The 56577-nt window shown below is 72.5% G+C and carries 58 protein-coding genes (1 of these 58 cut by a window edge); 45 read left to right on the forward strand and 13 right to left on the reverse strand.

The features are described 5' to 3' along the window. From OIE69_RS44355 to OIE69_RS44395, 9 genes are all read left to right on the forward strand, one after another. Window positions 1–422 carry the 3' portion of a hypothetical protein gene (locus tag OIE69_RS44355; protein ID WP_326581857.1) on the forward strand. Its footprint begins 82 nt before the window's first position, so the window shows 422 of its 504 coding nt (coding positions 83–504); its start codon lies off the left edge, out of view; the stop codon is at window positions 420–422. A gap of 101 nt (window positions 423–523) precedes the next feature. Beyond that, window positions 524–1258 (forward strand): hypothetical protein, encoded by a 735-nt coding sequence (locus OIE69_RS44360; RefSeq protein ID WP_326581859.1) that lies wholly within the window; start codon window positions 524–526, stop codon window positions 1256–1258. 336 nt (window positions 1259–1594) lie between these two features. Beyond that, window positions 1595–2224 carry a hypothetical protein gene (locus OIE69_RS44365; RefSeq protein WP_326581861.1) on the forward strand — a complete coding sequence of 210 codons (630 nt, stop codon included), beginning with the start codon at window positions 1595–1597 and terminating at the stop codon, window positions 2222–2224. 439 nt (window positions 2225–2663) lie between these two features. Beyond that, window positions 2664–3020 carry a hypothetical protein gene (locus OIE69_RS44370; RefSeq protein ID WP_326581863.1) on the forward strand — a complete coding sequence of 119 codons (357 nt, stop codon included), beginning with the start codon at window positions 2664–2666 and terminating at the stop codon, window positions 3018–3020. A gap of 106 nt (window positions 3021–3126) precedes the next feature. After that, window positions 3127–3318, forward strand: coding sequence for a hypothetical protein (locus OIE69_RS44375; RefSeq protein WP_326581865.1), 192 nt, complete (start codon window positions 3127–3129; stop codon window positions 3316–3318). A gap of 275 nt (window positions 3319–3593) precedes the next feature. Further along, window positions 3594–4289, forward strand: coding sequence for a hypothetical protein (locus OIE69_RS44380; protein ID WP_326581867.1), 696 nt, complete (start codon window positions 3594–3596; stop codon window positions 4287–4289). A gap of 293 nt (window positions 4290–4582) precedes the next feature. Beyond that, window positions 4583–4942: a hypothetical protein gene (locus OIE69_RS44385; protein ID WP_326581869.1), complete on the forward strand. Its 360-nt coding sequence runs from the start codon at window positions 4583–4585 to the stop codon at window positions 4940–4942. Window positions 4943–5189: 247 nt separating this feature from the next. Continuing rightward, entirely contained in the window at window positions 5190–5588 is a 399-nt protein-coding gene (locus OIE69_RS44390; RefSeq protein ID WP_326581636.1) for a GNAT family N-acetyltransferase, read from the forward strand. Between the two features lie 281 nt (window positions 5589–5869). Further along, window positions 5870–6073, forward strand: coding sequence for a hypothetical protein (locus tag OIE69_RS44395; protein WP_326581635.1), 204 nt, complete (start codon window positions 5870–5872; stop codon window positions 6071–6073). 385 nt (window positions 6074–6458) lie between these two features. Here the strand turns inward: OIE69_RS44395 and OIE69_RS44400 are convergent, their stop codons facing one another. Next, window positions 6459–6608, reverse strand: coding sequence for a hypothetical protein (locus tag OIE69_RS44400; RefSeq protein ID WP_326581634.1), 150 nt, complete (start codon window positions 6606–6608; stop codon window positions 6459–6461). A 119-nt stretch (window positions 6609–6727) separates the two neighbouring features. On the opposite strand from OIE69_RS44400, the gene OIE69_RS44405 reads away from it, so the two are divergent. The 14 genes from OIE69_RS44405 (at window position 6728) to OIE69_RS44470 (ending at window position 17269) form a co-directional block, all read left to right on the forward strand. Beyond that, window positions 6728–6958, forward strand: a complete 231-nt coding sequence (locus OIE69_RS44405) for a hypothetical protein (RefSeq protein ID WP_326581633.1) — start codon at window positions 6728–6730, stop codon at window positions 6956–6958. A gap of 597 nt (window positions 6959–7555) precedes the next feature. Continuing rightward, a complete protein-coding gene (locus tag OIE69_RS44410) occupies window positions 7556–8296 on the forward strand; it encodes a GNAT family N-acetyltransferase (protein WP_326581632.1) in 741 nt (246 codons plus the stop codon). A 278-nt stretch (window positions 8297–8574) separates the two neighbouring features. Next, window positions 8575–8889: a hypothetical protein gene (locus OIE69_RS44415; RefSeq protein WP_326581631.1), complete on the forward strand. Its 315-nt coding sequence runs from the start codon at window positions 8575–8577 to the stop codon at window positions 8887–8889. A gap of 243 nt (window positions 8890–9132) precedes the next feature. Continuing rightward, window positions 9133–9513: a hypothetical protein gene (locus OIE69_RS44420; protein WP_326581630.1), complete on the forward strand. Its 381-nt coding sequence runs from the start codon at window positions 9133–9135 to the stop codon at window positions 9511–9513. Between the two features lie 637 nt (window positions 9514–10150). Then, on the forward strand, window positions 10151–10684 hold the full coding sequence (locus OIE69_RS44425; protein WP_326581629.1) for a hypothetical protein: 534 nt from the start codon (window positions 10151–10153) through the stop codon (window positions 10682–10684). A 267-nt stretch (window positions 10685–10951) separates the two neighbouring features. After that, on the forward strand, window positions 10952–11416 hold the full coding sequence (locus OIE69_RS44430) for a hypothetical protein (protein WP_326581628.1): 465 nt from the start codon (window positions 10952–10954) through the stop codon (window positions 11414–11416). Between the two features lie 312 nt (window positions 11417–11728). Next, window positions 11729–12004 (forward strand): hypothetical protein, encoded by a 276-nt coding sequence (locus tag OIE69_RS44435; RefSeq protein WP_326581627.1) that lies wholly within the window; start codon window positions 11729–11731, stop codon window positions 12002–12004. Between the two features lie 535 nt (window positions 12005–12539). Then, entirely contained in the window at window positions 12540–13058 is a 519-nt protein-coding gene (locus tag OIE69_RS44440; RefSeq protein WP_326581626.1) for a hypothetical protein, read from the forward strand. Between the two features lie 199 nt (window positions 13059–13257). After that, window positions 13258–13674 carry a DUF6283 family protein gene (locus OIE69_RS44445; RefSeq protein WP_326581625.1) on the forward strand — a complete coding sequence of 139 codons (417 nt, stop codon included), beginning with the start codon at window positions 13258–13260 and terminating at the stop codon, window positions 13672–13674. Window positions 13675–13891: 217 nt separating this feature from the next. Further along, window positions 13892–14617, forward strand: coding sequence for a hypothetical protein (locus OIE69_RS44450; RefSeq protein WP_326581624.1), 726 nt, complete (start codon window positions 13892–13894; stop codon window positions 14615–14617). 164 nt (window positions 14618–14781) lie between these two features. After that, window positions 14782–15639 carry a hypothetical protein gene (locus tag OIE69_RS44455; protein WP_326581623.1) on the forward strand — a complete coding sequence of 286 codons (858 nt, stop codon included), beginning with the start codon at window positions 14782–14784 and terminating at the stop codon, window positions 15637–15639. A gap of 177 nt (window positions 15640–15816) precedes the next feature. Beyond that, window positions 15817–16305 carry a hypothetical protein gene (locus tag OIE69_RS44460; protein ID WP_326581622.1) on the forward strand — a complete coding sequence of 163 codons (489 nt, stop codon included), beginning with the start codon at window positions 15817–15819 and terminating at the stop codon, window positions 16303–16305. A 201-nt stretch (window positions 16306–16506) separates the two neighbouring features. Next, window positions 16507–16926 carry a hypothetical protein gene (locus tag OIE69_RS44465; protein ID WP_326581621.1) on the forward strand — a complete coding sequence of 140 codons (420 nt, stop codon included), beginning with the start codon at window positions 16507–16509 and terminating at the stop codon, window positions 16924–16926. A gap of 130 nt (window positions 16927–17056) precedes the next feature. Beyond that, window positions 17057–17269, forward strand: coding sequence for a hypothetical protein (locus OIE69_RS44470; protein ID WP_326581620.1), 213 nt, complete (start codon window positions 17057–17059; stop codon window positions 17267–17269). Window positions 17270–17350: 81 nt separating this feature from the next. Here the strand turns inward: OIE69_RS44470 and OIE69_RS44475 are convergent, their stop codons facing one another. Continuing rightward, window positions 17351–17884: a hypothetical protein gene (locus OIE69_RS44475; RefSeq protein WP_326581619.1), complete on the reverse strand. Its 534-nt coding sequence runs from the start codon at window positions 17882–17884 to the stop codon at window positions 17351–17353. Between the two features lie 428 nt (window positions 17885–18312). Here OIE69_RS44475 and mobF point away from each other — a divergent pair, with 428 nt between their 5' ends. After that, window positions 18313–23046 carry a MobF family relaxase gene (gene mobF / locus OIE69_RS44480; RefSeq protein ID WP_326581871.1) on the forward strand — a complete coding sequence of 1578 codons (4734 nt, stop codon included), beginning with the start codon at window positions 18313–18315 and terminating at the stop codon, window positions 23044–23046. A gap of 340 nt (window positions 23047–23386) precedes the next feature. Continuing rightward, window positions 23387–23662 (forward strand): hypothetical protein, encoded by a 276-nt coding sequence (locus tag OIE69_RS44485; protein WP_326581618.1) that lies wholly within the window; start codon window positions 23387–23389, stop codon window positions 23660–23662. A 183-nt stretch (window positions 23663–23845) separates the two neighbouring features. Here OIE69_RS44485 and OIE69_RS44490 read toward each other — a convergent pair whose 3' ends face one another. Next, window positions 23846–25165: a hypothetical protein gene (locus OIE69_RS44490; protein WP_326581617.1), complete on the reverse strand. Its 1320-nt coding sequence runs from the start codon at window positions 25163–25165 to the stop codon at window positions 23846–23848. A gap of 506 nt (window positions 25166–25671) precedes the next feature. Here OIE69_RS44490 and OIE69_RS44495 point away from each other — a divergent pair. Both OIE69_RS44495 and OIE69_RS44500 read left to right on the forward strand, forming a co-directional pair. Then, window positions 25672–26781 (forward strand): HesA/MoeB/ThiF family protein, encoded by a 1110-nt coding sequence (locus tag OIE69_RS44495; protein WP_326581616.1) that lies wholly within the window; start codon window positions 25672–25674, stop codon window positions 26779–26781. Continuing rightward, a complete protein-coding gene (locus tag OIE69_RS44500; RefSeq protein WP_326581615.1) occupies window positions 26778–28070 on the forward strand; it encodes a hypothetical protein in 1293 nt (430 codons plus the stop codon). The genes OIE69_RS44495 and OIE69_RS44500 overlap by 4 nt, the downstream gene beginning before the upstream one ends. Before the next feature lie 123 nt (window positions 28071–28193). Here OIE69_RS44500 and OIE69_RS44505 read toward each other — a convergent pair whose 3' ends face one another. Then, complete coding sequence (locus tag OIE69_RS44505) at window positions 28194–28517, reverse strand: hypothetical protein (protein ID WP_326581614.1); 324 nt, start codon at window positions 28515–28517, stop codon at window positions 28194–28196. Window positions 28518–29057: 540 nt separating this feature from the next. On the opposite strand from OIE69_RS44505, the gene OIE69_RS44510 reads away from it, so the two are divergent. The 3 genes from OIE69_RS44510 to OIE69_RS44520 all read left to right on the forward strand — a co-directional run bounded on the left by OIE69_RS44510 (window position 29058) and on the right by OIE69_RS44520 (window position 32107). Then, entirely contained in the window at window positions 29058–29672 is a 615-nt protein-coding gene (locus tag OIE69_RS44510; RefSeq protein ID WP_326581613.1) for a hypothetical protein, read from the forward strand. A gap of 5 nt (window positions 29673–29677) precedes the next feature. Further along, a complete protein-coding gene (locus OIE69_RS44515; protein WP_326581612.1) occupies window positions 29678–30364 on the forward strand; it encodes a hypothetical protein in 687 nt (228 codons plus the stop codon). Between the two features lie 198 nt (window positions 30365–30562). After that, window positions 30563–32107 carry a hypothetical protein gene (locus OIE69_RS44520; RefSeq protein ID WP_326581611.1) on the forward strand — a complete coding sequence of 515 codons (1545 nt, stop codon included), beginning with the start codon at window positions 30563–30565 and terminating at the stop codon, window positions 32105–32107. On the opposite strand, the gene OIE69_RS44525 is transcribed toward OIE69_RS44520, so the two are convergent. The 3 genes from OIE69_RS44525 to OIE69_RS44535 all read right to left on the reverse strand — a co-directional run bounded on the left by OIE69_RS44525 (window position 32034) and on the right by OIE69_RS44535 (window position 34989). Then, window positions 32034–33332, reverse strand: a complete 1299-nt coding sequence (locus tag OIE69_RS44525) for an aminotransferase class I/II-fold pyridoxal phosphate-dependent enzyme (RefSeq protein WP_326581610.1) — start codon at window positions 33330–33332, stop codon at window positions 32034–32036. The two genes, OIE69_RS44520 and OIE69_RS44525, sit on opposite strands and share 74 nt — an antisense overlap. A 244-nt stretch (window positions 33333–33576) precedes the next feature. Then, window positions 33577–33996, reverse strand: coding sequence for a hypothetical protein (locus OIE69_RS44530; protein ID WP_326581609.1), 420 nt, complete (start codon window positions 33994–33996; stop codon window positions 33577–33579). A 705-nt stretch (window positions 33997–34701) separates the two neighbouring features. Continuing rightward, a complete protein-coding gene (locus OIE69_RS44535; protein ID WP_326581608.1) occupies window positions 34702–34989 on the reverse strand; it encodes a hypothetical protein in 288 nt (95 codons plus the stop codon). Between the two features lie 432 nt (window positions 34990–35421). Here OIE69_RS44535 and OIE69_RS44540 point away from each other — a divergent pair, with 432 nt between their 5' ends. The 10 genes from OIE69_RS44540 to OIE69_RS44585 all read left to right on the forward strand — a co-directional run bounded on the left by OIE69_RS44540 (window position 35422) and on the right by OIE69_RS44585 (window position 45929). Next, window positions 35422–36654, forward strand: coding sequence for an MFS transporter (locus tag OIE69_RS44540; RefSeq protein ID WP_326581607.1), 1233 nt, complete (start codon window positions 35422–35424; stop codon window positions 36652–36654). Next, on the forward strand, window positions 36651–37754 hold the full coding sequence (locus OIE69_RS44545) for a GNAT family N-acetyltransferase (RefSeq protein WP_326581606.1): 1104 nt from the start codon (window positions 36651–36653) through the stop codon (window positions 37752–37754). The genes OIE69_RS44540 and OIE69_RS44545 overlap by 4 nt, the downstream gene beginning before the upstream one ends. A 26-nt stretch (window positions 37755–37780) precedes the next feature. Next, window positions 37781–38992 carry an ATP-grasp domain-containing protein gene (locus tag OIE69_RS44550; protein WP_326581605.1) on the forward strand — a complete coding sequence of 404 codons (1212 nt, stop codon included), beginning with the start codon at window positions 37781–37783 and terminating at the stop codon, window positions 38990–38992. 423 nt (window positions 38993–39415) lie between these two features. Continuing rightward, window positions 39416–40105 carry an LOG family protein gene (locus tag OIE69_RS44555; RefSeq protein WP_326581604.1) on the forward strand — a complete coding sequence of 230 codons (690 nt, stop codon included), beginning with the start codon at window positions 39416–39418 and terminating at the stop codon, window positions 40103–40105. Between the two features lie 202 nt (window positions 40106–40307). After that, complete coding sequence (locus OIE69_RS44560) at window positions 40308–40640, forward strand: helix-turn-helix domain-containing protein (protein ID WP_326581603.1); 333 nt, start codon at window positions 40308–40310, stop codon at window positions 40638–40640. 236 nt (window positions 40641–40876) lie between these two features. Beyond that, window positions 40877–41962: a bifunctional DNA primase/polymerase gene (locus tag OIE69_RS44565; protein ID WP_326581602.1), complete on the forward strand. Its 1086-nt coding sequence runs from the start codon at window positions 40877–40879 to the stop codon at window positions 41960–41962. Further along, window positions 41959–43557 (forward strand): hypothetical protein, encoded by a 1599-nt coding sequence (locus OIE69_RS44570; RefSeq protein WP_326581601.1) that lies wholly within the window; start codon window positions 41959–41961, stop codon window positions 43555–43557. The genes OIE69_RS44565 and OIE69_RS44570 overlap by 4 nt, the downstream gene beginning before the upstream one ends. A 458-nt stretch (window positions 43558–44015) precedes the next feature. Further along, window positions 44016–44351, forward strand: a complete 336-nt coding sequence (locus OIE69_RS44575; protein ID WP_326581600.1) for a hypothetical protein — start codon at window positions 44016–44018, stop codon at window positions 44349–44351. A gap of 111 nt (window positions 44352–44462) precedes the next feature. Beyond that, window positions 44463–45611, forward strand: coding sequence for a hypothetical protein (locus OIE69_RS44580; protein ID WP_326581599.1), 1149 nt, complete (start codon window positions 44463–44465; stop codon window positions 45609–45611). 51 nt (window positions 45612–45662) lie between these two features. After that, window positions 45663–45929, forward strand: coding sequence for a hypothetical protein (locus tag OIE69_RS44585; RefSeq protein ID WP_326581598.1), 267 nt, complete (start codon window positions 45663–45665; stop codon window positions 45927–45929). Between the two features lie 44 nt (window positions 45930–45973). Here the strand turns inward: OIE69_RS44585 and OIE69_RS44590 are convergent, their stop codons facing one another. After that, a complete protein-coding gene (locus OIE69_RS44590) occupies window positions 45974–46174 on the reverse strand; it encodes a hypothetical protein (protein WP_326581886.1) in 201 nt (66 codons plus the stop codon). Between OIE69_RS44590 and OIE69_RS44595 the strand changes: the two genes are divergently transcribed. Beyond that, window positions 46096–46572, forward strand: coding sequence for an LOG family protein (locus tag OIE69_RS44595; RefSeq protein ID WP_326581597.1), 477 nt, complete (start codon window positions 46096–46098; stop codon window positions 46570–46572). The two genes, OIE69_RS44590 and OIE69_RS44595, sit on opposite strands and share 79 nt — an antisense overlap. A gap of 56 nt (window positions 46573–46628) precedes the next feature. Here the strand turns inward: OIE69_RS44595 and OIE69_RS44600 are convergent, their stop codons facing one another. After that, window positions 46629–47870 (reverse strand): hypothetical protein, encoded by a 1242-nt coding sequence (locus OIE69_RS44600; protein ID WP_326581596.1) that lies wholly within the window; start codon window positions 47868–47870, stop codon window positions 46629–46631. Between the two features lie 542 nt (window positions 47871–48412). Between OIE69_RS44600 and OIE69_RS44605 the strand changes: the two genes are divergently transcribed. Then, window positions 48413–48841: a hypothetical protein gene (locus tag OIE69_RS44605; RefSeq protein WP_326581595.1), complete on the forward strand. Its 429-nt coding sequence runs from the start codon at window positions 48413–48415 to the stop codon at window positions 48839–48841. Between the two features lie 103 nt (window positions 48842–48944). On the opposite strand, the gene OIE69_RS44610 is transcribed toward OIE69_RS44605, so the two are convergent. After that, a complete protein-coding gene (locus OIE69_RS44610) occupies window positions 48945–49523 on the reverse strand; it encodes a DUF6300 family protein (protein WP_326581594.1) in 579 nt (192 codons plus the stop codon). 258 nt (window positions 49524–49781) lie between these two features. On the opposite strand from OIE69_RS44610, the gene OIE69_RS44615 reads away from it, so the two are divergent. Further along, on the forward strand, window positions 49782–50057 hold the full coding sequence (locus tag OIE69_RS44615; protein WP_326581593.1) for a DUF6225 family protein: 276 nt from the start codon (window positions 49782–49784) through the stop codon (window positions 50055–50057). Window positions 50058–50206: 149 nt separating this feature from the next. On the opposite strand, the gene OIE69_RS44620 is transcribed toward OIE69_RS44615, so the two are convergent. Then, window positions 50207–51427: a hypothetical protein gene (locus OIE69_RS44620; protein ID WP_326581592.1), complete on the reverse strand. Its 1221-nt coding sequence runs from the start codon at window positions 51425–51427 to the stop codon at window positions 50207–50209. Window positions 51428–51565: 138 nt separating this feature from the next. Further along, the gene (locus OIE69_RS44625; protein WP_326581591.1) at window positions 51566–52045 is read right to left on the reverse strand and encodes a hypothetical protein; all 480 of its coding nucleotides are present in this window, start codon (window positions 52043–52045) and stop codon (window positions 51566–51568) included. Window positions 52046–52364: 319 nt separating this feature from the next. On the opposite strand from OIE69_RS44625, the gene OIE69_RS44630 reads away from it, so the two are divergent. Continuing rightward, window positions 52365–53759: an AbiJ-related protein gene (locus OIE69_RS44630; protein WP_326581590.1), complete on the forward strand. Its 1395-nt coding sequence runs from the start codon at window positions 52365–52367 to the stop codon at window positions 53757–53759. Window positions 53760–54035: 276 nt separating this feature from the next. Continuing rightward, entirely contained in the window at window positions 54036–54266 is a 231-nt protein-coding gene (locus tag OIE69_RS44635) for a hypothetical protein (protein ID WP_326581589.1), read from the forward strand. Between the two features lie 32 nt (window positions 54267–54298). Here OIE69_RS44635 and OIE69_RS44640 read toward each other — a convergent pair whose 3' ends face one another. Then, window positions 54299–56038: an uS11 family ribosomal protein gene (locus OIE69_RS44640; RefSeq protein WP_326581588.1), complete on the reverse strand. Its 1740-nt coding sequence runs from the start codon at window positions 56036–56038 to the stop codon at window positions 54299–54301. Window positions 56039–56577 lie beyond the last annotated feature (539 nt).

The raw sequence follows: 56577 nt of genomic DNA on the forward strand, positions 1-56577 counted from the left end.
TGCCGCGCGGGACGCTGCCCCGGATCACCGCCGACGCCTGCACGCCCACCCAGTGGGCCACCGCCGAGCAGAAAGCCCGCAAGGCCAACCTGTTCCTGGTGTTCATCGAAGAGGGCCTGTGCTCCGATCGGTTCACCACCGCCCTGTACCGGACCGTGTCTGGCCACTTGTTCGGGCACATCGCGCACTTCGACCGGGCCGGGTTCGCCGACACGTGGTTCACGACCCCTGCCACCAAGGCTGCGTTCATCGACCACGCGCTGCGGCGCCGCGTTTACGGCGACCCCGCCTACACCTGGTCGGACGTAGAAGAGCACATCCAGCACGCCCTGCAGGCCCACCCCGGACTGCGGGACTTGCGGAACTGGCCCGGCTATCAGCCGCCCGCCCACGGCTGCCCCAGCTGCACCTGCACGCGTTAGCGATCCGCCCCTGGGCCGCTTTCGCTGTGCCCGCTGACCATCCACCCCATGGTGCGCCCGGCCCTCTGGCCGGGCGCACCCGCACGAACCGGAGGCTATCCATGTCCGAGCCCGCGACCAGCCCCGACTCCGTCCCGCTGCTCATCGGCGCGCAGGTCCAGGCATTCGCCCTCGAGGTCCGTCGGCAGACCTGCACCGACCTGGCCACGCTGCTCTGCAGCGTCGGCCACCCGATCGCGGCCGGCCTCGTCGACGTCGACCGCGACTTCACCGAGTTGTCCCGCTCGCTGGCCGCCATGCCCACAACGCCGGCCGCGGAGCACAAGGCCCACTGCCGGGCCTTCGACTGTCGCTGCGGCTGCGCCCGCGCCCAGGACTGCCAGGACTGTGGTCGGTGCGTATGCTGGCGCGCCGAGTGCTGCGCGCAAGTCCCCGTCGACCGGGCGCGCCAGGCGAACCGGACGGCGGCGCTGCGCCGACTCTTGGACAGCGTCGACCTGCAGACGCTCAGCGAACTGCGGGGCACCGCCGCCGAGGCCGAGGAAGCCTCGCTGCGGCGCACGATAGCCCGCCGGATCCGACTCCTGGTCCCGGCTGATGGCCGCCGGTACACGCACGCCGACATCGAAGCAAGCGACTCGAAGCTGTGCATGGGGCACGCCGACTACAGCACCCACGGCGTGGAGCTGTACGACGAGGAACACGCCACCGCCCACACCGTCGACCTGAACGACGCGGTGGTGTCGGCGGCGCTTGGCACGCTGGCTGAGCTGCTGCGCCCGGATGACGGGGCGCTGCTCACCATCGACCTGACCACCGAGGAACTCCCCGGCTGACCGGCGGGGGTTGTGCTGCCCGTCCCCTGACCCGGGGGCGGGCAGTTCCCGTTTCCCGGATCCATGCCTGGCGGGGGAGGGTGGTTGCCTGGGTTGGGGTGTGCGAGGGCACTGTCGGGGTCCGGCGGTCCTCGAGGCCCCGTGACCGGCGTTCCAGCCTGCCGCCTGGCACGGCCCCAGGCTGCGATGTTCGGCTGCCCGCTGCCGTCGACTTGGCCGACGGGCTGCACGGCGCTCGCGCTGTTCCCGCGGCTCCTGCTGCCGCTGTTGGCCGGGCGTGTCCCGGCCCGCCCGCTCACCCCTAGACGTCTGCCTCCTGGAAGGGACGTGTTCGGAATGCCCGCAACCACCCCGCCCACCGCCACCCCGCCCACCAGCGTCACCACTGCCGCGCCCGCCAGCGACGCCCGCACCCGTGCCGTGGTGCGTGCGTTTGGGATCTCCGCCCGGCATCACCGTCCCGAACGGCACTACGGCCTGTCCCGGGGCGTGACGAAGTGGACGTGGACCCGCATCCTCGGCCGCCGGATCACAGCGTTCGAGATCACCCACGACGCCGCCACCAACACCGCGGTCCTGCGCGTCTACCCCAACGACGGTGCCGTGTGCTCCCGCGAGCTGACAGTCAATGGGGTGAAGGCACGGCAGATCGGCCGCCTGGTCTACCGCGATCCCGCCGCGCACGCCCAAGCCGCCGCCTGGTTACGCCGGAAGGCCTGCGAACAGATCACCAGGCAGTTGGCCCCGCTCGCGTTGAACGGTGTCCTGCCGTTCTTCGCGGTCGTCGAAGTCGACGACGGCTCCGGCTGGACCGGCGAGGGCAAGGGCTCCACAGTCAGGTGGCTGTCCGACGTCGCCGCCGATGCCGCGCTGGCCGGGCCCGTCCGCGTTATCTCCCACCCCTACCGGGAGATCCTTGCCACCCATCCGGCCACCAGCGTCGACGCCCGCCCGGCAGCCGCGTAACCCTGCCCGCTGCAGGGCCCGCCGCAGCGGGTCGTTTGGCCCGCCCCCCCGTCCTGGGGGCGGGCCGTCGTCGTGCCCGGTGGCCGGCGCGAGCATTCAAGCCGCCGTCGGCCGAGGCCGTGCGGACGGTTGCCGACACGTGTGTCGCCGTAGCCGCCGCGTCGCGCTACCTGCCGCGTGGCCAGGTGCCCCGCACCTGGGGGCGGGCCAATGTCGTTCGGCCTGTCCCGGGGCAGGACTTGCGGTCGTTGACGGCCCAACGGTCATCGTCGGGAGGCATCCACTCGCCGCGCGTAGCCCGCCCGCGGCCCGTTCACCGCCCGCCAACCCCCGGCTGCCGTTGACGGGCCCTGGCAGGACGCAGGCACCGGCCATCCCAGCGATCTGGACCCCCGGCGCACAGCAACCGCCGGACACGAACGAAAGGACAACGCACTCCATGAGCAGGACCGCTGCTGCAATCCGCAGCGACTTTGGCCAGGCCACCCACCGAGTTGCCACAGCCGTCCGCAGTGCCGCGATGTGGCTCTCCGCCGTCATCGCCCGGCTTTCCCTTCTCCCCAACCCCCATGCCGCTATCACCGACGTGCTTGAGCTGATCGGGCACCCCGACATCACCGACGGTGACCTGCTCGACGCGATTCAGGACGTCGTGGACTCCCACGGCTTTCGCTGGCCCGGTGAGGAGGACTTCATCAAGTGCCCCCGCTGCGCCTGGCACTGGCTTCCCGCGCGCATGCACCCCACCAGCGGCATCTGCCCCGAGTGCACCCGCCGCGCCACCACCACCGGCTGACCGCAGCCCCTGCCACCCCGCGCGACCTGAGGAAGGAATCCCGACCCTGTGACCGCCGTTGTTCGTGCCCCGTGCCCCGTGCACGGTGACCGCGACCCTGCCGCCCATGCCCAACAACACCAAGCAAGCGCTCGTCGATCTGGCGGTGTCGGGCGGGTGCCGGAACCGATATTGCCGCCGCGGCGCTCCCGAGCCCGGCACCTCGTACTGCATCCCGTGCGCTGACGACGCCGACGACCACGACCAGGGCAAACACGACCGAGACAGCCAGGAACACAGCCCGTCCTGCCAGCCCTGACCGGCGCCGGGACGAAACGGCCCGCCCCTGTTTTGCGGGGGTCGGGCCGTTGCCGTACTCGTTGCTCGGTGATGGGGCGAGAGTTCAGCCGCCGCCGGCCGGGGCCGTGCGGCCGTGGCCTGTCCGGCCCGCCGCCCGCCCCGGGGGCGTGCTGGTGCTGGCGGGCGAGGCTTGCGGTCGTTGACAGCCAGGCGGTCACCGTCGGTGGACACTCTCCCGCCGCACGCAGCCCGCCTCCCAGGGCGGGTTCGCGTTGTTCCTGAAAGGCCGCGTGTATGTCCTTCCTTCCGTTCACGACCGTCCGTGACCTGGACAGCGAACCGGTCGGCCACGTCACGATCGAGTTCGTTCCTTCCACCTGGTACCCGCACACCTGGATGGTCGCCTGCACTCCCCGTGGCGACGACCCCCACCTGCACATGTACGGCCCGTTCGCCTCCCCCGAAGACGCCACCGACTGGGCCGACCACTACGTCGCCCCGTACAGCGCCTACACCGTCACAGCCCTGGCGGCCCCCTACACCCTGAACGGCCTCCAGCAGGTCACTGGCAAACCCGTCACCCGCGCCTGTACCGCACCACGAGCCGCAAGCGTCCGCAAGGTCGCCAAGGTCTTGAAGGCCGCAGGCTTCCACCGGTTCCGCGCCGACTTCACCGGCCGCACCGGACGCCGTGGCTTCACCGCTGCTGCGCTCGATGATGCCGTTGAGGTCCGCGCGCTTGGCCCGCGCGCCCAGCTGGACCTCGTGGGGATGACCGCCTGCCTGCAACGGTCCGGCCAGCAGTATGCGTTCGAGACCACTGGCCCGGACAGTGACCGGGTGCTCGTACGACGGCAGACTCCCGCCCAGGCGCAAGACCGCGCCGAGGCGGCAGCGAGCCGGGTCGCTCCGTTCATCGACGCGCTTCTTGCGGGCGGCGTCTCGGGGGACCCGGACCGTGCGGCGGACGACGATGGTGGGAGCCGGTAAGCACCCCTCCCGCGTGACCGTACGGCCCGTCCCTGCTCCTGGGGGCGGGCCGTCGTCATGCCTCGGGCCACGGCTGGCCGGCGTCCTGAGTTGCGGGTGTTGGCGGTGGTGCGGTCACAGTCCTGGTCAGCGGGCCGGACCCCGCAGCCCCTGCCCCCTGGGATCGCGCCCCCTCTTGCCGCCTGCGGTCCCGGGGATGACGCGGGCAGCGGCACGGTCCGGCCCGCGCTGCTTGCCCGTGTCCTCGGCCACCAGCGCGCTGCGGACCTCACAGAATGGAGTTACTCCCCTCGATGGACACCGCTGAACTGACCGCCGTTGCGGCAGCAAGTCTCGCCAGCCGCATTCCCAACGCTCAGCAAGTCGCGACCATCACCACCTCGGCAGTACGCACTGCCGGATGGATGCACTACAACGACCGCGAGACAACCGTCCGGTACACCGACGGCACCACCGGCACGGTGGACCTGTCCGACACCCCGTACCACGAAGCGCTTGAGCGGCATGCGGACGACGAAGCGAACTACGGGGATCTCCCGGATGTCACGCTTCGCCTGAACCCCGACCCCGTCAGCCCAGCCGACGCGCTTCTTGCGGGCGGCGTCTCGGGGGACCCGGACCGTGCGGCGGACGACGATGGTGGGAGCCGGTAAGCACCCTCCCGCGTGACCGTACGGCCCGTCCCTGCTCCTGGGGGCGGGCCGTCGTCATGCCTCGGGCCCCGGCTGGCCGGCGGCCGAGGGTTGCGGGTGTTGACCACAGCCCGGGCACTGTCCGGGACAGCGGGGACGGCGTCGCCCGCGACTTCCTCGCGTGGACCCAAGCCACCTCGCGCGACCGACCCGCGAGCCGGCCGCCGCAGCGGCCCCTCCCTTTGTCTGCCAAAGAACCGGAGCATCCGTGAGCACCGAAACCCCGCCGCCGCACATCGACCTGGTCGAGGACCCCGACGAGCGCGAGGAGTGGCACGTCATCCGCCACGACGGCGAGGACGTCGCGATCGCCGACGTGCAGGAGACCGGCGACGCCATGTGGATCCACGACATCGTCGTCCACCCCGACTACCGGGGACGCGGATACGGCAGCGCCCTCCTGCGCTCCGTCATCGCCCGCCACGGTCAAGGCGCCATCGCCTTGAGCTGCGAAGCGGTCGTCACCAGCTTCCCCGGAGTCCGCAACACCGCTGGACTCACCGACGACGAGTTGACCGGCTGGTACGGCCGCCACGGATTCCAGCCCGACCCGTACGCCCCCGATTACGAGCACCGGTTGCTCCGCCTTCCCCCGACCACCCTGTGACCTGCTGGCGGGTGGGGTTGTGGGTGTTGCCTGCGTCCTGGTCATGGTTGTGGTCAGCGGGCCGGAGCCTGTAGCCGCCTTTCTTCGGGGATCGCCCCCGGACTCTTGCTGTCTGCCGCGGCCGCGGGGGACCTGCGTCCGGCAGACGTAGCCGGCCCCGCGCACTGACCGACCGGCCCGCCCTGCTCTCTCCCGGGGCGGGGCCGTCGCATGGCGCAAGGCCCGGCTTCCGGGCCTACTTCCCGGCGCGTAGCAGCGCCGGACTCGCGAAAGGACACCTGATGAGCGCCCCCTTCCAGTACCCGGCCGCAGTGACCGACGACTACGCCGCTTACGCCTCGCGTGCTTTCGCTGCCGGGCACGGACTCCAGACGACCCACGACCCGGACACCGGCGCGTTCACTGGCATCGTCGCCATCCCCGCCGGCTCCGCTCTCGCCCGGCAGATCGCAGAAACCGCCGAACGCCGCGCCGGTATTGCCTGACCCGGGCGCTGCCGCCCGTGGTGGCAGCGGGCGGGGGTGGGTGCGGACAGGCGGCGCTCCGCGACGGCGTACCGCCCCGCCCCCGACCTGGGGGCGGGGCGTTGTCGTACCCGTTGCCCGCTGACTGGAGCGAGAACGCCACCGCTGGGCGGGGCGTTGTCGTGTTCCGGCCTGTCCGGGGGAGTGGCGGGTCACGGCGTCGGCGGGGTGGCGGGTGTTGGGGCAGACGCGGTCATGGTCGGTGCCACACCCCACTGCCGTCTGCCGTCTGTCAGGAGCCCGCGTCATGCCCGCCGTGTCTGCCGTGCCTGTTGTGTTCTTTCCCGTGATCGTCACCGCCGCCCCTCCCTCCGACGACGACGTCTACCCCTACGACCCGGCGCGGCTACGTCTCGCCCGGGCCGGGGAGATCCTCGACGAGGACCTGGTCGTGGGCGACGTCAGCGACCAGGCGGGCCGTCTTGCCGTCACCGACTACGTCGCGAACCCGTACCCGGCCGCGCCCGCCGGAGTCGACCCGGCGCACTGCAGCCACTGCCGTGAGGCCGCTACGCCGGCGGTGCGGCTGACCCACGACGCCGCGCCAGGCAACCCGTGGGACGGGGCATGCGATGTGAAGCCCCGCACGGATGTGGTGCTATCGGTCCGGGGGCCATGCACGGTCTGGTCTTCAAGCCGACGGAGAACCCCGCGGTGGACACCGAGGAGGCGGAGGCGCCGCTGTCCGGCTCGCCTGGCTATCTGCTGCGTTATGTCTACGTCGTGGACGGCAAGCGGCAGCAACTGCTCCTGGTCCGCCCGTGCGGGCACTGCGGGCAGACGCGCGAGAACGAGGTGCGAAGCCTGGCTCACCTGGGCCGCCTGCTCGACGGCTTGGACGAGTAGCCGACTCCCCGCACCTCATGCCGTGGAACGCCCCGCCCCGGACTCGATCCCGGGGCGGGGCGTCTTGCCGTGACGGCGCGCCGTCAGCCTCTCCCGATCGAGTTGCATCACCCCGAGTACCGGCGTTAGGCCGTCCGGACCTGAGCGCCGCTGGCAGCGCGACTCCGCATGACCCACCGGCCCGCCCCCGTACCTCGGGGGTGGGCCGTCGTCGTTTCCGAGCCCGAGCCCGAGCCCGGGCACGGACAGCCGGACCGGCGGGAGCGGCGGGACCGGCGGGCACGGTCGACCGGCGGGTGTTCGGGGTTGCGGGTGTTGACCCCGGTCCGGGCAGTGTTCGGGGCGGCGGGCCGGACCCCGCAGCCCCAGGAGCGTGAGGTCGTCCCCCCTTCCGACCCCCGTCTGGCGCGGCAGTGGTGTGGTCCGGCCCGCCTGAGGCCGGTCGTGTCCCGCTCGTCACCCCCCTGCGAGCGGGCCACGGCCCCTCTCCCGGGGTGTGTGCGGCACCGGCCGCCGCCCCGTCCCGCCCTGCCGCCGCTCGCTGGCCGGGCCGCGCACCACCAATCCCGCAAGCACACACTGCGTTGGAGGACGCTCATGCCTAAGACCGCCCGCGCCCGTAAGAAGACCGCTGCACCGGCCCGCCGTACCGGCGCCCGCCACCCGCAGCCGACCACCGTACGGATCGAGCCCGCCCGGCCAGGCGATGCCCGCGACTACTTCCGGCTGCTACTCACCGCTCTGCCCGACGAGCCGCTGCCCACCCCCGAGGCTCTGCTGTCCCTGCCGCCCGAGCAGTTCACCCACGGCCCCGCCCTGTGCCTGGTCGCCCGCGACACCCGCACCGGGAAGGTCGTCGGCGCGCTCATCGGCGGCGTCCCGGTCTGGATCGATGAGAACCCGCTCACCAACCAGTTCACCCTGCCCGGGGTACTGCTGGGCGCGCTCATGGCAGACCGCATCGCCGGAATCCACGCGATTGGCGTCGACCCCGACCACCGCAAGCAAGGCATCGGCCGCGCCCTGATCACCACCGCCGAGCAGCATTTCCGTGACGCCGGATTCAAGCTGTCGACGTTGAACCACACCCCGGACCTGACCCGCTTCTACTCCCGTCTGGGCTACCACTCCTCACCGCAGCTGATCATCCTCGTTCCCGGAGACCACCTCTTCGGCGAGCAGGCCCCCGGCTACCTCATGGCCGCCAAGCCGATCGCCCCCCGCGTGGAAGTCGTGATGCTGCCTCAGGCGCCCGGCCCGATCGCGTCCGGCCTGTTCCGCGACTGCACCCTGCCCCCCGGAGCGCGCTTCGAAGACGGCCGACTGGTCGCCCCCTGACAGCTCCACCGGCCCCGGCCCCGCGCCCCGCCCTGGCGGTGTGCGGGGCAGGCCGGTGGCGGGTTGTGGGTGTTGGTCGTGGCCGGGCAAGTGTGGTCCTGCACCCCCGACGCCCGTCTGTTCGAAGGGATCCCCCGCTCATGCGTACTGTCACTGTGCCGAGTCACCCTGGCGACACGTTTCGGCTGGCCGACCGGCCGACCGGGCCGGGCTGGGAGCCGTTGCCGCAAGGTATGGGCGTAGCCCACGCAATGGTCGTGCCCGGGCACCAGGTTCGGGTGGGAGACGTGATTGTGGCGTTCTTCACCGACGGCCCGGGCGAGCGGCACGCGGAGTACGAGGAGGAGCCGTTCACTGCTGATCCGCACGCACTGGGTGACTGTCCATGCCAAGGGTGTGAGGTCTGCGACGAACGTAACGAGCTCGCCCTGGACGGATCCCTGGACGCCGCCGGTCTGGCCGGTCTGACCCAGAACGACGCCCGCTACGTCTGTCTGGCCCCGTCCCAGCCGGACGCGGACTGCACGGTTGTCTTCCGGAACACCCCCGTGGCGGTCATTCCCGCTGCTCAACTCGCCGGCGATCGCGGCTGACCCTGCAACACCGGCTACCGGCCCGTCCCCGTACCTCGGGGGCGGGCCATCGTCGTGTCACCAGCCCGCATGGGAGTTCGGTCCGCCGGCCGGCTGGGGTTGCGGGTGTTGCCCCCGGTCCGGACATGGTCACGCCACACCCTCCGGGGTCACCGGCACCGCACTGGAGCCCGGCCCCCGGCAGGTCAGCGGAGGCACTCCACGCCCCGCCCCAGTTCACTCACAGCCCTTGGAGGCTTCATCGTGTCTCGTACCCGTGCATCCCGCCCCTGGCGCGTCGCGCTCTGCACCAGCACCGCCGTGCCTCTCGTGACGGTCTACTCCGTGCAGCACCTCGGTCCGGCCCGCCTCCCGCTGCTCATCACCGGTGGTGTCGTCCTGGCGGCCGCGTTGCTCGCCGGGGCGCTGTTGCCCGCCGCAGACGGTCGTCCGCGCCGTCTGCGGGGGCTGCTCCTGGCGGCGCTGCCCGCGGTCGCGTTCGTGCTGCCCCTGGTCCGGGGGACGAACTACACCAGCGTGCTCATGGTCAGTGCCTCGGTGGTGATCTACAGCCTGTGCATGACGGCGAAGCTCGAGGTCCGCAACGGCCGGGCTTCCCGCACGGCCGGTGACAGCCGCGGCTGACCCTGCAGCACCGGCTACCGGCCCGTCCCCGTACCTCGGGGGCGGGCCGTCGTCGTGTCACCGGCCCGGCCCTGGAGCAACCCGACCCGCGCCGCTCCGGGACCGGGGCGGGTGGTCCTGGGGTCGATGTCGTGTGCGTGGCGCCCTCGAGCAGCCCGCGGTGGAGCCGGGGGAGCGGCCACCCCGCGCCCCCGGGCCCCCGGGCCCCCGCGCCCCCGGGGGATCCGGAGTTGACGGTCTTGGTGGCGGTCCGGGCAGTGTTCGGGTCAGCGGGCCGGACCCCGCAGCCCCCGGCGTGGATCGCTCCCCCTCCGATCCCCGGGCGTGGCAGCGGCGCGGTCCGGCCCGCCCCCGAAGACCGGTCGTGTCCCGCTCGTCACCCCCCTGCGAGCGGGGCACGGCCCACAGCTCCACCACCAGCACGGGCCGCAGCGGTGCCGTCAGCACCACGCCCCGCCACAGCTGCCCCGCCCCACCTGCCCCGGCCGCTCTGCCCGGCCGCTCTGCCCTGGCCGCGAACACGGCTCTGCACGCCCGCCCGAGCCGCGGGCCGTGCCTGGCGGCCGCGGCCGCAGACGGCAGGCACGCGCACGCCCGCTCCCGCCCCGAACCCCTTCAGCCCAGGAGGCACCCGCTCATGACCACCGCCCTTGCCGCCCCGCCCCGCGCCGCGCTCGCACTCGCTCCGACGGCCGGCGTCGTCCCGCCGCAGCCCCCGGCCACCGCCACCAGCGCGCAGCCCGACCGCGGCTACGCCGTGACCGTCTACCTCAACACCGCCGAGCACCACTACAGCAACGGCTACCGGCCCGGCGACCCGGTCGCGCACGTCACCCGCCCGGACGGGACCCCGCTCACGCTGACGTTCACCGTGCTGTCCGTCGACGACGCCGCCGACGCCGCCTGGGTCGTCGGGAACCGGCAAGGCCGCGACGACACCGGCCAGGACTGGCCCAGCGACGTCCGTTCCGTGTCCGTCGGCGACGTCCTGGCCGTCACCGCCCCCCGGGGCGACGCCGTCACGTACCTGGCCGTCGCCTCCGCCGACTTCACCCCGGTTGGCCCGCCCGCCACCATCGTGCCGATCGAGGGAACCGACGCCACCTCCCGCCCCGCCAAGAACGCGGAGCTGACCGCGGTGCTGTTCATCAACCCCGGCGACCGGGCATGACCCGCCCGCCCCGCACCTGCGACGGCCCGCCCCTGGCACCCCTGCCGGCGGCGGGCCGCCGCCATACGCCCACGCCCGGGCAGCGGCGGGGGAGTGCCAGCCCGCCAAGCCGCAGGCAGCGGTGGCCGGTCCGGGCGCCGCGCTGCAGCACGACGACCCGCACAACTCCCCACCAGCGGCACAGGCTTCGCCGGCGAAGCACCGGTGTGCGAGGCTTCCCGCCCGGGGGCGCCCTTACAGACGGGCGCACAGTCCCATGGGGAGACCATGAGCGAGCAGGCACACAGCGCCGACACAGCGATCCGCGACTACATCCGCGCGCTGCTCCGGCAGGACCTCGCCGACGAGACGACCCGGCTCGAGCTGGTCACCAAGTACGAGGCGGCCGGACACCGCATCGTTGAGGGCGGCCAGGAAGACCAAGACTCGTGGTCGATCTGCGACTGGCGTACCCGTGAGGTCCTCGCGTCCGGCACCGACGGCCTGGACGGCTACACCGCCGCGGTCAAGCGCCTGGACCCCGACAACCGGTGGATAGACATCGACCACATCACCAGCGAGGCATACGGAGAAGACGACGAGGACCACGAAGGCCCCGATTCTGCGCTCCCGGCCAGCCTCGAGGGCGCCCTGGAGGACTGGATCGGCAGCGCGCGCACCTCGAACGAGGATGTAGCCATGGTCGTGGGATGGAGCGTCGACGAGGTGGCCCGGCACCGGACCTACGCCTGACCCGCCCCGCACTCGCGACGGCCCGCCCCCGGCACCCCGCCCGGGGCGGGCCGTCGCCATACCCGCCGCGCCCGGCGGAGGCGTACGCGCACGGACTGCGCGGAGTTCCCCGACTTGTACGACTGCATCCCGGCGAGGCCTGCGCGCCCGGTACGGACATCTGCCCGACCGTGAAGTGCTGGTACTTTGCGCGCACGTTGCGAGGAGGGGATGTCGGTGGAAGACGAGAGAGATCGCATGAACCGGTGCATTGCGTTGATAAATGCCCTGGAATTTCGCGGGGGAATGTTCGTCGCCGCTGTGGGGCCGCACATGATCAGACACCAGACCATCCAGTCCGTGGAAGACGCCCGCATGATGCGGCAGTACGGCGGCAGCGCCCCCGGTCCGCGGACCATGTGGCTGTACAAGGAGAGTTCGCGTGGCGCGCCGAAGTGCTACGCCGAGCGGTGCGGCTACGAAGCCGACTTCCGGCTGACTCGGGTGCGGGGTCTGTTCCGTCGGCCCTTCGAGCGGTTCGCCTGTGTTGACCACGTCAAGGCGGCGCGGTTGGAGCTGGGGCGGACGCCGGGCACCAGGAGCCGCTAGCCGCCCTGGCCTGATCCGGTGGGGTAGCGGCGCGTGTGGCTCTCCCGAAGGGCCGCGACCCAATTCGGTCGGTGCATCTTTGAGGGTGCTCGGTGATGGGGCTGCCCGAGCCGGCCCGACTGCAAAGCCGTGCCCGCCAAGGAGAGCCGCCGTGACCGGACCGAACCCGGCTCGTCCGTATCCCGCGCCCCGACTTCGCCGACGTCCGCCGCCGAGGTGGCCGCCGAGCTCCTCGGCTCCGCCCTTGCCGACGTCGCTTTCGCTTGCGACCGATGGCTCCCTGATCGTGGCCGTCGCCCGGCCGTGGGGCATCGACACCCATCGGGTCGCCGAGGAAGGCCAGGCCACCGCGCCCGGGCAGCCGCCCAGCCCGGCGCGGGGGTTGTTGCGGGCGTTAAGCCGCGGCAGGCCAGTGTCTCCGGTGCCGGGCCCGGGACGGCGGTGACCACACCCCGCCCTCCCGGGCCCGGGACCACACACCCCTTCCCGGCGGCCGCCGGCCGGACCGCCCCTTCCCCTCCCGGAGCGCCCTGCCATGCGTTTCCAGCAGCCCACCATCGACACGGCCAGCCCCGAAGGCTGCCGCATCACCGACCTGTTCGACCGGTTCAAGGACCAGGAGCACGGTGACGACAACTGGAGCGGCGCCGACGTCACCCAGATCCTGACCACCTGGTTCGGCGAGATGGGCTTCGACACCGAAGGCCCCGCCTACGTCGCCTTCACCACCACGCCGCTCGACATCGACCCCGTCATCGCCCGCACCGCCACCCTCATTGGATGGCGGCTCGTCCGGTACGACGACGCCCGCGGGTTCTTCGAAGCCCCCGGCGACCTGGTCATCGACTTCGCCGTCACCTACGACATCGACGGCACGACCGTCTTCGCCCTGGACCCCGCCCTGGGTGGCTCCAAGAGCGTCGAAGGCCCACAGAAGCTGCGCCTGTCCCCGCTCATGACCACCGTCGGCGCGAGCTCGTTCCTGACCGCCAAGCTCTACGAGTTGCGGCTGCAGACCAAGGAGTGGGCGCTCACCGCAGCCCGAGGCCGCTGACCACCCCCGGCCCCTCCCGCGAACCTGGCCCGCCCCCGGCCCCGCCCGGGGACGGGCCGCCGGCATCCCCACGCTCCCGGCTCCCAGCCTGGCGCCTCAGCTTCGGCCGTCCCGTTCGGGGCCGGGGTGGCGTGCCTAGGTACCGCCCCCGGCACGGTGCCGCCCCACCAATCCGGCCCGCTGAGGAGGCCCCGCACCCGTGACCCGCCACGCCATGCCGTACCGCCCGTTCCCCTGTAACGAATGCCCCTGGCTCCTCGACGCACCCCCCGGCCGGTTCCCCGCGCAACGCTTCAAGGAGCTCCGCGCCACCAGCGTCCAGCCCGACCCGACAGACGACGACGCCTACCAGGCCGCAGCCCTCGGCCAGCAACCCAAGTTCGGCTGCCACAAAGGCGCCCCCGGCAGCGGCGAAGACCTCGCCTGCGCCGGATGGCTCGCCGTCGCCGGACACCAGAACCTGTCCGTCCGCCTCGCCGTGATCACCGGCTCCCTGCCCGCCAGCGCCCTCACCCCGGGCCCGAACTGGCCCCCGCTGCACGACTCCTACGACGCTATGGCCGCAGCTCACAACCCGCCCCAGAACCCGGCCGACGACGGGCCGCCCGCGCCCTGACCCAGGACCTCGCCGCCTGCGACCACTACACCCTCGTCCCCACCCGCCGCTGAACCGCCGCAGCCCCGGCTCGCGCCCTCCCGCGCGAGCCGGGGCCCGGCACGCACCAGCGACCCGAGGACCGGGCCGTTGCGTGTTCATCCGCGCATGACCACCTCAGCGTCCCTCCTCGCTCTGGGGTTGCGGGCGTAACGCGCACCGACGACACCATCCCCGCATGACCACCATCGACCACGACAAAGCCACCGAAGCCCCGGAACTGAACGCCGAGCACGCCACCAACCCCGGGCCGGCCGCCGCACCCACCGTCGCCCGCAACGCGTTCGAGCAGGCAGCCAGCGGCGCCCTGGAGGCTCTGCGGCCCGGCCGCTACACCCTCCGCGTCTGCGAAGACCCCCGCGATCTCTGCGACCGGGGACGCTGCGGCACGCAGTCCACCCGCGCAAGCGGCACCCTCGCCGAGATCCAGGCGCTCACCACGGCGTTCCGGCACGCGTGGGTCGCCGACGAGAACGGCACCCCCGTGGCCGGGTACCGCCCCGGGCAGCGCGTCACGTCCACCACGCACGGCGACTCCGGCACGGTCATCACCTACGTTTCCGGCGACGACCACCACAACAGCCTGACTCGCATCGTGTGGGACAACACCGGCGACCGGGAGGTCTACAGCAACACCCTGCGCCCCGCCGACAACCCGACAGCCGCCCCCACCGACACCGTCGCGCTCATCCGCGCCAACGACATCCCGACGCTCCTGCCCAGTTACCTGCTGCGGCTGCACGTCGAACTGACCGCCCACGCCGCCACTGTCCACGACACGTCGCGCTACTGGCACCTGCTCAGTGCCATCACCCACGTGGAGGACGTCCAGGCACAAGAGGTTCCCGTGCCCGCCGACCTGGACGCCGTACTCACCCGCGTGAACGCCGCTCTCGCCGTCTGACGCCCCCGGCCCGCCGCGCCGCGACCCGCCCCACGCGCCCCGGCCCCCGGCACGCACCAGCGACCGGGGAACCGGGGCCGCTCCGCTTTCAGCCGCGCATCACGACCCCGGCCCTTCTCCTCTGAAGTTGCGGGCCTAACGCGTGCCACCACCACCGTCCCCGCATGACCACCGACTACCACGCCGCCGCGACCACCACGGGCGACGCCCTCTCGCTCCTCGAAGAGAACGGCGACTTCGGCCACGCCCGCGACACCGACCCCACCTGGCCCGCCCAAGCCGAACGCGCCGCCGTCCTCGCGCTGCGCCGCTTCCACGACGCCCTGATCACCCCCGGCAGCGCCCAGCCGCCCACCGGCGAAGGCGAGTACCAGGTCACCTGGATCATCCAGATCGACGCCGACAGCCCCGCACACGCCGCCCGCAAGGCCCTGGCACGCCAGCTCCGCCCCGACAGCGAGGCCCGCTTCTTCGACGTCACCTGCTTCGACCGCCCGACCGGCACCGTCGAGATTGACCTCACCCCGCAGACCACCGGCACCGACCCCTACACCGTCCTCACCCAAGACGACCGCGCCCGCCTCCTGGCCGCGCTCCTCACCAGCGGCCCCAAGGCCCGCGTCACCGCCCTGCGCCGTCTGGACTCCTACGAGCTGCACCACCTGATCGGCGAGTGCCAGGAAGCCGCCCGACCCAAGGACGAAGCCGCCCTCCTCGACTCCGTCCGTGAGAGCCTTGCCGCCCTCACCCCCGACAACGGCCTGGCCAGCGCCACGCCCGTCACCCACGTCCGGTTCACCACCAGCGCCCGAGAAGACGGCTACGCCTACAGCACCTGCCGCGTCCGGCTGTTCCACACCGACGGCGCCGTCTCCACCGTCGACCTGCACGACACCGCAGAAGCCCTCACCGACCTGTCCCAGCTGGACGACGTCGGCTCCTGCTCGACCTACACCCTCGACCTGGCCGCCGGCACCGCCGACGAGGACGACGCCGAGGACCCCGACCTGCTCCACCCCTGACCCCCGCCGCCACCGACGGCCCCGCCCCGCCTCGCCAGGAGGGCGGGGCCGTCCGCGTCTGTCACCCCGCCCGAGGGGTTGCTCGCCTTGCGCCCCGCGCCACCACCGTCACCGCCACGCCCCGGCCCTTGGCTCTACGCCGCCGGGAAACCCCGACCCGCTGGAAAGCAGGCCACCGTGACCGAACCCGAACCCGAGCCCCTGACCGTCGACGAGCGCGCGCAGCTCCTGGCCCAGCTCCTCACCGAACACACCGTCGTCGCCGGCGCGCTGGCGCTGCTCCCGTCCTTCGAACTGCACCACCTCGTCGGAGCCTGCGAACAGGTCATCGCCCACGTCGAAGGCGCCGCCCTCCTCGAAGCCATCAACGAAGACCTCGCCGCCCTCACCCCCGACAACCGCCTGGCCAGCGCCACGCCCGTCACGCACGTCCGGTTCGTCGTCACCGAACACGACAGCGGACTCCTGGAGTACAACCCGGACGACGCCCGCCTGTTCCACGCCGACGGCGCCGTCTCCACCGTCGACCTGCCCGCCACCGAGGAAGCCCTGACCGAGTTCTCCGAGCTGTTCAACCTCGGCACCCTGTCGGTCCTCACCCTCGACCTGGCCACCGGCGCCATCACCAGCGACGCCACCACCACCCCCGACACCCTCGCCATCTGACCCAACCCGCGACGCGGCCCCGCCCCCAGCCCGGACACCCCCGGCCCGGCGGCGGAGCCCGCCGTTTCCCGCCACCAGCACCGCACCCCCGCACCCGCGTCCCACCCCCCGGCACCCCGACCGCCACAACGCCCCGCCGACCCGCCCGGCCGCCTACCGTTCCCCGCGGACCCGCAACCTGGAGAGGGGGAACGCCGCACCGTGCACACCATCCCGATCAGCGAACTCGGCGACCTGCCCGGCCTGTTCACCACCGTCGACCACATCACCGTCACCGAGACGAACCCGGCCACCGGCACCACCGACGCCGTCACGCTCCCCCCGCCCCTGATCCGCCGCACCACCCGACGCGACGGCACCACCGCGTGGATCCTCACCCCGCCCGGCATCGCCGAACGCATCCACATCGAGGGCGACCAGACCCCCGTCACCGTCCACTACAAGCCCGTCCCCGCACCCGCAGTCGCCAGCCCCACACCGGCGCCCGCACCGGCACCAGCCGGCGCGCCCCACCAGCAGCAGACCGCGTGGACCCACCCCGCACCCCAGACCCCCTACACACCCGCACCCGCGCCCGCCCGGCCCGCCGCGCCCTGGACCACCCCGCCGCCCCGCACCTGACCCCCGGCACCCCCGGCCCCGGCCACCCGCAAATCTGCGGGCGACCGGGGCCGCCCCACGCCTTGCCGCCATAACCACGCCACCGGCCACGCTCGGCACACCCCAACCACACCCCGGCCAGGAGACCCGCATGCGCATCGACCTCTACGCCAACTGGTCCGACGTGATCCAGCACTCCGCCACAGACCTGCCCGAGGACCAGCCCCGCGACGCCATCGTGCAGACCGCCCGCGCCCTGCTCGCCGACCACCCGCACACCGGCACGGCCGCCGTCCGCGCCGACAACTCCGCGCCCCGACTCTTCGTCTACAGCGACGGCCGCGTCCGCGACGCGATCCTCTGACCCCCGCCCCGCACACACCCGGCCCCGGCCACCCGCAAGACGGGTGACCGGGGCCGACGTATGCCGTCTCCCGGCCAGCGCTCACCCCACCGGCACTCCGGCACCGGCCACCAGCCCACGACCCACGACCGGCTCCACCCCGCCCTGACCCCGCGACGTCCCCGACCGCGCCACGCCACCACCCTGATCCGCCGCCACGCCCGCTACGCCCGGCCCGCCGTCTCCGCCGGCTTCCCGCGCCAGCCGCCGCAGCTCCTTCACCCGCTCCGCCGACACCCCCAACCTGCGCCCGCACGCCACCACCGTCTCGCCCGCCTCGCCCATCGCCACCACCACCTGCGCCGCCTGCAAGCGGGCCTGACGCATCCGCTCCTCACCCCGCGCCCGCACCCGCCGCACCTCAGCCTCCACCTCCTCCGCGATCCGACCCGCGTCCTCCTGCGCCAGCTCGAAATCCGCCGCCAGCTCATCCAAGGACGCCTCCCGCAGACGCCGCGCCTGCTCAGCCTCCTCAGCCGCCCGCCGCTCCTCGGCCAACCGCGCCTGGACCCGCTCCAACGCCGCCCGACGCCGCGCCAGATCCTTCGCCCCCCGGCTCTTCCCGCTACTGGACATGCCGATCGCCTCCCGGCGCTCACCGGCCCGCCCAGCGCAGGCCGCCGCCCGGCAGTCTCACCCCGCCAGGCCCGCCGCTCACCGGCCCAGACGCGCCCGTCCCAGGCCCCTGGACTTGCTTCGGGGTGAGTGGTCCCGCAGGCGGGATGTCCCGGTCGTGACGGGTGATTGGTGGAGTGTTACCTGGTCCGCTCGGCCCCGGCGGTGTCGGTCTGCTGTGGGTGGCTGTCGTGAGTGGGGCTGATAGTTCCCCGGCTGGTGAGGGCCGGTGCGCCGCACACCTCTAGCACTTTTGGCCGGGCGGGCCTGCGGTTCCGCCGGGCGGGATGCGCCGCAAGGTCGTTTCCACCGGTACGGGAGGACTGGGCGGATCAGGTGTTCGGGCCCGCCGCGCACGGCGGTGGTGGTGGTGCACTGGTCGGGTGGGGATGACAGTGAAAGGGATCACGGCCGCCAGCTATCCGTACTACCGGCACAACATCGCGGCGGCGGACGGTGCCCGTGGCAGTGAAGCCGCGGTGTCCTCGAGCACGCCCGGTGTTCCGGTCGGGGAGTGGCACGGCGCGGCGGCGGTGCGGCTGGGTCTTGCCGGGGAGGTGACCGAGCCGCAGATGCGGGCGCTGTTCGGGCTGGGCATGCACCCGGACGCCGAGGCGATCGTGGCGATCCAGACGCGCGCCGGCGCAGGTGCCGCCCGGGCGATGCGGGCTGCCAAGCTCGGCCCGGCGCTGCCGAATCTGGCGGAGTCCTCGCCGCTGGACCGGCAGATCGAGCAGGCTCTGGACATCGCCAGTGAGCGGGTGTGCCGGCCGCTGACCAAGGCCGAAGCCAAGCAGGTGAGGATGGCGGTCGCCGCGCAGGCCTTCCGCGCCGAGTATCACCGGACGCCGGACAGCGGGGCGGAGCTCGGCCGGTTCCTGGCCGCCCGCACCGGCCAGCAGCGGCAGGCCCGCACCGGTTTCGACCTGACGTTCTCCTCCGAGGAGCTGTCGCTGCTGTTCGCTCTTGGCGACGAAGCAGTGCGCCGCACGGCCCTTGAGGTGCAGCAGGCCGCCCGGGCGGAGACCGTGGCCTGGATCGAGAACCACGCGCTGGCGGTGCGAAGCGGCGCCGGGGGCGTCGTCCAGGAGCAGGCAGTGCCGGGGGTGCTGGCCACGGTGTACCTGCACTACGAGTCGCGGGCCGGGGACCCGATGCTGCACGAGCACGTCGTGATCAGCCCCCGCGTCCAAGGGCCCGACGGACGCTGGAGGAACTTGGACAACCGGCTGCTGTACCGGGAGATCGTCGCCGCTTCCGAGCTGTTCAACCAGCGGGTCCTGGAGCTGCTGTGCGAGCGGCTGGGCCTGCGGACCGAACCGGTCGAAGTCACCCCCGGGCAGCGGCCGGTGATGCGCATTGCGGGCATCGACGCCAGGCTGCGGGAGCTGTTCTCCCAGCGCGGCACAGCCATCCGCATCACCGCCGAGACCCTCTTCGACGACTATGCACGCCGTCACGGGCGGCAGCCTGGACCGGCAGCACGGACCCGGCTGAAGGGCCAGGCGACGCTGCTGACCCGGCCGGCCAAGCGTGCCGCCCGCTCGTTGGACGAGCTCCTGGACCACTGGCGGCGCCGTGCGGTCGCCGCCACCGACCAGGCCACCGTCGACGGGCTTCTGGATGCGGCACAGGCAGCTGCCCACGTTGCGGCCCCGGTAGCCGTCCGTCGCGCCACCACCCCGGTCGACGTTGATGTCGCCGCGGCCGCCGCCGCGGTGCTCGCCGAAGTCGCCGCGCACCGCACCACCTTCCGCCGCCGGCACGTTCTGGCCGAAGCCCGCCGCTACCTGATGCGCACCCTGGCCGGGGCGACCGCACCATCCGGCGCCGCCGACCGGATTGCCGACCAGGCGCTCGCTGATGCGGACTGCCTCGAGGTCACACCGCCGGACATCAACCCGAGCCACCCGGAGCTGACCCGACCGGACGGCACCTCGGTCTACCAGCCGATCGGAGCCCGCACCTACACCACCGCGACGCTGCTGGCCGCGGAGAACCGGCTGCTGGCCGCCGCCCGCACCGACGTGATCCCGCCGGTCGGGCGGGAAGCGTTCGCCCGCGCGGCCGCCGTGCACGACGGGCCGCTGGGCGCCGCGCAACGCGAGCTTGCCGCGTCCTTCGCCCTGTCCGACAAGCTGTTGCTGGCCGGGCTGGGACCGGCCGGATCCGGCAAGACCACCTCCATGCGGCTGCTGGCCGCCGCCGCCCACGCCGCCGGCAGCCGGGTCATCCCGCTCGCGCCTTCCGCCCGCGCCGCCAAGGTCCTCGGAAGCGACCTGCGCCTGCCCGCGCACACCCTGCACTCCTGGCTGCACCAACGCGAACTGGCCGCCCAAGGCCACGACACCGACGACGCCTTCGCCCTGCGGCCGGGCGACGTGGTCCTGGTCGACGAGGCCGGCATGGCCGGCACCCGCCTGCTCGACAAGATCCTCGCCGAAGCCACCGCCGCCGGGGCCGTGGTGCGGCTGCTCGGCGACCCGCACCAGCTCGCCGCGATCGAATCAGGCGGCGCGCTGCGCCTGATCGCCGGTGCCGGGGGAGCGGTCGAACTGGACCGGCTGCACCGTTTCCGCACCCCCGGCGAAGCCGACGCGTCCCTGGCCCTACGCGACAGCAAGCACCCCGCCGAGGCCTTCACCTGGTACCGCGACCGCGGCCGCGTCACCGCCGGCCCCGGCCAGCTGATGCACCAGGCCGTCTTCGAAGCGTGGGCCGCCGACACGCTCGCCGGGCGGACCACGCTGATGACCGCTGCCGACACCGCGACCGTCACCGCGCTCAACGCCCGCGCCCAGGCCTGGCACATCGCAGCCGGCCGGCTCGACACCCGCAGCTCGATCGCCCTGCGCGCCGGGGCCCGCGCGCACGTCGGCGACATCATCGTCACCCGCCTCAACGCCCGCCGCATGAGCGTGCGCGGCGGCCGCGACTTCGTGAAGAACGGCGACACCTGGACCGTCCAGGCCGTCGACCCCAACGGGGAGCTTGTCGTCCGGCACACCGGCCACCACGGCCGCATCCGGCTGCCCGCCGACTACGTGGCCGGGCACTGCGAACTCGGCTACGCCTCCACCATCCACCGCGCCCAGGGCATGACCGTCGACACCTCCCACGCCCTGGCAACCCCCGCCTCCGGCCGCGAAGGCGTCTACGTCCAGCTCACCCGCGGCCGCCACACCAACCGCCTGTACGTCGCCCTCGACCACGACGGCCAAGACCTCAACGACGTCCTCACCGGCATTGCCGCCCGCCGCCGCGCACAGCTGTCCGCGACCGAGACGATCGCCGACCTCCAGCGCCACGCCACCGCCCCCGGCACCCTCGCCGCCCAGTACGCCGACGTCGCCCGGCGCGCCACCACCGCCCGACTGACCGGCGTCCTCGAGCACACCCTCGGCCTGGACCGCGCCGCAGCGTTCCTCGCCGCCGACGCCTTCCCCGCCCTCATCCGCGCCCTCGCCGACGCCGAACGCACCGGATTCGACCTGCCCCGCCTGCTCACCCGCACCCTCACCGGCCGCGCCCTGGCCGACGCCGACGACATCGCCGCGCTACTCACCTGGCGGCTGCGCCGCCACCTCACAGACGCCGCACACGCGGCCACCACCACCCCGCAAAGCCGCCCGCTGGCGCACCTGACCCTCGACCAGCTGCACAACCTCGCCCACCTCGCGGCCGCCCACCGCACGGCCGCGCACACCGAACTCCAAGCCGCCGACGCCGCCATGAGCGTCCTCCCCGCACCAGTGACGACACGCGACGGGATCACCCATCCGGCCTGGCCCGACCGCCCCCATGGGCCGCTGACCCGCACCCAGCTTGCCGCTGAAATCGCCACCGCCCGCGCCGCCTACCGCGACGCCGCCCGCACCGGCACACCACTGTCACCCGCCGCTCGGGCCACCATCGCCGCCCTGACGGCCGAGACCGCCCTGCGCCGCACCCTGCCGTGGAAGCAGGCCGCCCGCGAGGACTGGCAGCGCGACCGCGGCCGTCACCACACCGGCAGCGGCAGCCTGGCCGCCACCCGACGCCACCACCACGACCGCGCCGACGCCAGCAAGGAGCGGCAGTTCCACGCCCGGACCGCGCTCGCCCGCGCCGACGCCATCACCGGCCGGATCGACGCCGAACTGCGGCTGCGTGACCGCCTGCCCGACCACCTTCCGCACCAGCCGAACCAGCACGCCGACATTCCCGACTGGGCCGCCGACCGCACCTGCCTCACGCACCCCGACACCCCGGGCCACTGGCGCCAGCACCTTGCCGAACGCCACCGCATCCTCGCCCGCGCGGTGACAGCCCGCGGCCACACCCTCGCCGACCACCCGCCGGCCTGGGCCCGCCCGCTCGGCCCGCCACCGCCTGCGACCTCGCCCAACCGGCGCGCCGCCTGGGCCACCACCTGCGCCCTGGTCGAACTGTGGCGGACCCGCCACGCCATTACCACGGTGCCCGGCCTCGGCCCCCGCCCGGCCGACCCCGGCGACGCCGCCGCCTGGGACGCCATGACCGCCCGCATCCGCGCCTTCAACGGAAGCCGCCACCCGATGCACACACCACCGCCCGGCGCACCCGCCTCCGATGTCCTGGCTGCCGTCCTGGCCCACCTCGACAGCCCGCCGCCCGGCGGCGCCTACGCGCTGCCCGCGCATCCGGCCGTACGCGACCCGCACGGCATCGCACCCCTGAACAACGCCGCCGCCGACGCCCGCCTGGCCCGCAGCGCGCTGGCCGCAGCGCTCGCTGGCGAGGCGGCACCCGAGGCCTGGATCGGCGCCATCACCGCGCCGGATGAGGACAACGAGGACGAGCAGCACGCCTACACCCGGCTCGTCACCGCGCTCGCCGACTACCGCCGCCGTCACCACCGCGCCGGCTCCGACATCCTCGGCCCACGCCCGTCCGGCATCGACGGCCAGGAATGGGACCACCTCACGGACGCCATCGACCTGTACACCCGCGCCCGCATCGAGGCCCGCCTGGAGCAGTTGCGCCAGCGCACCGAGGCTGCCCGCGCCGACCTTCCCGCGGCTCCGCGGGTACCGCCTCCGGCCCCGCGAAGGGGTAACCGGAACGGCCACCGCACCGGCCGCCCTCGCCCGCGCCGCCGCTGACCACCACGGGTTCGTGTGAACGCCGAGAGGGTCCGTGACCCGCAGCGGCGGAATTTCCTTGGTGAAACGCCGGGCGCGTGTCATCATCGGCTTCGGCACTCCGCAGACCCTCCCGGACGTCAATCCGATGACGCGCTTGAGAATTGACGTTACGGCGGCTCGCGGGTAAGATGGAGGCGTAACAACGAGGAAGTGATCAGGTACACCGTAGGCCCCCGCAGTGGGGCCGTTCGTGTACCCGGTGACCTCCTCTTTTGCGTTTTATGCACGTTCGAGGACTAATCCTCAAGCTTCACCAAGGGGTGAAATATGACACTCATTTACATGACGGAGGTTACTCATGCTGCCCACCAACGACCACCACAACATGCAGGTCAGGACGCCTTCTACTGCGGAGGACCGTGTTCGGCGCCTGCGGAGGGCGACCACGGTCATCGCGTTGGCGCTCCTTGCTGCCGTGGTCGCCGCGACGTCCGGCCATAACGATGCGTCCGTGTTCCTCGCGTTCGCCCAGTCGTACGGAGACATTAGTGAAAGCCTGGATGTCCTAATGGAAGAGTTTGGTTACCTGAAGAAGAAGGTGAAGGCGAAGGTTAACAAGTGGCTTAATCGCTGACGCATCGTTAGCACGCGACAATATGTGACTCTTGAGCGAATAATTTAACAGCCTGCCAGGTGAACGAAAATTGTTCCCTGGCGTTTTTTCTGCCAAAAATCCCCCCATTATCCTCGGTTTAATAGTGGGGGGATTATTCATGCGGTCCTGCGTACTTCCCGCCGGACGGGGCGTTGGTGCAGGTCAGGGGCCAATGGCGGCCGCCCGCAGGGCGGTGGTGGTCTGCAGGCCGACCACAGCTTCGAGCGGGTAGGGGGCGGGCGTGGTCGCCTGCAGGTCGTTGATCCAGCCGCCGAAAGCCTCGGCGACCGCGGCGTGTTCGGCCTCCAGCGGGGCCGGGCGGGCAGCAACGGGCTCGGCGGTGAGGGCGCGCAGCAGCATCCCGGCGGCGCGCAGCGGGAAGGAGATGGCGCCGTCGTCGGAGGCCGCGTACTGGCCCCGGGTGACCGGCCCGCCGGCCATGGAGTCCCACAGCGTCGCGCAGCCGGTGGCCGCGCGCAGGGTGTCGGTGACGGCGTCGGTGAACACCGCGGTGTCCCTCGGCAGGTGGGGCAGCACCCGGTCCAGACACGCCTTCAACAGCTCGGCGCGCTCAGAGAGGGTCGCGGCGGCGCGGCGCATTAGGTCGGCGTAGCCGCTGCCGTCCGGGCCGCCGGTGTACGGGGTGGGCAGGGTACGGGCGGGCCACAGCGGCACCTCGGGCATGACGGCGATCGCGCCGTCGGGGAGGTGGTGCAGGCTGCTCGCGCCGTGGGAGGGTCTGTCCTTGCCGGGCGGGGTGATGACCATTTCGTGGGCGGGCGGCATGAGGTGCACGGCTGGGCCGTCCTTGGCCCAGCCGGCGGTGTCGATGCCTTCGTGGCTGAGCGGGATCCGGTGCCGAGCGGCGGTGTCGCGCAGCGCCGTCGACAGGGCCGGGTGCGGGCGGTTCATCACGAAGAAGGCTCCGCCGAAGTCGGCATTGTGGAGGTCGATGTAGACCTCGGGCCGCAGCGTGGTGAGCAGCTGGTGCAGGATTGTGGTCTCCGGCAGCGGCCGGTCCCAGCCGGGCGCGGGGAACGTCCACTCCGGCTGCCTGGCCATCGGCGGCCGGTAGAAGTGGCGGTGGTAGGCGTCCAGGTCCAGCGGCCGGCTGGTCCAGTGCTCGTTGAGGGCGGCCCCGTCCGGGTCGATGCAGCCCACCAGGTGCCAGGTGCAGCCGATCGAACCGGTCCAGCGACTGGTGCGGGTGAGCAGCCGGGCCAGCGCGACGATGGTCAGGTTTCCGGCAGGCTCGTTCGGGTGCGGGCCCGCGACGACCAGGACGTGCCGCGGGCCTCCGGGGACGGTCAGCATCGTGACCGGGCGGCCGCCGCGCGACGGCCCGAGCCGCTCCCGGCGGCACGCGGGGTGGGCTTCGGCGATGCGGGCGAGCTCGCGGTCGACGTCGCCAGGTGAGGGGAACGTGTGCCGGGAGCTCCACGGCGCGAGGTCGATCTCGTCCGGTCCTAGCAGCGCTTCCATGCAGCCCTCGTCCCCTCGTCCGGCCACCCACCGGGGGTGTGGTTTCCCGCCACCATCCCGTACCGCGGGAGATCGTGGATCAAGTCTGGCCAATCAGACGGGCGTTGGTTGCCCCCACGTCGTGGCGGTGCTGCGATGAGGCCCTTCCCATCGGCCTCGCCCACGAGGAGTCATCATGTCCAAGCTGACCAAGACCACCGCGAAGACCCCGGCCGCGGCCCCGGCGCGCATCGGCTTCCGCCGCCTGGAGCGCGTGGAGACCACGAACAGTCCCTGCGCCAACGCCAGTTGACCCCGCCGGCCCCGGCACGCACACGGTGAGGGCGTTGTCATGCCCCGTCGACGCCCTCACCACCTCGGGCAGGACACCACCTCGTTCTGCCCGTCAGGCCGCGCCCGCGCCGCTCTGACACCGGGCACCTGCCCGGGGCCGCGGGCGCGGCCTCCGCCCTCTTACGGGGGCCGGCTTCCTGCTCTTCGACCCGCGTTCTTCATCTGGGATGGTCATGCAGCTGCCCCGCGTGCGACCCGAGCACGGCGCCTACCGCACCACCGACGGCCGGATCCGACTCGGCAGCGGCGTGTACGGCCTCGCCACCGAGATCACCGACGGCCCACCGTGGCTGTGGGACCTGCTGACCGCCGCCGACGGCACCCGCACCCCGCAGCAAATCGCGGACACCGTACGCGCCCTGCACCCCGAAGCCGCGGCCGAGGACGTCTTCACCGCGCTGGACGACCTGATCCAGGCAGGCCACATGGACGACGCGGCCGCGTGGCCGCCGCCGGACTTCACCGAACGAGAACAGGACCGCTACGGCAGAAGCGTGGCGTACTGGCGGTGGACCGACCCGCAGCCCCGCGCCAGCGCCTGGGACGTGCAGCGCATCCTGCGCTCCGCCAAGGTGGTGGTCGTCGGTGTCGGCGGCACCGGGGGAGCGGCCGCCACGGCGCTGGCCGCCTCCGGCATCGGGCGACTGCACCTGGTCGACCACGACCGGGTGGAACTGTCCAACCTCAACCGCCAGACCTTGTTCCGCGAGCGCGACATCACCCGGCTGAAGGTCGACGCCGCCCGCGACCGGCTCCACCAGACCAACAGCGACATCACGGTCACCGGCCAGCGGTCCCGCATCACCAGCCCCGACGACCTCGCCGAGATCCTGCCCGGCTTCGACCTGCTGATGATGTGCGCCGACCAGCCCGACGACATCCGCACCTGGGCGAACGAGGCCTGCCTGAAGGCGAACCTGCCCTGGATCGACGGCGGCTACCACGGGCCGCTGGTCACTGTCGGCGCCTACGCCCCGCACATCAGCGGCGGCTGCCGGATGTGCCTGCGCCGCACCGAGGACGAGCGGTGGCAGCCCGACATCGCCGACGACACCGACCTGATCAAGACGCTGCCCAGAGCGCCCGGGCATCCGGCCACGGCGATCACCGCGGGCCTGTCCGGGCAGCTTGCCGCACACCTAGCCATTGCCCTTCTCACCGGGACGGCCGCCGTCACCCCCGGCACCATCTACGGGATCAACCTCGCAGCCCTGGGCACCGACCCGGTCCACCTCACGTCCCAGCGCCGCCCGGACTGCCCGGCCTGCGCGCCCACCCCGTGACCGCCCCCGCGCCCGCGCCGCTGCCGCCCAACGTGCCAGACGGCCCCGGCGGCGTCCCGGTGGTGCGCGAGGACAGCATCCTTGAACTGCACCCCCTCGCCGTCCGCGACGAAGACGAAGAGATCGTCGTCGGCCGCACCGACACCGGCGACTTCATCGCTCTGCCGCCCGTAGGCGCCCGCGCACTGGGTCTGCTCGCCGAAGGCCACACCCCCGCCCAGACCCGCCGCCTGCTGCGCGCGCAGACCGGGCAAAACCTCGACATCACCGGCCTGGCCACCGACCTCGTGCCGCTCGGATTCGTCGCCACCTGCGACGGCCAGCCGGTGCCCGGACCGGCCCCGCTCCGCCCGACCTGGCCGAGGCTGAGCCCGGCCGCCGTCGCATGGACCCTGCATCCGGCACTGCCGGTCCTCCTGACCACCCTGGTGGCCGTCGCGGTCTTCGTCACGGTGGGCCGGCCGCAGCTGTGGCCTGGTTACCGACAGTTGATCTGGTCCGAGCACACCGGTCTTGTCCTGCTCGTGCAGGCCGCCATCGCCTGGTCCCTGCTGGGCATCCACGAACTCGCTCACCTGATCACCGCGCGCGCCGCCGGGGTGCCCGGCCGCATCACTTTCGGCACCCGCCTGCAGTTCCTCGTCGCCCAGACCGAGGTCCCCGGCATCTGGGCCGCTCCCCGCCGCCACCGACTCACGATCTACGCCGCAGGGATGGCCACCGACGTCGCGCTCGCCTCCACCGCGGTGCTCACCGCGGCCAACACCGACGCGGGCACCGTCGTGCACCGCGTCGCGCTCATCGTCACCACCACCGTCACCATCACCCTGACGATCCAGCTGATGGCGTTCATGCGCACCGACATCTACTTCCTCATCCAGGACCTGACCGGCTGCCGCACCCTGTACGCCCACGCGGCCGCCCACGCCCGCCACCAGGCCCGCCGCGTCGCAGCGAAGCTGCGCCGCAAGCCTGCGCCCGGGACCGGCCCGCTGGCCACCCTGCCCATACGCGAGGCCCGGATCGTCCGCGTCTACACGCTGGTCTTGATCGCCGGGACCGCGATGTGCCTGACCGCCGCCGCGGCGGTCACGATCCCCTTCGACTTGCACCTGCTCACCGCCGCCGCTGGCCACCTGCTGGATCCGTCCGCCCCGGTGGCGGTGCGCGCGCTGGACGGCGGCGTGGTCCTGCTCGTGCTGCTGGCCCCCCAGGCGCTGTGGGCCCGCGCATGGTGGCGCCGCCACGGCCACCACCTGATCAACCGCCGCCGCGCCCGGGCTGCATGACCGGCCGGAAGGGCAGCCGCACGGCCAGGCCCGCAGGCTTCGGCCCGGGATCGTGCTCACCTGGATGAGGGCACGGCAGGACCGGCGACGTCCCGGGGCGGTGCAGCCGGTGTCCGTGCCAGGTCAGGCGGAGGGCGTCCCGGCGGGCGACGGGCTCGGCGTCGCGGCCGGCGCCGTAGGGGGCGGCACCGTGACGGTGACCGTCGGCGTCGGGTGCGGCTCGCGCCCCGTGTCGGTCTTCCCGTCGCCGAGCCCGAAGAGGAAGGACAGCGCGAGGATCACGGCGGCCGCGGCGGTGACGGCGCCCAGGAGGTCGCCGGCAGGCTGCTGGCCCGCGAGCGTGGGGCCTGCCTGTGCACCGCCGTGGTTGCGGCGGTAGACAAGCCAGCCCACCAGGACGGCGATGCCGAAGATCACGCCGTTGACGGGGTCGATCTGGAGGTTCAAAGGGGTTCCCTTGGGGGGTCCGGCTGGACGGGGGAAGCCCTGTGGTGGCGGACGTCAATGCGGCGCAGTCGCGGAGACTTTACCTACATCCAACAAAGAGTGACGGATACCGATGCTATGAGTCACCACCGTGGGCTTTTTTTTAACCCCAAGTCCGGATCCGGCTTCACGGATCGGCGGGAGCCCTTACGGGACAGCGCGGACACAGCAGCTCGCGCTTCATCTCATATTAGGGCAAGGGGTATTGGCCAGCGCGATCACAAAGAGTGATGGGCGGGGTGTGGGAGGCCCCGCCCCGAGGCTGCCGCCGACGGCGCCCCTTCTGCTGTCGTCGTCCGCCCAACGCCCAGGATCGAAACCGGCGCAGACGGGGTAAGACGACAGCCAGCACGCCGCGCCCCGGCCCTGGCCGCCTGGTGGGACACATGTACACCCAACCGCCTCACGGCCTGGATCGTCCGGATATCCGCTGCCGCCGTGCTCGCCCGGTAACCCATAGTGGTCCGGACGCTGTTGATAACCGACGAATGGAAGCCCTGCGTGACATCTGCGACCACCCCGGCAGCCATCGAGCGCATCCCCGGACGGGTCTGGACGATCCGCCTCGAGGGCCATGCCGACCGCACGGCCACCGTCACCTGCAGCAGCACCGCCTGCAAGATGCCGCCCCGATCCCGGGACCTCAAGGCGATGCGCACGTTCGCCGCGCAACACGCTGTTGCCCACGCCCGCGTGGCCACCATCCGGCCCGACGCGGCCTGCCACTGCCGCGCCCGGCAGTGCACCGTCCACGGCGACACCAAGGTGCTCTGCTCCGGCGGTGTCGTGCTGATCCTGCGTCACGACCCCGCGGTCGGCCGCGTGTGGACCGTGGAAGAGGTCTGCCAGGTCTGCGCCCCGCTCATCCCGCACGCCAAGCCCATGGGGACCGCCACCCGCGCCCGCACAGCCGACGTGGCCAAGCCCGCCGCGGCGACCGCAGCGGTTCCGGCGCAGGCGCGCACCAGCGTGCCGGGCGGGTTCTCCGCCCCGGCGTTCTCCTCCGCGCCCAGCGCCGGAGAGGTCGCTCCGGGCCGCGGGACCCGACCGGCCCGGCGCCGACCGCAGGGACAGCGCAGCGGCACGAGCCGCCGACGCGGCGGACAAGGCCGCTGACGCGCATGCCTGATGAGCGAGGACCCGCCGTACCGACGACGGGACCTCGCGGCCAGGAGCCGCTGACCGTCTTCACGGCGCTGGACGTGTCCGAGCCTGTGTACCGCCGCTTCACCGCCGTCCATGAGAGCGGCCACGCGGTTGCCGCACTCGCCACCGGGCAGGCCCGCGTGCTCGAGTGCGCCGTCGACGGCGAGGGCGAACGGGCCTACACCGACGTGCGGTGGGACTCGCAACAGGCGCTGCTGGTTCTCCTGCACGGCGGCCACCTCGCCCAGCAGCGGTGGCTACGGGAGCAGCACATGTGGACTGCGTTGCGGTCGTCCGCCGTACGCGCTGCCGCCAGCCACGACTTCGACGCCCTCGCCGCGACCGGCGCGACACCGGGGGAGGTGCGGCAGGCCTCCGATCAGGCCGAGGAGTTCCTCGACCGGCATTGGACAGCGGTGATGACGGTGGCCGAGCACCTTCACCAGCACGGCCGACTGACCGGAGCCGAGGTGCAGACACTCTTCACCGGCACGCCCACCAACGCGGCCGTCGCTGCCCGACTACTGACACTGGATGAAGGACACCTGACGCGGCTGGAAGCCCTGGCCACAGCACGCGAGAACCGGGCGCGGCCACGAGGGACAGCGCATCAGCCACCGTTGACGCCTCCCGCCGCGCCCCGGCCGTTCCTCGCCCCATGACAGGAGGCCGCGGGCACCGCCCGCGGACCTCGAGCCGGCTGCCGCGCAAGTTCCGTCCTGCGGACCGCCGGGCACTGTCATTTCCCGTCACGCGGGACAAACGCAGGCCGCACGCCCCGCCCGCCACGGCGACGGATCATGCTGGGCCAGCCGCCGACTCCCGGGCCGTGCGGGCCCGGCTGACCAGAAGGGCCTGCGATGAGCGAGCCGCCACCCCCGCCTGCCGTCCCCGTGTTCGTCCCAGCCTGGCTAAAGGGCCTGCAGCCAGGGGTGTTCGCCGTGGCCGTGGCCGGCCCGGATACCGGGCCGCAGACCGCGTCCGACCAGCATCCGCCGGGCCGTGCAGGCGCCGACCGGCCCGGCTTCGACCTCGACCGTCTGACTCTCGCCGGTATGGCCCCCGGCCCGCTGGAGGCGCTGCGCCGCTGGATGGAACTCGACGACGGGCGGCAGCACCTGGTCCTGCTGGCCCGCAGCCCGGAAGGGAACGTCCGCGAGTACACCCCCGGTGAGCTCGCGACGTATCTGGGCGAGGAACACCGCGAGCAGCTGAACGAGCTGCTCGGGGCGTGGATGGCCAAGCGTGCCGCCGCGGTGCCCCGCGCCGGGGAGCAGGTGCTGGCCGCAGCCGCCGCGTGGGCCCTGCACTGGCGGGAGCTGGTCGGCTCCCCGCCCATGCCGATCCTCGAGGCGGCGATCGTCGGCATGGGCGAGAGCGACGACGAAGCCGCCGTCACCGGACAGGTAGCCGAGGCCGCCGGACAGATGGGGCAGATCTTCGAACGGCTGGAGACGCCCCGGCAGCGCGATGAGTACCTCAAGGACTGGGAGCAGCTGCACTTCCTGGCCCGTCACGTGCCGGTGCTGCGGAACAGCACCGACCGGCTCATCGACTTGGTGGCGCTGCACGACCAGCACGCGCAGCGGCTACGGGCGGTCCTGGAGCCGGACATCAGCGACTACCGCAGGGACCTGGACACCGCGGCCCGCACCGGCACGGCCCCACCGGTGCTGGACCAGCAACGCGCCGAGCAACTCGCGCTGGCCCGGCACATCGTGCGCGACTACACCGCCGCCTTCCACACCGGCCGCACCGGCTACGCGCAGCGGCTGCAGGATGCGATCACCGCCCCGCAGCGGTCGCTGGCCATGACGTCGGCCGCCCACTCCTGGCGGGATGCCTCGGTGAGCGCAGGGCTGGCGGTCCGGGAGGTACGCGAGCAGCGCCAGGCGACCTTCGCCGAGGGCTCCGAGCTGGGAGCCGCGCCGGAAGCCGTGGTCGCCGCCCGCGCCTACCTGGACACCCGGGCCGCGATGCTGCACCTCGTCCACGACGCGCTGGGGCGGCTCACCCGCCTCCCGCACCCGGACACGCTGCCGCAGGAGATGGTCGAGATAGCCGTCGCGCAAGCCGGAGCCCGCCTCGCCCAGGCCTTCGGCACCCCGGAGCGCGCCCGCCGGTTCCTGACCGGGCAACTCACCTACCTGCAGCAGCAGCCCGTCCCCGCCCACCGGATCGGCTCGACCCCCGGCGACGTGGAGTGCTTGCAGGCCGCACTGGACGGACTGGACCGGATCGCCCCACCCACGCCGTGGGACGCCGACAGCATCCGCCAGCGCGCCGAGGCCCTCACCCGACCTGTCGCGCCGGTCGCCGCTCCGACCGCGTCTACCCGGCGCGCGACGCGCCCTGACGCGCAGACCGCGCCGCCTGCACCGGCACCGGGCCCCGGGATGCGGTGACCGGCGGCGCCGCCACACGGCCCCCGAGCCCGATCGGCTCCGGGCGGGTTCCCCGCCCGGCACCGGCGAGGTCGGCTGCGAGCTCGTCGATGGCGGCACGCGTGACGTGACCGGTGGTCACGATGTGCGCGAGCCCGCCCTCGCACGCCAGGTGCCAGCGACGCGCCACGGCGGCCGGGGGCCGGTCGAAGCACACGGTCAGCGACCCGGGAAAACGGCTCGGGTTCACCCCGGCCTCGGCCAGCCGCTCCACCGCGTAGGCGGCGACGTCCTGGCACCGGCCGATCATGGCGGCCACCCCGGTCTGCCCGAGCTCCTGCAGCCGCGCCCACAGCAGCAGCACCGCCAGCCCGGACCGCGAGCACGCCAGTGTGTGGTCGGTGGTGGCCAGGTACTCGCCGCTGTCGGCCGCCGTCACCAACTCGGCCCGGACCAGCGAGATCCCGGCCGGGACCGGCAGACCCAACACCTTGTGCGCGCTGATGTTCATCGAGTCGGCCGTGTCCGCGAAACTCCACCGCGGCGCCGGGTCGGTGTGGGCCGCGATCAGCGCGCCACCGGCGCCGTCCACGTGCAGGTGCACCGGCCCGGCCACCGCCGCCGCCCGCCGCAGCTCACGGATGTCGTCGACCGCGCCCCGCATCGTCGACCCGCACGCCGCGACCACGATCGCCCCCACCCGCCGCCGGTAGATCCGCCCCCGCGCGCGAAGCGCCGCCTGGTCGGCCAGATCCTGCGGATCCATGCTGCCGTCCGGCCGCGAGGCGACCGTCACCATCTCCACCCGCAGCACCTCGCACGCCCGCGCCACGCTGTAGTGCGCCTGATCCGACGCGTACACCACGGCGTCCGGCAGCGCCTGCCGCGCGGTGTACAGGCCGTGCAGCAGCGCCTCGCTGCTCGAGGACGCCACATATCCGAACACCTGGGCGGGGTCGGCGCCGGCGACGTGCGCGAAGTAAGCCAGCACGGCGAGCTCGTACGGCTTGGCGCCGATGTTGGAGGCGTCGGTGGACTGCGGGTCGCCGACGTTGTTGAACAGCACGCTCAGCAGCGAACCGTAGGCGCTCAGGTCGACGTTGGCGTTGCCGGGGAAGCCCAGCGTCCGGCTCTGCCGCCCTCGCATGCGTCGGGCGGCCTGGTTCAGGTGATCGGCCGGGTTCCAGGGCAGCGCCCGGATGGCCAGATCCGCGATGGTGGGGACGGGTACGACACTCGCTCTCACGGGGGCTCCACAGGGCGTTCGGCACGGTGATGGTGTGCTTCCGTCTATCGCCCCATCCGCCCCTCGCGGCCCTGACGTCGCGGCCCGGTCCGCCAGGCGGGAGCCGAGGGCAGGCGATCCCCGTACGCGTGCCGCCTTGCGGCACGGAGGCGTGAACAACACCCAGCCGAATCGCGGCTGGACCCCGGCCGAGGACGTACTCCGGCCATAGTTGGTAGCAGCCCGCGTCGGGCGTCTTGGGCGGCTACGCGGCCCGGCGCTGCGCCAGGGTGCGGATGCGGGCGACGTCGACGGCGCGTACGCCCTCGCTGACCGGGTCGAGGGGGATCAGGTGCCTGTGGAGTTCGCGGATGCGGACGTCGAGGTCGAGGTGGATCCGCGTGCGGCGTGCGAAGCGGATCTCGGCGATGGTGCGCGGATGCACGGCGAGACGCCGGGCGAGCAACGTGGCGGGCCATCCGGCGCGTTCCAGATCGGCCAGCAGCCGTGACGCCTCGCTGGCACTGGCCAGGCCGGGTGTGGCCGGCAGGTGGCGCGGCGGCATGACCACTCCCAGCACGGCGTCGGCGGTGGTGCGGGCGATCGGCCGGCTGACCCCGCGCAGCAGACGACGGACCAAGGTCACCGAGACCCCGGAACGGTCGGCGATGTCCTGGGCTGACATTCCCCGCACCTGCAGCCGCTGCGCCCACGCGATTGCCGGCCCGGGGGCCACCCGGGCGCTTCCTCGCTCGCGTAGCTCCGCGTCCCGCTGACGGCGTGCTCGTCGCGCCGCTTGCCGGCATACGACCAGGCGGCAGCCGTAGTCCGCGCACGAGGGCTGTCCATGGCGCACGGTTGAGTTCTTCGGCCGTCGCGAAGCGGGTATGGGCCGGGCGACGTCACGTGCGGGAACGATGCTCATGCGGTTGCCCTGCCAGATGGTCGTGGATTGCGGCACGCGAGGCGCCGGTCGGCACCGAAGGCCCGGTGCCTGCTCACGTCGGTGACGGTATCGGGCGACTCCGACAGAGGCAGGGCCGCACCGACAGACAGGACCAAACGGTCGCGACGGTGCTGCGCTGCCCCGTGGGACGGTGCGGGCAACGCGATCCGAGCGGCATCGCGCGGGACGCCCTGGTCCAACACCACCACAGCGGCGGCGGGCCAGACACGATGCGGTGCACGGGGTTGGTCCGGCTCCCTTCGCCTCGAGCCCGCCGTGGAGATGCCGCTATGGCTCCTGGGCGGCCGGTGCGAAGGGAGCCGGCCTCTGTCCGGCCGAGCAGGGCGCGCATCCTGAGGCCGCACCGGACCGTGCGTGGGCCCGCACCAAGCGGTGCGGGCCCACGGTGTTCCTGCTGCCGCGCGGCCTGGGCGGCAGGGAGCGTCAGCTCCTGTGGCGGGGCGCCCGGCTCAGCGCCCGCCGCCGGATCCGGCCAGTCCGGCGGCGGGGCAGGGCCCTGCCGCCGCTGGTGTTCTCCACGGCCCGGCTCAGGGCGTGCACGGCCCGGGCCTCGGTCCAGCGGCGGAGCAGCGTGGCAGCGGCGAACAGCAGCAGTGCCGTGCAGAGGAGGATCAGGCAGACGGCGATGGCCGCGGTCGGGACGCCGAGGTCGATGAGGGCACTGATGGCGCGCGGGCCGTCCGTGAGCAGGGACGTGATCAGGGTGGGCAAGGTAGCCCCCTTCTGGGCAGGTGACTTGTCACCCCTTCGCTGGGCTGGGCGCCCCTTTGACAGCAGCCCGCGCCGACATCGGTGAAGGCGACGGCCTCTACTCGGCACGATCGATGCCGGCAACGCGGTACCGGGGGCGTTCCTGGTGGCGGGACACGGGCGCGGAATGCCGTGCCGGGCCCTGGTACCGGGCGGCGGACGTTGCGCCGGGCGGCCCGTGACCTGACCAGGCTCACCGCCAGGGCGGCACATTGGGCTCCGCCCCGCCTCTGCTTCGCCGACCTGAAGGACGTCGATCCCGGTGACCTGCACCCGCACCCGCCAGCCCGCCGCTCCCGTACCGGTAGCGGCCTGAGAGCGGCGGCCATGGCGCACAACGCAGCGGCGGCCGCCGCCCCCAGGGCGCATCGTGCGACGAGGTGGAGTCCGGCGGTGGCCCGGGTGCACGCCTTGCGGGCGTGCGACGGGCTGGCTACGTCGGTCGCGGCGTATGTGACGCCGGTCGTGGTGTACCAGGTGACCGGCTCCACGGCCTGGGCGGGCATCGTCTTCGTCGCCGAGTGGCTGCCGCGGCTGCTGGCGATCGGCGTCGGCGGCCCGCTGGTCGACCAGGTACCGGCCCGCACCGTGATGCTGGTGGCCGCGCTCGCCCGCGGAGGCCTGGTCACGTGCGGCATGGCCGCGTACGCGGCCGGGGCAGGGCCGTTGGCGATCGCCGCGGTCGGTGTCGGCTGCGGCGTGGCCGCCGAAATCACCTACCTCGCGGCCGAGTCACTGGGCGCCACGGTGGCAACCGGCCCCCGCGCCGCGGGCGTTCAGGCCGCACAGACTGCCATCGACCAGGGCGCCATCCTGACCGGCCCGCTCCTGGGCGGCGCCCTGCTGCTGCTCGGCCCGCAGTACGGCCTCGGCCTGATCGCGATGCTGTCGCTGACGGCCGCCGCCCTGACCCGAACCGTCGCTGCCCGCCCCCACCCCGCTTCCCGGGAGCCGCAGCCCGCCGCGGAGACGGACAGCCGGGGCCTGCGCGGCGGGGCGGCCGCGCTCAAGGCGCTACCGGCGCTGGCGTGGCTGCTGGCCACGCTGGCCAGCATGAACCTGATGGCCGCGCTGCTGCAGGCGGCCACCCCGGTGATCGTCACCAACTTCGGGCACTCCCCGGCGGCCACCGGCGCGGTGTGGACGGCCAGCGCCGCCGCCGCACTGCTGGCGGCCGCCGCCTGCGCCCGCCTGCTCAAGCGCGTCCGCTTGAGCAGCCTCGCGATCACCGCGAGCGTCGGCGGCGCGCTGGCCACCGCCGCCGCCGGACTCGCCCCCTCCTACCTCGCCTACGCCGCCGCCCTGGCAGGCCTTGCCGCGTGCGAGGGCATCGCCATGGTCGCCCTGCGCACCGCCCGCGCCCGCCTGCTGCCGCCCCGCGTGTTCGGCTCGGCCGTTGCGCTGATGGTCCTGGTGCTGATCGCGCCCATGCCCCTGGGCGGCGCCGTCCTCGCACTCGTGCCCGCCGACCGGCTGGGCACGGCACTGATCACCGTCGCGGTGCTCCACGCCGCGGTCACCGCCTGCGCCGCCCGCCGCCTGCGGCGCCACCGCCAGGTCCTCGACCACCCCCAACCCGCCCAGCCGCCCGCCCCCGAGCCTGAGCTCGTCAGGAGTCCGAAGTGACCGTCACCACCACCCGCCCCGCACCGCGCACCACCCACGACACCACCGGGACCTGGTACGCCCACGCCGCCGACGCCCCGCCCACCACGCCCGGCCGCCACATCTCCACCAGCCGCGCCTGGGCATCCGCGTGGGAGCAGGTGACCACCGAACCGGTCATCGCCCACCGCCACCTGCACCTGACCGACGGCACCGGCCCCGGCGACCTCGTCTCCTACTACCTGGTCAAACACTCGCCGTACTGGGCCGCCGTCGAGCGGGACGCCGCCACCGGCCCGGTCTTCAACGCGCCCGTGGTGTACGCCGGAACGCCCTACGGCGAGTACGGCGGCGCCGGTTCGGCCAACGCGGACACCATCCGGTACGCGGTGAGCGCCGGGGTGGACCTGGCCCGCGAGTGGGGCGCGCAGGCACTGGTCGTGCCCGGCCTGACCACCGACCTCGCCCACCGGTGGACCGCCGCCTGCCGCCCGGACGCCGACCTGTTCTTCGACCTGGCCCACACCGCCAGTGTCCACGGCTCCCTGGAAGGGTTCCTGACCACCGTGCCGTCGGCCAAGCACGCGAAGGAGATGCGCCGCCAGAGGCGCCGCGGCATCGAGCAGGGCCTGAGATTCCGCCCCCTGCACGGCCGGGCCATGCTGCCGTATCTGCCGCAGTTCACCGACCTCGCCGAGGCCGCCGCCCTCAAAAACGGCGGCAGCATGTACGGCGCCGACATCTTCACGGCGGTCGCCGACATCCCCGGCGTGCTGCTGCTGGCCGCCGAACACGACGGCAACCTCGCCGGCGGCTTCCTGTGCTTCCACTACCGCGACTGCCTCTACCTGTGGGCCGCCGGCATCGACTACCCGAAGCTGCGCACCCTGCACACCTACACCGGCCTGATGCTCGCCGCCGTGGACCTGGCGGCCGACCTCGGCGCCACCACCATCGACGCCGGCCGGGCCAACTACCGCTACAAGCGCACCGCCGGCTTCCACCCGGTGGCCCTGCGCACCCTCGCCTACTTCCCCGCCCGCGACGCGGCCACTGCCCGCGCCCTGCACGCGATGGGCCACGCCATGGAGGCCTGCGCCGGGCTGCGGCCCGCCGCCTGACCCGCACCCCGAAAAGGACGACCATCGTGCGCATTCTGATCATCAACCGGTGGGACGACGAACTCGCTGCGTTCGGCGGCGTGATCGACCACAGCCGCCACCAGGTCGCCTACGTCACCGTCCCCAGCCATGTCCCGATGATCCCGGCCACCGCCGCCGGCACCGTCGAGCTGGACTCCCTGGCCGACACAGCGGCCGTCGAGCAGGCCGCCGAGACGCTGCGCGCCCGCATGGGCGGCGTCGACCGCATCATCGCCATGTCCGAGTACGACCTGCTGACCGGCGCCGCACTGCGGGAACGCTGGAACGTACCCGGCAGCCGCGTCTGCGACCTCACGCCGTTCCGCGACAAGGCGGCCGCCAAGACCCTCCTGGCCACCGCCCCCGGTCTGGCCGTACCCCGGTTCGAGCCGGTCGCGAGCATCGCCGACGTCACCGCTTTCGCCCGCCGGTGCACCGGCGGCGTGATCGTCAAGCCGCGCGACGGTGCGGGCAGCGTCGGCTGCTACCGGATCCGGCACGGCCAGTCCGCCGCCGAGGCCCTGCGGGGAGTCGACCTGACCGGCTACGAGGTGGAGGAGTGGATCGAGGCGCCGGTCTGGCACATCGACGGCCTGCTGCACGACGGCAAGGCGCTGGCGGTGTACCCGTCGCGGTACATCGGTACCTGCCTGGAGTTCTCCCAGCGCAACGCGCCGATCGGCTCGGTCGTCGAACATGGGCCGATCGCCGACGCCATGGCCGATTTCGCCGTCGCCTGCGTGACCCACCTCGGGCTGGCGAGCGGCGTCTTCCACCTCGAGGCGTTCGAGACCCTTGCCCAGCCGGTCTTCCTGGAAGCCGCGGCCCGGGTCAGCGGCGGCCCGATCCCGTACACCATCCGCGACGTCTACGGGGTCGACCTGGTCGCCGACTGGGTCCGGCTGCAACTCGGCGAGAGCCCGCGCACGGTACCCGGCCGCAACCCGGAACTGTCCGCGGGGAACCTCATGCTGCCCAGCCCGTACGGGTTGCGCCTGACCGAACGCAGCCCTTCCCTCATCGGTACTCTGCCCGGCTTGTACGCGGAGGACCTGCCCGAGGTCGGCACCGTCTTCGACGAGCCCAGCGTCTACGAGCGCCTGGTCGCCTCCTTCCGCTTCTTCGGCGAGAGCGCCGACGCGGTCGAGGAGTCCATCCGGGCCACCGACTCCCTGTTCCACTACAGCCTCGCGCCGGCACTGGCTGCCGCGTCCTGACCGCATGCCCTCAACGCAGGCTCAGGCACCTTCGGTAGACCAGCCGCATCGGGGCCCGCCGTTCCGACCGACCGCCGCAGCCGGGCCGGGCCAAACTTCACGCAGGCTGGTCCGGGCGCCGGGCTCTCGGGGACACGGCGCCCGGACCGCCGCCGGAGCGGCTGCTGGTGAGCATCCCGCGCGGGCCTTCGGAGCCTACGACGGCGCGTCCGGGAGGCTGGCCGGACCGTTCGGGTGGCCCAGCCATCGCAACCTTGCGTTCCCGCCCGGTGGAACGCAGTCGGCAGATACTGCACCACTGGGCGGGAGATGTTGCGCGCGCACACCCTCACCCCTGGTCGGCCGCGGCACGATGCCAGAGTCCCGGCACGGGGGGCTCCGGCTCCCTTCGCGAAAGGCCTGACCATGACCCATCCTCCGTCTGTGGCGTCGGAGACCGTCAGATCGGGCAGCAGCCACCCACTCTCCCGGGGTGGCACGCCACGCGAAGGGAGCCAGGCCCGGCCCGGCAGGGCGCCCGGTACCCGGCTGACCGTCGCGGTTTTCTGCGGCGCCGCCGACGGGTCCGACCGCTACCTGCAGGCCGCCGCGGCAATCGGCCGGACCTTGGCCGAGCACGACGTGCACGTGCTGTACGGCGGCGGCCGGCTCGGGCTGATGGGCACCGTCGCGAACGCCGCGCTGGCGGCGGGCGGCAAGGTCACCGGCATCATCCCGGACTTCCTGCAGGCCCTCGGGGTCGCCCATCCCGGCCTGACCGACCTGCGGATCGTGCCGGACATGGCCACCCGCAAGGAACAACTCGTGGCCGGCGCACACGCGGTCGTTGCTCTGCCCGGCGGTTTCGGCACGCTGGACGAGCTCGCGCACGTGTGGTCCGGCAGCGCCCTGGGCCTGTGCCCGCCGCTGCCGGTCGGTCTGCTCAACACCGACGGCTTCTACAGCCCGCTGACCGTGTTCGTCCGTAACGCCGTCGCGTCGGGGTTCCTCGCCCACCACGGCCACCTGCCCCTGGAGGATCTACTGCTGACCGACGACACACCCGAGCGACTCGTCGAGACCGTGCTGTCCCACGTGCAGGCCACGAACGGCCTGCACCACCCTGCCGCTTGACGCTCGTGGGCCAGGGATCCGGGCGTGTCGCGGCAGCCGCCGGACGCCGCCGCGACCTGCTGACGCAAAGGATTCGTGAACGTTGCGTCACCCTCCGGGCGAGGGGTGCTCAGAAAGTAGCTTTCTGTGATGTATGGTCGGCCGAGCTATACAAAAAGTGCAGGGGCGTGCTGTTTTGGCTCGCCGATACACGGGAGGGGCTATGGCTGACCGGGGACATCCCGTCGAAGTGGAACTCCGCAAGGTCATCAGGACAGTTCTGTCGTTGACCTGCGAAACCAACACCGACCTGGGACGTGCCATCGGACTGTCCGGAGCACTGGTGGGGCGCCGCCTGTCGGGCACCACCCAGTGGAGCGTCCCCGAACTCGGGAAGATCGCAACCCACTGGGGCATTCCGCCCTCGTGCCTGCTGTCAGACCTGTCCGACGTCCTCACAGCGCTGCCCGAGGACCGCGTTGCCCAGCTGCGTGCCGCCAAGGGACATCAGCCGGTGCACTTCAAGCCGCCGGTCACCGCGGTCGTCGCTGCGTGACATGGAACGGGCCCGGGACCGAAGGTCCCGGGCCACAAGAAGGTGTTCCGCGTTCTCCTTGCCACGGGTCGCCGCGGGCCCTTCCCGAACAAGCCGTGATGCCCTGTACAAGCATCACCCTCGCCCGGGTCGCCCCAGGCGCACTCCCCACTGTAACGGGGGGAGTGCCCGCATGGGACGCCGCCGTACGGGGCGTGAGGGTGGACCAGGGGTCAGCACGGCGGAAAAAGGAATCGGTGCTGGCCACAACAGCAACACCCGGCCGGGAGGACCCCGGTCGCGCTTCGCCGCACTCCGTCGCCCGCTGGTGCGCCGAGCAGGGCTGGTACGTCCACCCGCTGGCGCCCGGGCTGAAGGTGCCCCCGGCCAACTGCATCCACTGCCGGGAAACGATCGGCGGGCAGCCCAACCCCGACCACATCCCGCACACGCCGCAGGAGTGCCGCTGCATCGCCGCAGGCCGGTACTGCCACGGTGTGCGGGCCGCGACCACCGATCGGGCACTGATCGACGCCTGGTGGGGACGCAACCCGCACTTCGGTGTCGGTATCGCCGCAGGCCTGTCCAACCTGCTGATCGTCGACCTCGACATGCACCAGTCGACCCCGCCCGACCCTGAGCGGCTGCTGCCGGGCCTGACCCTGCCCGACGACTTCGACCACACGACGATCCGCAGCGGCATGGACGTCCTGGCCCTGCTATGCCAGCTGCGCCGCGCCCCGCTGCTGACCGACCCGCCACAGACCTTCAGCGTGTGCACCCCCTCCGGCGGCCTGCACCTGTGGTACCAGGTCAACGACGGTTCCCAGTGGTTCATGGACTCCCGCGGCCGCCTGGGCTGGCAGATCGACATCCGCGCCGACCGGTCCTACGCCGTGGCCCCCGGCACCCGCACCCGCGCCGGGCTCTACAAGCCGGTCGGGCCCTGCCGAACCCCCGCCCAGTTGCCCCGCTGGCTCGCAAACGACCTGGCACGGGTCGGCCTCAAGCGCCGCCCACACGCCCGTGCCGGACACCTGGGGGTATCCCTGCCCAAGAGCGCCGGAGGCCGCGGCTACGTCGCCTCGGCGGTACGTGCCGAACTCGAGGCGGTCGCTGGCAGTTCCCAGGGCAGCCGCAACGACCAGCTGAACGCTTCGGCATTCGCGCTGGGCCAGTTCGTCGGCGCAGGCCGCCTGGACCGCGCCGAGGTCCACCAAGCTCTCACCGACGCCGCCCAGGCGGCTGGGATCGACCCGGCGGAACGCAAAGCTCAGGACACCATCCGACGCGGCATCGAGGCCGGCTCCCGCCGCCCGCGTCAGATCGGAGCCAGGGCATGAGCGAGACCACCGCCAGCCCCACCGTGCCTCCGCCCAGTACCGGGCGGGCGCCGCAAGCGCACGCCCCCCGCGCGCTTGCCGATGCCGCGGCCGCCATGACCGGTCACCTCCAAGATGCCCCTGAGGAGGACACGCGCGCCCGCAAAATGTCCCAGGCCGACGTCCTTAGGGCGCTCGGGGAGACTGGCTACCGCTTCGTGCGCTGGGACCAGACCACCTATGCCATCGCCGTCGACGGCAGCCCCATCGCCCGCCCCATCCGCTCCAAAGGCGGCGGGGTCGGCACCGGCTCCCTACGGCAAAGCCTGATCAGGGAGTTCGTCCTAAGCACCGGCCGCACCCCCTCCCAGGCCGCGCTGTCCGACGCCATCTCCTCCCTCGAAGCACTGGCGATGGACAGCCCCACCCAGGAGGTCTACCTGCGCGTAGCCCCCGACCCCGAGGACCCCCACACCACCTGGCTCGACCTCGGACGCCCCGACGGCGAATCGGTGTGCATCGAACCCGGCCGCTGGGCTGTGCTGGCTCCCGACCCCCTGGAGGGCCCCCTATGGCGCCGCTCCCGCCTGCTGCGCGAAATGCCCAAGCCTGAGCACCCCCAAGGCGGCTGGCAGGAAAGTGTGAAAATACTGCGCGGCCTTCTGCCAATGAGCGACGAGTCCACCCCCATGGCCGTCGCCTGGCTACTTGCCGCCCTGCGCCCCGGCATGCCCCGCCCCGTCGCCTACCTCACCGGCGAGTCAGGCACCGGCAAGAGCACCGGCGGCCGCATGATGCTGCGCCTGGTCGACGGACTCGACGCACACCTGCGCTCCGTACCCAAGTCCGAAGACGACCTTGCCGTGACCACAGCGGCCGGCTGGTGCCTCGCCCTGGACAACCTCAGCGGCCTCACCCCCTGGCTAAGCGACTTCCTTTGCCGCGTCGTCACCGGCGACGCCCTGATGAAAAGGGAGCTCTACAGCGACGACGACGTCGCCGTCGTGCTCTACCAGCGCCCCGTACTGCTCACCGGTATCGACCTGGGGGCCCTCCGCGAGGACCTGGCCGAGCGCATGCTGCCCATCGAACTGCAGCCCATCCCGGGCCGGCAGCGGCGCACCGAACGCCACCTGTGGGACTCCTACGCCACGGCGCACCCCAAGATCCTCGGCGGACTCCTCGACCTGGCCGCCCTGGTCTGGCAGCAACTGCCCGCAGCCGCCGAACAGCTCGCAGAACGTCCCCGCATGGCGGACTTCGCCGAGATGCTCTGGGCCTTGGACGCCGTCACCGGCTGGAACACCCTCTCCACGTACACCGGCGTGCAGGACGCCCTGATCGACGACGTCATCGACGGCGACGAAGTAGCCACGGCCGTACTGCGCTGGGCCATGTCGCAGCAGCCGCCGTGGGCCTGGGAAGGCCCCGCGGCGCACCTGCTCGGCCTGCTGCGGCCCCCGCCGCTGTCCGTGGACTGGCCTCGCACGCCAGCGGTCCTGTCTAGCCGCCTGCAGCGCGCCGCCCCCGCACTGCGCCGTCGCGGCGTCGACGTGCGCAAGCTCCCCCGGACCAAGACCGGACGCCCGGTCCGGATCGCACGCGCCGACACCTGACCCAACCCGCACACAGCCCCCGCAAAGCCCCCGCGTAGCGGGGGCTTTCGTCTTCCCGGTGACGCACTCGGATTCTGGTGACGCACCGGTGACGCACTCGGTGACGCACTCTGCGCCCGCCAACATGCAAGCTGACCTGCAACTTTCCGAGACGGTTGACACGCACGGTGACGCGGTGACGCACTCTGCGGCTATCTCTCTGTTCAAGAAAAAAGAGGGGATGAGGCAGTAGAGAGATCCCCGGAAAGTGCGTCACCGCGTCACCGCGAGCACCATTAGGGCATCAAAACAACAGGTCAGAGCACCTATAGACCGCACCAGACTGCGTCACCAGGTGCGTCACCTCAGCGTCACCCCGCATTGAGTGCGTCACCCCTGCCCGCGGCTCCGGCATGATGCTGCCCCACCCCGCCCGAACGAACCGCTCCTGAGCCCGGCGTAAGGGAAGTACTGACGACGTGACCGCGGGCGCTGTCATGGACGCAGAAGGCGTGACAAGCGGGGCGTCACGGATTCTGCGTCCTCACGTCACGCCGCCCGAGCTGTTTCCCGACGCGTTGGAGCAGGTGGAACGGGCTCGTGCGCAGGAGGCGGTGGGTCTGGAGGCGGCCAGCGACGACTTCGAGGCCGATCCGCGGCTGGTGGCGTTGAGCGACGCCCGCCCGTGGTGGCGGGCAGCCGAGGTGGAAGTCCGCCGGCTGCTTCCCTCCTGCCTGACACCCCAGTTCGCCGCCTGGGCCCAAGGCGCGCGACCAGCCTGTCAGCGCCTCCGGGACAGCGGGCGTTCCGCCTGAGGAAACGCCCCCAAGATCCGGAGACCGGGAGAGGGACCGAGGCAGCTCCGACTCGTCCGGGCAGCAGCGCACGCGCATACGCTGCGGGCCAGCCGAGCAACGGAGCCGACCATGGACACCAGCTTTTTGCAGCATCCGAAGATCGACGCGATTGTCACAGCGCTGGTGACCGAGCGAGGCGGCTGTGTGGAGTACGACACGGGCGCCGGCGGCCGCGAGATCCTCGCCTGCGCCGGAGCCCGCCTGGCCGCCGACATCGGTGCTCCGCTGGCCGTGGTGGATTCGCCCGCGCTCCATGACGACATCGCCACCACCGTGACCGCGCTCGAACCCGGCGTCGCCTGCACCCTGCTGTCCGCCGAGGACCCCTCCAGCCTGCCGACGAACCTCACCGGCGCCGTCCTGGCCGTCCACGCCGACGTGCTGCGCGATCAGGCAGCCCGCGAGCCGCTGCATGCCCTGGCCCGCACCGCGGCGCACCTCATCGTCGTCCGCCACGACAACAGCAACCGCACCCTCGATGCCCTGGCAGGCCGCATGCACGCGGTGCGGATCCACGATCTCCTCGGACGGCCAGCCCCGCAGCCGCCCGTGCCCGCCCCGGACCGCTCCCGGCCCCTGGGCGAGGCCGCCACACGCCTGGCCGCCCAGATCTACGCCCTGGACGAGGACCTGGCCACCGTCACCTCACCGGTGGCCGCCGAACAACTGCGGCTGCGCCGCGAGGGCATGGTGGAGTCCTTGTGCATCATGCTCGAGGTCTACGCCGACACCACGATGGTCTTCGCCGCGATGGCCGAGCAGGTCGTCGCCGGTGAGGGCGCCCGCCGCTACCGCACCTCCCTCGACCAGCACGACCTGACGCACTGGCGACTGCATTCCTGGGCCCGGGAACGACGCATGCCGCAGACGCCGCCCAGCAGCGCCCCGCTGTCGCGGGCCCGCCGGACCACCCCGGACCACCCCGACGAGACGCCGGTGCCGGGCACACGACCAATGACCGCCGGTGACGGCCCCGCCGAGCCGGCCACGGCGACCTTGAGCGCCGACGGGGCCGACCGCAACAAGCAGTTCACCGAACCGCGTACCGACGGCGAGAGCGGCCACGAACCCTGCACCGGCCAGGAGACGAGCACAGGACGCACATCGCGGGAGCGCCGAGAGGACTCCACCGCACGGCATCGGCCCCTGCGAGCCCATCCCGCCGGGCACGACATCGCCCAGCAGCGGCCCGGCAGCCACGGGCCCGGTCCCGCATAGCCCCTGGCCGCAGGCGGAGCGGATGTCCGTGGCCGGTGGCACCGTGGACGGATGGACGATGCGGTGCGGCGGCGCGTGTACGGCGCCGATCACGATGCCCCCTGGCCCCGGCCGCGGCGGGTCTACCGCGAGCTGGTCGGCGGTCCGCTCGACGGCCTGCTGCTGGACATCACCGGATGGACGGAGCCCGAACGCACCGCCGGAGCGCCACTGCGGACGGAGATCGGCCGCTACGTTTTGGGCGGCCGCAGCGTGTACGGGCCGCGACCCGGCGACGGCGGCACCCGGTTCTGGGACTGGCGGGGCGACATCCGCTGATCTCCTGACGCCCCGCCGCTCCCCGCCAGCCACCGCCCGGACCGTCAGGGCGTGAGGTGCAGGTCGACGCCGTACTGCGCGGCCAGGGCGAGCACGGCCGTGACCGTTTTCCCGGCTCGCAGCCGCCGGCGCACATGCAGCCGGTCGACGACGATGTCCAGGCTCGATGACGGCAACCCCCAGTGCGCACACGAGGCCGCGGTGCGGGCACCGTCCACGCCCAGAGCACGTATCCAGGCCTCCATCTCCTGCCCTCGGCGTCGCTCACGCCGGGCTGAGCGACCTGCGGATCGTGCCGGACATGGCCACCCGCAAGAAGCACCTCGCCAGCGCCGCAGATGCCGTGATCGCGCTGCCCGGCGGGTTCGGCACCCTGGACGGGCTCGCGTACGTGTGGTCCGGCAGCGCGCTGGCCGTGTTCCCGCCCCGCCCGGTCGGGCTGCTCGACACCGGCGGGTTCTACCGCCCCCTGGTCACGTTCGTCCGCACCGCGGTCGCGCAGGGCTTCCTCGCCCTCCACGACCATCTACCCCTGGACGAGATGTTGCTGGCAGACGACGACCTGGCACAGCTGATCCGAACGCTGCTCGCCCGCGTGCCCGCCGCCCCAGAGGCTGAGGACGACATCACCACTGCCGCCTGACCGCATGCACTGGCAGGGCGCCGTGCTCGGGGAAATGACGCCCGACCGGACAGCACTCACTCCCCGGGGTCCTGCACGAAGGCGGACTGGACTCGGAGTAGGTGGGTTTCGCCATGGGTGGCCTCGTAGCGGGCCATGGCCTCCCGGTAGCAACCGGCGGCGAAGTACGCGCGGGCTGCCGCGTCCTCGTCCATCCCACAGGCCATCGCGAGTTCCGCGCCCGCCCGCAAGGCTTCCTTCTCCGAGTAGTAGACCCACACATCCAGGCGGCCCGAGCCGCTGTATCCCTTATGAGCCAGCGTCCAGACCGCCGGAGCGCGCTCGGTGGTGACACGACCGCCGGGATGGAAGGTCTGCGAGGCGATCTCCTGGTGAACCAGTTCCGGGGGCACCGCATCACGCCCGCCGCGCGCCTTGCTGCCCGCAGATGAGCGACGCGGCTGCTGTGGGACAGCAACAGACGGGCCAGCTGATCCTTCGGGCATACGGGGGGGATTCTTCAGGAGGTCGGGGACACGTACTGCGCCGCGTTCCCGAGGGGTGGCGCCGGGACTCCAAAGGCCGTGCGGCCATGGCTCGCCCAGCTCTGGGCCGTCCACGAGCGCCGCACTGTAAGCGGGCCCCTCGCCGCGGGCGAGCGCCGCTTCTCCAGGAGTCATGGTCTCGTCTGTTACCGGCAGGGGCATGAGCAACCCCTCCGAAGACAGATATGGCTGACCGCAACCGTCGCACCACTGCACGGGTTGAACCGAGTCCAGCGATTGGATGTAGCGGGGGCTGTCGCCTTCGAGCGGACCGGAGGTGAAACCCGCATTGGTACCGCAGGGGCACGCGGCATAGACGTAGAGCGGGGAGTCCGCGCAGTCGTCCCGGTCGGTGGCCAGCCACGCCGGATGCACACCCAGTGCGGCTGCCAGGGCCTCGCGCCGTTCAGGGCGCGGAGCCGACCGCCCGGAAGCCCAGTGGTCGATCTGATGCTTCCCGACGTCCAGCGCCCGGCTGAGAGAGACCGCCGTGGACTTGGTGGCGGTCTGCAGCAGCCTCAAACGGCGCGGTAGCGGGCCGAGGGACAGTAACGCCCACGCGTGATGCTCCTGCAGGTCGATGCAGCCGTAGTCGGTGCCGGTGTACTCCGCGAACTCCTCGTTGTAGCCCAGCGCCCGGTTAGTCAGGATCTGCGCGAGCCATGCCCGGGTTGCTTGTTCGTTGGAGCCGTGCTCAGGTACCAGCAGATTGCAGGCTGTTTCCGCTTCGTCTGCCTCTTCGTCGGGGTCCCCGGTGGTGAGGAGTTCGAACATGCGCGCCACCATCCGCTGGACAATGATCCGCGCGGCGGGGCCAGAGCCAACAGGGGAAGCCAGGAGTCCGGTGACGGCGTCAACGGCTCGCAGGAACGCCAACTTATCCGTTTTTCTCCAGTCCGAGTACATATATTCCTAACACCCCGGATCGGCCGCCGGGGCTGACGGCTCCATGGCCCTGGCTGGCGTACCCACTGCATGAAGTAGGGGATCGAGCCTAGAGCGGCGACAGCGACAGGGGGCGCGATTGCCCCAGGCAACGCTCAATCGTGTGTGCCATGGACTACTGGGGGGCGCGGGCGGGCATCTGTGCGCCATTCCCTCCGAGTATTGGTGCGGCGGCGTGCTGCACCGCGGTGATCGGCCAGGTCACCGTGCACATCTGGCGCTGACCTTCGACGGGGGCCCGGGCACCGCTCGGGGCCCCGTCCCCGTTTTTGGTCGTCCGCAGTCGACGTGCCCCTGCGGACCAGCGGCCGCTCGAGGCTGGGCCCGCCGGATCTATTGCGCTGTGCGCAGTTTTTTGCGATGGTCGCATTATGGATGTGATTGGTGACATCGCAGCGATCCGTCATCCGCTGCCGCGGCCGCAGGACGTCACGCCGCCAGAACTGTTCCCTGATGCGCTGGAGCAGGCTGAACGGGCTCGCGCGCAGGAGGCGGTGGGTCTGGAGGCGGCCACCGACGGCTTGGAGGCCGATCCGCTGCTGGTGGCGTTGAGCGACGCCCGCGCACGGCGGCGAGCCGCCGAGGCGGAGATCCGCCGACTGCTGGCCTACGGGCGGGCGTTCCACGGCAGCCGCCCCTACAAGCTGGAGGATCTGGCCGAGGCGTCCGGCATGACCCCCTCCGGGGTGCGCACGGCGTTCGGTGAGGCCGAGGTCGACTTCGTGACCGAGCAGGTCGGCCGGAGCCCCGATGCCCGCACGGCGCGCCGCTCCAAGGACGGTGCCACCGGCGGGCGATGAGCGACCGGGCCCCTGTGCCGGAGTGGGCCGACGACCGGTAGCGGGAGGTTTCGTGGCCGTCGCGCCCGGCGTTCCGGCCCGGCTGTGGCGGGGGCCGCGTCGGTCAGTCGCCGTGCTCGCGTTCGTGGGCCTCCTCGGCGGACAGGCGGTCGAAGGTGTCACGGAGGCGCTGTTCGGCTTCGGGGGAGAGCGGGCCGGGAGGGGTCACGTGCGGTGGCATGTGCCGCGGGTCGCCGAAGACGGCGGGGCCGTCCGGGGCCGAAGCGGCGGCCAGGTCGCCCGACAGGGCCCGGATGCGTTCTTGCAGGCGGCGGCGTTCGTCCGGTGCGGCATGCTCGATCCGGGTGCGCAGCAGGTCGCGTTCGCGGCTGAGGCGGGTGATGTCGTCCTCGTCCGGGGGTGCCGCCAGGACCCAGCCGTGGACGGCCATGGCTTCTTCCTGCCAGGTGATCAGCAGGCGCGCACCTTCCTCGAACCGTGCGGGGTCGTGTCCGCCGCCGGCGGCGAACCAAGCCAGCAGAACGTCGGCGGCTTCCTTGCCGGCGTCGCAGGCCCGGCACAGCTCGAGGTGGATCGGCTGCCCCTGGTCGTCCTGCTGCGGCATGTCCACGCTGATCGTCAGCGGGCCGTGGCAGCGTGAGCAGGGCGGCAGGTCGCCAGAAGTATGGATCCGGGCCTTCACGCGTACCCCCTTGGTCGGCTCAGGCTGCCATCCAAGGCCTGCGCTGCGAGCGGGTCAACCGGTTCGCCCGGACTTGATCCGAACCGGGGATTGCGCGCCCCGGCCGGGACCCACCGCACCCGGCCTGCGGCTCGTCCGTACCCGGCGCCCCGGGCACGACATCGACAGGGCCATCAGCGCGACGTGACGGGCCGTGTCCGTCGTGACGGCCACCGCCTGCCGGGAGACTGCTCCCACCTCAAGAGAGCAGGAGCGACCATGACCGTGACCGCCAAGATCTACACCCACACCGTCCAGGCATGGACCGTTGGCCGGCTCCGCGAGGCCCTCACGGCGTACCCCGACGACATGCCGCTGCACATCGCGGTGCCCGACGACCCCGCGCCCCACCCGGCGCAGACCGTCGACGACCGCTACGTCGTCACGGGCGTGGCGACCGGCACGCGCGAAGTGGGTACTGCGGGCGAACCGGCGGACGAGTACGTCACCATCGACGCGGACTTCCCCAGCGGCCAGTACGAGCAAGACCTGTGACCGCCACGCTCCGGTAGTTGCCTGCCGCTCAGCGCCAGGGCGCAGCGGAGGGGTGGGGCGGTGCCGGATGCGCGGTCTGCTGGTGCGCCCAGCTCCGCTCGGGCACCGGCCGCGCGAGGCCGGTGGAGCGTTGGGCGATCCCGTGGGCGTCAGGGGTGGCGGAAGCCTCTCTCTGGGTCGCGGGCGTGATCCTCGTCGAACGGGCTGAACCAGTCCAGCGGAGCCATGTTGACCATGCCCAGAGCCTGGTTGACGTCGCTACCGCTGTCCTCGATGCCGTCCAGGGCGTCATCGAACAACATCAGCACGTCGTGATCCTCAAACAGCAGGTCGGAGCACGCGTACCAGTCGAAGTCACGAGCTGCGGCCGGCAACCCCTCTACGGCCTGAGCGACCAGCCGGGGCCGAGTGCGATGGAGGTTCTTGGCCCGGCGGATGCCCAGATGCAAAGCCATCTCCTCACCCGTGCACAGCGGCACCACATCGCCGTCGGCGAGGTCAGCGGCCAGGTCATCGAAGGTGCGCGCCATCTGCCGCCGCCACCCGCCGTCCTGCTGCAGCGTCACCGGCGGCAGGGCACCGAACAAGCCGCCCGCGCCGCGCGGCAGCACTTCGTCGCCCAACGCGGCGACCTCCTGCCACGCCTCCTGCGACAGCTGCTCCATGGCCAGGCGCAGCACGGCTGCCGTCCGCGAGGTGAGGACCTTATGCTCCTCGTCCTCGGGCCAGTCCTCCTCGTCCAGGTCCTCCAGGTCCACACCCCCACGCCGGGCCCGGTCCTCCAGGCGATCCCGCACACGGCGGGTGGCCTGCTCGGGAGCGGCCATCGAGGTGTCCAAGATCAGCAGCTCATCGCTGAACTCGACGGCTGCCAGCAGCGTCCCGGCCTGCTCCAACAACTGCGCGCCGACACTTCCGGGCGCCCCGTCACGGGGGAAGACCACGACGAAGTAGTTGTCGGTCAGCCGGTCGACGGCGGCAGCGGCCACCCCTGCCACCGTCAGCGGGTCGTCCCACGGCGGCGTCATCTCGCACCGGTCGAGGATCAGCACATTGCCCGGAACCTCGATCATCTCCTCGAAGCTCTCGGAGAACGCCCCGTCCGGATCCAGTAGCTGCTGCGCCACCTCGGCGACGAAGGATCCCTCGTCGGTCAGGCGCTCGCGCAGATCGCCAGCCTTCCACCACAGCCCCCGGGTGGCCTGCAGGCTTCCTACCAGTTCACCGTCGGCCGTGATGGACACCTGCCAGGTCTGCAGACCTGTCCCGGCCGGGTCCAGCAGTCGGTCGCCGTGACGGAACTCCAGCGCCAGCAGCGCCGGGTCCGCGGGCGCCCGGACGGTGGCGGCGGTGGCTGCGTGATCGGTCATCGACGTCCTTCCCAGGCCACGCCACGCAAGAGATCAGGGTTGGCGTGGCCGGGCCATCCTAGGGGCGCACGCACGGCCACGGAGGCGATACCCGAGCCCGCCCGCCGGGAGGCTGACATTCCCCCCAGGCACCGCACATCAGGTGGTGACGGCCTCGCCGGTCTCCAGGCCGACGTCGACGATGAGTGGGGGGATACCGCCACAGCAGGAGCGGGGGTCGATGCCGTCGACCAGCGCGGCCATCTTGGTGTACAGGTGACGTGCCACCGCGGCGTCCGGCTGGTGGGCGAGGAACAGGCCTTTTGCCGGCCACCACTGGAGAAGTTTGTCCAGGCACCGCACCAGGTGTGGCCCGGAGACCGTCACGGTCACCATGCCCGCTGCCCCGCGCTTGATCCGGTCATGGGGGAATCGGGTGTAGAAGAAGGGTGAAAAGGCGATCTGCTCTACGATCCACCAGGTGTCCTCGTGGCATACGACCGCCAGGGACGAGATACCGGCAGCCTTTTCCAGGACAGCGCGATGGTGGCGCTTCACCTGCCGTCGGCGCTCCCGGTCTTCCGCTGCCGCCCGTCGCCGCCGCCGCAACCCGGCCCACCGATCCTTGACCGACTTCACGACCCCTCCTTCGCAACGCCGCCGTGATCGCCACGGCCCACCAGCCGCCGCGATGCCCTCGGGCGACGCTCGTACAGCCGGGCAAGCGGCAACCGCCGGCGCCATCGTGCCCCGCCTCAAGCCCGATCCAACGGCCAGCGACAGGCGGCTCCCACTACCCGGGACAGCACTTGGGACGATCGGCTGTCCCGGACCGCGCAGCGGACCCCACCGGCGCCACACCCTCGCTGCGCCCCGGGCGGAAGTCGCCAGGCGTCCACGCCGCAGGGAGCGGTGACCCGGTCTGGAACCAGGAGAGGGTCTGGCTCATCATCGTGTGATGGCTGAGCAGATGGATCTGCCGCGGTTGCGGAGCCTGATCGAAGGCGTCCTGGGCACCCTGTACCAGAGCTACCGGCACCAGGACCTGCCGGAGCTGTGCGAACGCCTCCACCTGCCCCCGCCGCCCGCCAACGATGACGGCGGCCCCACCAAGCACCAACGGCTGACGGCCAGCCTGCAGGCCTGCCCGGACGGCCGCCTGCCCCAGGTCGCCGAGGCCGTACTGGACAGCGAGACGCTGCGCACGGCCGAACGCCATGCTCTGCAGGACGTGGTGTGGCTCGGACGCCACTACGTCGAGATTCCCGGTCGCACCCGGCGCGAGCTGGCCAAGGACCTCGCCCTGGACGACTACCTGGAATACCCGGACCGCTTCCTCGCCATGCTGGGCCAGCTGTGGGACCTCGGGGACGACTGGCTGGGGGAATGGGGCGCCCCCACCGCCGGCCTGCGCGACGAGATCGCGCGTCACGTCATCAGATTCCGGGACGACTGGAGCGCCGAGGAGCTCTTCGAGCGCCTCGGCGCGTTCGAGGCCCCCCACCCCCGGTTCGGGCGCTTCCTCGAGGGATTGGCCTCGGCCTCGGTCCTACCCGACGAGCACGCACAGCGCCGCTTCGTGGACCTGGCCAACGAGCACCTGCAGCCGGTGGGCGCGCTACTGCGCCAGGAAGGCGAAGCCGACGGCTACCCCGTCTTCTACCTGGTGCAGCCCGGTCGTGGCACCGGCCGTCGTCCCCGCAACCTGATCTTCGCCAGCCGGGGAAAACCCGACATCCGCTTCACCAGCGCAATCGACAACGACATCGAGATCGCCGAACGCGCCGACAAGGTCCTGGTCTATGACACGCCCGTCGGTAAGGACGGGCTGCTCTGGCGCGACCTGCTGTCCTGGTGGCAGGCCACCCGCGGCACCACCGACCCCGGAGAGGCGAGCCGGGGTCTGTACGAGCGGATGAAGGCGTCCCTGCCTCCCGAATCCCCGGGACAGCGTCACCTGTTCTGGCTGTACCACCATCTGTACAAGGACGTCTTGCACGAGGTGCCCGCGCTCCTGCCGGAGATATGGATGCACTGGGACCACAAGACCGTACGCGAACGCGGCGAGAACGCCCTGCAGAACCTGCGGATGGACTTCCTCATGCTGCTGCCGGGCGGCAGACGCGTGGTGCTGGAAGTCGACGGCAGCCAGCACTTCACCCGCGACGGCGGCGCCGTACCGGACAGCGGGAAGTACGCCGCCACCATGGCCGGCGACCGCGACCTGAAGTTCCGGGGCTACGAGGTGTTCCGGTTCGGCCACGACGAACTACGCGACCGTGACCGCGCACGCCCGGTGGTCGCCGACTTCTTCCGCCAACTGCTGAACCGTCCGCCCGGCGACCACTCCTGAAAAGGTCGCGTGGTCCCGTACTCGGCCCCGTCAACAGGTGTCGGGAGCGAGGGGAGGGGCCCCAAGGGGGAAGATGGGGCCCCGCCGGCGCGCACTGGACGTGACGGTTACGGGAGTGCGCACCGTCAACACTGAAGCCGACGCAGCCCCGTCATCTGAAGGCGCGGCACTGCGGTGCTGACCTCCACTCCAACGGCGGGCGCCACCACTGCGCGGCAGCGCCCAGCCGCTCGCTCCAGCGAGCACTGCTCATCGTTGTGCGGCACGCTGGAAGTCATGGAAGGCGCACGGTTTGTGGTGCACGGCCTGTCGCCGAGGGGCGGCCGGCTGGTGACGATGCACCACGAGGGCCGGATGGAGGACGACTACGTCGGCACCGCGTTCTCCGACCACGACCTGCTGCTGATCCTGCGGTCTGCCGGCCTGCCGGAGCCGGGCCTGGTGGTCGACGACCCGCGCTGGGTGGAATGGCGAGGTGCCGCAGCGCACCGGTGGGGGACCGGCTGAGGAAACCCTGCGCCGCTAGCCGGGCTGTCAGCTCAGACCTGCGGCGAGAGGTCCTCATACGGTTCGTGGGCGGGGACCTCCCAGACGCGCCGCCGGTCCTCATCGCCAGTCAGCGCGACGATCCGGTGGACCGGAACCGTCATCTCCGGGTGACCGCCGGTCGGCGCGAAGCCGAGCAGGCCGGAGTCGGCGACGAAGGACATCACCGCCCCGTACAGGCGGTGCAACGAAGTGTCGGGCCGCGGTCCGCACTCCACGTCCAGGCACAGCGTCCAGTCCTTCATCCAGTGGATCGGCAGCTCCGCGAGCTCCGCAGCTGCCGCCCCCCGGGCCGGTTCGTCGTCGGGTACCCAGCTGTACCGGCCGACGACCAGCGCGTTGTACACCTCGGTCGACCCCGGCTGCATTTGCGACCACCCGCGCACCGCACGCCGGGCGCCGCGCCGCTCTGCCCGGGCCTTGGCCACCAGCGGCGATACCTCCGCCCCCGCGCCGTCGCGGGCGGCGTCGGCCGGCAGGTAGGGGTAGGCGTGGCGCAGCAGCGCCAGCACATCCTGTTCACCAGGCTCGCTCGCGCCCGGCGCGATGGCAGGGCCAGTCACGATCCGCCCGTCCTGGTCGCGGGTGTGCTCGTCAGCGTGGCGGGCCGCGAACTGAGGCACAGCCAGCACCACGGCGTGATTAGGCTCCTGGCCGTAGCCGTGGCGGCGCCCGCCCAGCGGCACGACGGGCCCGTGCTGCTCGTACTGCGCCAGGTAGGCCAGCTCCGCGTCCCCCTCGTGGGTCAGCGGCCAGCCGGTCACCAGCACAAGCCGTTGTGCCCCCGCTGGCTCACCGCCGGCGCCATCGGTCAGTGCCGTCTCCAACTGGTTGCAGCACTCCACCACGAACCCTCGCCACCGGTGAGCGAACTCAGAATCAGCCCACCGCGCAGGCGAAGTGAACCCAGCGGCCGCCACGATGGCCGGCTCGGGCAGCGCCGTCACGTCCCGCACCCGCGCCTGCCCCCACCGCGCCTGCAGCGCTCTCAACGCCGCATCCCGCGCCTCGGCCGGTCCGCGGCCCTGGTCCCGGGCCGCACTCCACCCCCGGCGCACTGCCGCCCACGCATCGAACGGGTCACCGAATCGGGTGGATTCCACCGCGGCCGCCAACTGCAGCCCCTGCTCACGCACCCGCCCATCAGCGGCCACCGCATCGCAGGCCGCGCTGACCGAGGTCGCCTGCCGCGCGGCGGGAGCCGCCGCCCGCCAAGCGGCCAGCATCGCCTCCGACCGCTCCACCACCGCCGCCCAGGCTTGCGTCATCTGCTGTGCTGCCGCACCGAACGCACGATCGCCCGCCCATTCCGCCAGCCGCTGCCGGACCCGCTCGTCGCGGTGCCGGGCCGCCTCCCACAGCACCTGTGCGTACCCGCTCCACGACCGCGGCCCGGGTTCCTGCTTCTCCAGCCTGCGCACGTCCGCGTCGGCGGCCACCACCTCCGCCGCCGCCCACCACAGAGCCTCCTCACCCGGCTCCAGGCTCACCAGGCCGACGCAGTGCTGGCACACCTGCTCCCGCGCGTCCAGCAGCACCTGCGGGCTTCCGGTCAGATCCTCCGCGTACCGGCAGTGCACCCGCCACCCCGTCCCCGTCGCGGGCACGTGCCACTTACCGCCCCCCGCACGCCCCAACAGCACGGTGATCTGCCGCAACCCGCGGACATCCACCCCCGCGCGCACCAAGTCCTTCTCCCGCAGTACCGCAAGCCCGCCCCGGTCACGCCGCACGATGCATCCCCTCGTCGCCTGCACCCTTCTCCTCTGTCACTGTCGCAGACCTCCCCAGACCGGTACGCCAGGTCCCGGCCGAGACCGTTGTCCGCATGGGCGGGTGCCTACTCCGTGTCGCAGGCCGCCTGCCTCTTGCCGCGTTGCGCCCGCACGCCGGTACCGGGCATGTCACGGACGCAGACGACGTGACAGGCGGGGTGCCCTCCCTGCGGGCACGGACAGCGCGCTTCGAGGCACGACCCACGACGCCCCGACGCCCATCACGCCAGCATCCTGGAACCGGCCACTGGGGAGTGAGCGGCCGCCGGGTTAGTGCACCGGCACCTACACCCCCATGCCCCAGCCCACCAGCCACCACCGTGGGATGTGAGGGACAACCCAGCCCCACCGGTCGTTCCGGCCTCCAGCGCCGGTAGTGTCACGCCCGGCCGCATGGCCAGGGCATGGATGCCATTCCGCGGCGCCACGCCCCCGGCCCGGGGAGCCGCTGCGCTGGGCCGGTGGTGGGATGGCGGCCCGCAGAGGGCGGGCCGCGG

Origin of the sequence: Actinacidiphila glaucinigra, from assembly GCF_035918135.1 — a bacterium.
Classification (GTDB): domain Bacteria; phylum Actinomycetota; class Actinomycetes; order Streptomycetales; family Streptomycetaceae; genus Actinacidiphila; species Actinacidiphila glaucinigra.

What these genes read in the sequence shown, in the direction of transcription:
- OIE69_RS44360 (WP_326581859.1), top strand. Translation starts at nt 524, where the DNA reads ATGTCCGAGCCCGCGACCAGCCCCGACTCCGTCCCGCTGCTCATCGGC.
- OIE69_RS44365 (WP_326581861.1), top strand. Translation starts at nt 1,595, where the DNA reads ATGCCCGCAACCACCCCGCCCACCGCCACCCCGCCCACCAGCGTCACC.
- OIE69_RS44370 (WP_326581863.1), top strand. Translation starts at nt 2,664, where the DNA reads ATGAGCAGGACCGCTGCTGCAATCCGCAGCGACTTTGGCCAGGCCACC.
- OIE69_RS44375 (WP_326581865.1), top strand. Translation starts at nt 3,127, where the DNA reads ATGCCCAACAACACCAAGCAAGCGCTCGTCGATCTGGCGGTGTCGGGC.
- OIE69_RS44380 (WP_326581867.1), top strand. Translation starts at nt 3,594, where the DNA reads ATGTCCTTCCTTCCGTTCACGACCGTCCGTGACCTGGACAGCGAACCG.
- OIE69_RS44385 (WP_326581869.1), top strand. Translation starts at nt 4,583, where the DNA reads ATGGACACCGCTGAACTGACCGCCGTTGCGGCAGCAAGTCTCGCCAGC.
- OIE69_RS44395 (WP_326581635.1), top strand. Translation starts at nt 5,870, where the DNA reads ATGAGCGCCCCCTTCCAGTACCCGGCCGCAGTGACCGACGACTACGCC.
- OIE69_RS44405 (WP_326581633.1), top strand. Translation starts at nt 6,728, where the DNA reads ATGCACGGTCTGGTCTTCAAGCCGACGGAGAACCCCGCGGTGGACACC.
- OIE69_RS44410 (WP_326581632.1), top strand. Translation starts at nt 7,556, where the DNA reads ATGCCTAAGACCGCCCGCGCCCGTAAGAAGACCGCTGCACCGGCCCGC.
- OIE69_RS44425 (WP_326581629.1), top strand. Translation starts at nt 10,151, where the DNA reads ATGACCACCGCCCTTGCCGCCCCGCCCCGCGCCGCGCTCGCACTCGCT.
- OIE69_RS44430 (WP_326581628.1), top strand. Translation starts at nt 10,952, where the DNA reads ATGAGCGAGCAGGCACACAGCGCCGACACAGCGATCCGCGACTACATC.
- OIE69_RS44435 (WP_326581627.1), top strand. Translation starts at nt 11,729, where the DNA reads ATGATCAGACACCAGACCATCCAGTCCGTGGAAGACGCCCGCATGATG.
- OIE69_RS44440 (WP_326581626.1), top strand. Translation starts at nt 12,540, where the DNA reads ATGCGTTTCCAGCAGCCCACCATCGACACGGCCAGCCCCGAAGGCTGC.
- OIE69_RS44450 (WP_326581624.1), top strand. Translation starts at nt 13,892, where the DNA reads ATGACCACCATCGACCACGACAAAGCCACCGAAGCCCCGGAACTGAAC.
- OIE69_RS44455 (WP_326581623.1), top strand. Translation starts at nt 14,782, where the DNA reads ATGACCACCGACTACCACGCCGCCGCGACCACCACGGGCGACGCCCTC.
- OIE69_RS44470 (WP_326581620.1), top strand. Translation starts at nt 17,057, where the DNA reads ATGCGCATCGACCTCTACGCCAACTGGTCCGACGTGATCCAGCACTCC.
- OIE69_RS44475 (WP_326581619.1), bottom strand. Translation starts at nt 17,884, where the DNA reads ATGTCCAGTAGCGGGAAGAGCCGGGGGGCGAAGGATCTGGCGCGGCGT.
- mobF (WP_326581871.1), top strand. Translation starts at nt 18,313, where the DNA reads ATGACAGTGAAAGGGATCACGGCCGCCAGCTATCCGTACTACCGGCAC.
- OIE69_RS44485 (WP_326581618.1), top strand. Translation starts at nt 23,387, where the DNA reads ATGCTGCCCACCAACGACCACCACAACATGCAGGTCAGGACGCCTTCT.
- OIE69_RS44490 (WP_326581617.1), bottom strand. Translation starts at nt 25,165, where the DNA reads ATGGAAGCGCTGCTAGGACCGGACGAGATCGACCTCGCGCCGTGGAGC.
- OIE69_RS44495 (WP_326581616.1), top strand. Translation starts at nt 25,672, where the DNA reads ATGCAGCTGCCCCGCGTGCGACCCGAGCACGGCGCCTACCGCACCACC.
- OIE69_RS44515 (WP_326581612.1), top strand. Translation starts at nt 29,678, where the DNA reads ATGCCTGATGAGCGAGGACCCGCCGTACCGACGACGGGACCTCGCGGC.
- OIE69_RS44520 (WP_326581611.1), top strand. Translation starts at nt 30,563, where the DNA reads ATGAGCGAGCCGCCACCCCCGCCTGCCGTCCCCGTGTTCGTCCCAGCC.
- OIE69_RS44530 (WP_326581609.1), bottom strand. Translation starts at nt 33,996, where the DNA reads ATGTCAGCCCAGGACATCGCCGACCGTTCCGGGGTCTCGGTGACCTTG.
- OIE69_RS44560 (WP_326581603.1), top strand. Translation starts at nt 40,308, where the DNA reads ATGGCTGACCGGGGACATCCCGTCGAAGTGGAACTCCGCAAGGTCATC.
- OIE69_RS44570 (WP_326581601.1), top strand. Translation starts at nt 41,959, where the DNA reads ATGAGCGAGACCACCGCCAGCCCCACCGTGCCTCCGCCCAGTACCGGG.
- OIE69_RS44580 (WP_326581599.1), top strand. Translation starts at nt 44,463, where the DNA reads ATGGACACCAGCTTTTTGCAGCATCCGAAGATCGACGCGATTGTCACA.
- OIE69_RS44585 (WP_326581598.1), top strand. Translation starts at nt 45,663, where the DNA reads ATGGACGATGCGGTGCGGCGGCGCGTGTACGGCGCCGATCACGATGCC.
- OIE69_RS44595 (WP_326581597.1), top strand. Translation starts at nt 46,096, where the DNA reads ATGACGGCAACCCCCAGTGCGCACACGAGGCCGCGGTGCGGGCACCGT.
- OIE69_RS44590 (WP_326581886.1), bottom strand. Translation starts at nt 46,174, where the DNA reads ATGGAGGCCTGGATACGTGCTCTGGGCGTGGACGGTGCCCGCACCGCG.
- OIE69_RS44600 (WP_326581596.1), bottom strand. Translation starts at nt 47,870, where the DNA reads ATGTTCGAACTCCTCACCACCGGGGACCCCGACGAAGAGGCAGACGAA.
- OIE69_RS44605 (WP_326581595.1), top strand. Translation starts at nt 48,413, where the DNA reads ATGGATGTGATTGGTGACATCGCAGCGATCCGTCATCCGCTGCCGCGG.
- OIE69_RS44615 (WP_326581593.1), top strand. Translation starts at nt 49,782, where the DNA reads ATGACCGTGACCGCCAAGATCTACACCCACACCGTCCAGGCATGGACC.
- OIE69_RS44620 (WP_326581592.1), bottom strand. Translation starts at nt 51,427, where the DNA reads ATGACCGATCACGCAGCCACCGCCGCCACCGTCCGGGCGCCCGCGGAC.
- OIE69_RS44630 (WP_326581590.1), top strand. Translation starts at nt 52,365, where the DNA reads ATGGCTGAGCAGATGGATCTGCCGCGGTTGCGGAGCCTGATCGAAGGC.
- OIE69_RS44635 (WP_326581589.1), top strand. Translation starts at nt 54,036, where the DNA reads ATGGAAGGCGCACGGTTTGTGGTGCACGGCCTGTCGCCGAGGGGCGGC.